General features: G+C 56.1%; 51 protein-coding genes and 1 pseudogene (1 of these 52 cut by a window edge). 25 read left to right on the top strand and 27 right to left on the bottom strand.

The annotated features are described in order from the left end of the window. The 3 genes in view from AACZ86_RS04955 to AACZ86_RS04945 are tightly spaced (at most 3 nt apart) and all read left to right on the top strand, a layout consistent with a single transcriptional unit that may run on beyond the window. On the top strand, window positions 1–981 hold the 3' portion of the coding sequence (locus AACZ86_RS04955) for an MFS transporter (RefSeq protein ID WP_339689885.1). It extends 270 nt beyond the left edge of the window; only the last 981 of its 1251 coding nucleotides appear in the window; the start codon falls outside the window, past its left edge; its stop codon occupies window positions 979–981. Between the two features lie 3 nt (window positions 982–984). Then, window positions 985–2349, top strand: coding sequence for an alpha/beta hydrolase (locus tag AACZ86_RS04950; protein ID WP_339690250.1), 1365 nt, complete (start codon window positions 985–987; stop codon window positions 2347–2349). Further along, window positions 2346–2705, top strand: coding sequence for a hypothetical protein (locus AACZ86_RS04945; protein WP_339689883.1), 360 nt, complete (start codon window positions 2346–2348; stop codon window positions 2703–2705). The genes AACZ86_RS04950 and AACZ86_RS04945 overlap by 4 nt, the downstream gene beginning before the upstream one ends. A 15-nt stretch (window positions 2706–2720) precedes the next feature. Here the strand turns inward: AACZ86_RS04945 and AACZ86_RS04940 are convergent, their stop codons facing one another. The 3 genes from AACZ86_RS04940 to AACZ86_RS04930 form a co-directional block, all read right to left on the bottom strand. Beyond that, window positions 2721–3467, bottom strand: coding sequence for an arylmalonate decarboxylase (locus AACZ86_RS04940; protein WP_339689880.1), 747 nt, complete (start codon window positions 3465–3467; stop codon window positions 2721–2723). A 15-nt stretch (window positions 3468–3482) separates the two neighbouring features. Next, window positions 3483–4688: an FAD-dependent monooxygenase gene (locus AACZ86_RS04935; RefSeq protein ID WP_339689878.1), complete on the bottom strand. Its 1206-nt coding sequence runs from the start codon at window positions 4686–4688 to the stop codon at window positions 3483–3485. 380 nt (window positions 4689–5068) lie between these two features. Beyond that, window positions 5069–6574, bottom strand: a complete 1506-nt coding sequence (locus AACZ86_RS04930; RefSeq protein ID WP_339689877.1) for an aldehyde dehydrogenase family protein — start codon at window positions 6572–6574, stop codon at window positions 5069–5071. A gap of 192 nt (window positions 6575–6766) precedes the next feature. Between AACZ86_RS04930 and AACZ86_RS04925 the strand changes: the two genes are divergently transcribed. From AACZ86_RS04925 to AACZ86_RS04910, 4 genes are all read left to right on the top strand, one after another. Beyond that, complete coding sequence (locus AACZ86_RS04925; protein WP_339689874.1) at window positions 6767–8815, top strand: hydantoinase/oxoprolinase family protein; 2049 nt, start codon at window positions 6767–6769, stop codon at window positions 8813–8815. A 10-nt stretch (window positions 8816–8825) separates the two neighbouring features. Beyond that, window positions 8826–10694 (top strand): hydantoinase B/oxoprolinase family protein, encoded by a 1869-nt coding sequence (locus AACZ86_RS04920; RefSeq protein WP_339689872.1) that lies wholly within the window; start codon window positions 8826–8828, stop codon window positions 10692–10694. Window positions 10695–10722: 28 nt separating this feature from the next. Continuing rightward, window positions 10723–11580: an isocitrate lyase/PEP mutase family protein gene (locus AACZ86_RS04915; RefSeq protein ID WP_339689870.1), complete on the top strand. Its 858-nt coding sequence runs from the start codon at window positions 10723–10725 to the stop codon at window positions 11578–11580. A 133-nt stretch (window positions 11581–11713) separates the two neighbouring features. Next, entirely contained in the window at window positions 11714–12490 is a 777-nt protein-coding gene (locus AACZ86_RS04910; protein WP_339689868.1) for a helix-turn-helix domain-containing protein, read from the top strand. Between the two features lie 28 nt (window positions 12491–12518). Here AACZ86_RS04910 and AACZ86_RS04905 read toward each other — a convergent pair whose 3' ends face one another. From AACZ86_RS04905 to AACZ86_RS04895, 3 genes are read right to left on the bottom strand one after another with little or no spacing between them, the layout of a single operon-like run. Next, window positions 12519–14024 (bottom strand): aldehyde dehydrogenase family protein, encoded by a 1506-nt coding sequence (locus AACZ86_RS04905; RefSeq protein ID WP_339689865.1) that lies wholly within the window; start codon window positions 14022–14024, stop codon window positions 12519–12521. Then, window positions 14024–15175 carry an FAD-dependent monooxygenase gene (locus tag AACZ86_RS04900; RefSeq protein ID WP_339689863.1) on the bottom strand — a complete coding sequence of 384 codons (1152 nt, stop codon included), beginning with the start codon at window positions 15173–15175 and terminating at the stop codon, window positions 14024–14026. Before AACZ86_RS04900 ends, AACZ86_RS04905 begins: the two co-directional genes overlap by 1 nt. Beyond that, window positions 15172–16086 carry a polysaccharide deacetylase gene (locus tag AACZ86_RS04895; RefSeq protein WP_339689860.1) on the bottom strand — a complete coding sequence of 305 codons (915 nt, stop codon included), beginning with the start codon at window positions 16084–16086 and terminating at the stop codon, window positions 15172–15174. Before AACZ86_RS04895 ends, AACZ86_RS04900 begins: the two co-directional genes overlap by 4 nt. A gap of 357 nt (window positions 16087–16443) precedes the next feature. Here AACZ86_RS04895 and AACZ86_RS04890 point away from each other — a divergent pair, with 357 nt between their 5' ends. From AACZ86_RS04890 to AACZ86_RS04875, 4 genes are read left to right on the top strand one after another with little or no spacing between them, the layout of a single operon-like run. After that, a complete protein-coding gene (locus AACZ86_RS04890) occupies window positions 16444–17484 on the top strand; it encodes an alpha/beta hydrolase (protein ID WP_339689858.1) in 1041 nt (346 codons plus the stop codon). A gap of 22 nt (window positions 17485–17506) precedes the next feature. Further along, window positions 17507–18922, top strand: a complete 1416-nt coding sequence (gene leuC, locus AACZ86_RS04885) for a 3-isopropylmalate dehydratase large subunit (protein WP_339689856.1) — start codon at window positions 17507–17509, stop codon at window positions 18920–18922. Continuing rightward, entirely contained in the window at window positions 18919–19548 is a 630-nt protein-coding gene (gene leuD, locus AACZ86_RS04880; protein WP_339689855.1) for a 3-isopropylmalate dehydratase small subunit, read from the top strand. The genes leuC and leuD overlap by 4 nt, the downstream gene beginning before the upstream one ends. After that, window positions 19545–20189 (top strand): isochorismatase family protein, encoded by a 645-nt coding sequence (locus AACZ86_RS04875; protein ID WP_339689854.1) that lies wholly within the window; start codon window positions 19545–19547, stop codon window positions 20187–20189. The genes leuD and AACZ86_RS04875 overlap by 4 nt, the downstream gene beginning before the upstream one ends. 2 nt (window positions 20190–20191) lie before the next feature. Here AACZ86_RS04875 and AACZ86_RS04870 read toward each other — a convergent pair whose 3' ends face one another. Continuing rightward, window positions 20192–21232, bottom strand: coding sequence for a hypothetical protein (locus tag AACZ86_RS04870; protein WP_339689853.1), 1041 nt, complete (start codon window positions 21230–21232; stop codon window positions 20192–20194). Between the two features lie 139 nt (window positions 21233–21371). Here AACZ86_RS04870 and AACZ86_RS04865 point away from each other — a divergent pair, with 139 nt between their 5' ends. Then, the gene (locus AACZ86_RS04865; protein ID WP_339689851.1) at window positions 21372–22931 is read left to right on the top strand and encodes an FAD-binding oxidoreductase; all 1560 of its coding nucleotides are present in this window, start codon (window positions 21372–21374) and stop codon (window positions 22929–22931) included. Window positions 22932–22949: 18 nt separating this feature from the next. Here AACZ86_RS04865 and AACZ86_RS04860 read toward each other — a convergent pair whose 3' ends face one another. Together AACZ86_RS04860 and AACZ86_RS04855 are read right to left on the bottom strand one after the other, a co-directional pair. Beyond that, window positions 22950–24299, bottom strand: coding sequence for an MFS transporter (locus AACZ86_RS04860; RefSeq protein WP_339690247.1), 1350 nt, complete (start codon window positions 24297–24299; stop codon window positions 22950–22952). A 12-nt stretch (window positions 24300–24311) separates the two neighbouring features. Then, window positions 24312–25340 (bottom strand): DUF1838 family protein, encoded by a 1029-nt coding sequence (locus AACZ86_RS04855; RefSeq protein WP_339689849.1) that lies wholly within the window; start codon window positions 25338–25340, stop codon window positions 24312–24314. Window positions 25341–25528: 188 nt separating this feature from the next. Here AACZ86_RS04855 and AACZ86_RS04850 point away from each other — a divergent pair, with 188 nt between their 5' ends. Then, entirely contained in the window at window positions 25529–26758 is a 1230-nt protein-coding gene (locus AACZ86_RS04850; protein ID WP_339689847.1) for a class I SAM-dependent methyltransferase, read from the top strand. Then, window positions 26755–27126: a hypothetical protein gene (locus AACZ86_RS04845; protein WP_339689845.1), complete on the top strand. Its 372-nt coding sequence runs from the start codon at window positions 26755–26757 to the stop codon at window positions 27124–27126. Before AACZ86_RS04850 ends, AACZ86_RS04845 begins: the two co-directional genes overlap by 4 nt. A gap of 8 nt (window positions 27127–27134) precedes the next feature. Here AACZ86_RS04845 and AACZ86_RS04840 read toward each other — a convergent pair whose 3' ends face one another. Continuing rightward, complete coding sequence (locus AACZ86_RS04840; protein ID WP_339689842.1) at window positions 27135–28079, bottom strand: alpha/beta fold hydrolase; 945 nt, start codon at window positions 28077–28079, stop codon at window positions 27135–27137. Between the two features lie 318 nt (window positions 28080–28397). On the opposite strand from AACZ86_RS04840, the gene AACZ86_RS04835 reads away from it, so the two are divergent. Beyond that, entirely contained in the window at window positions 28398–28838 is a 441-nt protein-coding gene (locus AACZ86_RS04835; RefSeq protein ID WP_339689841.1) for a c-type cytochrome, read from the top strand. Window positions 28839–28861: 23 nt separating this feature from the next. Here the strand turns inward: AACZ86_RS04835 and AACZ86_RS04830 are convergent, their stop codons facing one another. Continuing rightward, window positions 28862–29839 carry an alpha/beta hydrolase gene (locus tag AACZ86_RS04830; RefSeq protein WP_339689840.1) on the bottom strand — a complete coding sequence of 326 codons (978 nt, stop codon included), beginning with the start codon at window positions 29837–29839 and terminating at the stop codon, window positions 28862–28864. A gap of 24 nt (window positions 29840–29863) precedes the next feature. Next, complete coding sequence (locus tag AACZ86_RS04825) at window positions 29864–30154, bottom strand: DUF1330 domain-containing protein (RefSeq protein ID WP_339689838.1); 291 nt, start codon at window positions 30152–30154, stop codon at window positions 29864–29866. A gap of 173 nt (window positions 30155–30327) precedes the next feature. Between AACZ86_RS04825 and AACZ86_RS04820 the strand changes: the two genes are divergently transcribed. Beyond that, the gene (locus AACZ86_RS04820) at window positions 30328–31248 is read left to right on the top strand and encodes a hypothetical protein (protein ID WP_339689836.1); all 921 of its coding nucleotides are present in this window, start codon (window positions 30328–30330) and stop codon (window positions 31246–31248) included. A gap of 49 nt (window positions 31249–31297) precedes the next feature. Here the strand turns inward: AACZ86_RS04820 and AACZ86_RS04815 are convergent, their stop codons facing one another. From AACZ86_RS04815 to AACZ86_RS04800, 4 genes are read right to left on the bottom strand one after another with little or no spacing between them, the layout of a single operon-like run. Further along, window positions 31298–32278 carry an alpha/beta hydrolase gene (locus tag AACZ86_RS04815; RefSeq protein ID WP_339689834.1) on the bottom strand — a complete coding sequence of 327 codons (981 nt, stop codon included), beginning with the start codon at window positions 32276–32278 and terminating at the stop codon, window positions 31298–31300. Beyond that, window positions 32275–33543: an NtaA/DmoA family FMN-dependent monooxygenase gene (locus AACZ86_RS04810; protein ID WP_339689833.1), complete on the bottom strand. Its 1269-nt coding sequence runs from the start codon at window positions 33541–33543 to the stop codon at window positions 32275–32277. Before AACZ86_RS04810 ends, AACZ86_RS04815 begins: the two co-directional genes overlap by 4 nt. Beyond that, window positions 33540–34379: an LLM class flavin-dependent oxidoreductase gene (locus AACZ86_RS04805; RefSeq protein WP_339689831.1), complete on the bottom strand. Its 840-nt coding sequence runs from the start codon at window positions 34377–34379 to the stop codon at window positions 33540–33542. Before AACZ86_RS04805 ends, AACZ86_RS04810 begins: the two co-directional genes overlap by 4 nt. Next, window positions 34376–35671: a M24 family metallopeptidase gene (locus AACZ86_RS04800; RefSeq protein WP_339689828.1), complete on the bottom strand. Its 1296-nt coding sequence runs from the start codon at window positions 35669–35671 to the stop codon at window positions 34376–34378. The genes AACZ86_RS04805 and AACZ86_RS04800 overlap by 4 nt, the downstream gene beginning before the upstream one ends. A gap of 114 nt (window positions 35672–35785) precedes the next feature. Between AACZ86_RS04800 and AACZ86_RS04795 the strand changes: the two genes are divergently transcribed. Further along, complete coding sequence (locus AACZ86_RS04795) at window positions 35786–36637, top strand: alpha/beta fold hydrolase (protein ID WP_339689826.1); 852 nt, start codon at window positions 35786–35788, stop codon at window positions 36635–36637. Continuing rightward, entirely contained in the window at window positions 36634–37980 is a 1347-nt protein-coding gene (locus AACZ86_RS04790) for an MFS transporter (RefSeq protein ID WP_339689824.1), read from the top strand. The genes AACZ86_RS04795 and AACZ86_RS04790 overlap by 4 nt, the downstream gene beginning before the upstream one ends. 12 nt (window positions 37981–37992) lie before the next feature. Here the strand turns inward: AACZ86_RS04790 and AACZ86_RS04785 are convergent, their stop codons facing one another. Further along, the gene (locus AACZ86_RS04785) at window positions 37993–39339 is read right to left on the bottom strand and encodes a cytosine permease (protein ID WP_339689822.1); all 1347 of its coding nucleotides are present in this window, start codon (window positions 39337–39339) and stop codon (window positions 37993–37995) included. A 213-nt stretch (window positions 39340–39552) separates the two neighbouring features. Between AACZ86_RS04785 and AACZ86_RS04780 the strand changes: the two genes are divergently transcribed. Further along, window positions 39553–40335, top strand: coding sequence for an SDR family NAD(P)-dependent oxidoreductase (locus AACZ86_RS04780; RefSeq protein ID WP_339689820.1), 783 nt, complete (start codon window positions 39553–39555; stop codon window positions 40333–40335). 2 nt (window positions 40336–40337) lie between these two features. On the opposite strand, the gene AACZ86_RS04775 is transcribed toward AACZ86_RS04780, so the two are convergent. The 3 genes from AACZ86_RS04775 to AACZ86_RS04765 are packed head-to-tail and all read right to left on the bottom strand — an operon-like array spanning window position 40338 to window position 43577. Then, window positions 40338–41162 carry a formylglycine-generating enzyme family protein gene (locus tag AACZ86_RS04775; RefSeq protein ID WP_339689817.1) on the bottom strand — a complete coding sequence of 275 codons (825 nt, stop codon included), beginning with the start codon at window positions 41160–41162 and terminating at the stop codon, window positions 40338–40340. After that, window positions 41162–42196 carry a Gfo/Idh/MocA family oxidoreductase gene (locus AACZ86_RS04770; protein WP_339689815.1) on the bottom strand — a complete coding sequence of 345 codons (1035 nt, stop codon included), beginning with the start codon at window positions 42194–42196 and terminating at the stop codon, window positions 41162–41164. Before AACZ86_RS04770 ends, AACZ86_RS04775 begins: the two co-directional genes overlap by 1 nt. Then, on the bottom strand, window positions 42186–43577 hold the full coding sequence (locus AACZ86_RS04765) for an MFS transporter (RefSeq protein WP_339689812.1): 1392 nt from the start codon (window positions 43575–43577) through the stop codon (window positions 42186–42188). Before AACZ86_RS04765 ends, AACZ86_RS04770 begins: the two co-directional genes overlap by 11 nt. A gap of 291 nt (window positions 43578–43868) precedes the next feature. On the opposite strand from AACZ86_RS04765, the gene AACZ86_RS04760 reads away from it, so the two are divergent. The 5 genes from AACZ86_RS04760 to AACZ86_RS04740 all read left to right on the top strand — a co-directional run bounded on the left by AACZ86_RS04760 (window position 43869) and on the right by AACZ86_RS04740 (window position 50964). Continuing rightward, window positions 43869–46460, top strand: a complete 2592-nt coding sequence (locus tag AACZ86_RS04760; RefSeq protein WP_339689809.1) for a TonB-dependent receptor — start codon at window positions 43869–43871, stop codon at window positions 46458–46460. 167 nt (window positions 46461–46627) lie between these two features. After that, entirely contained in the window at window positions 46628–47812 is a 1185-nt protein-coding gene (locus tag AACZ86_RS04755) for a serine hydrolase (RefSeq protein WP_339689807.1), read from the top strand. After that, complete coding sequence (locus AACZ86_RS04750) at window positions 47809–48612, top strand: alpha/beta fold hydrolase (protein WP_339689805.1); 804 nt, start codon at window positions 47809–47811, stop codon at window positions 48610–48612. Before AACZ86_RS04755 ends, AACZ86_RS04750 begins: the two co-directional genes overlap by 4 nt. After that, window positions 48587–49600 carry a phosphotransferase gene (locus AACZ86_RS04745; protein WP_339689802.1) on the top strand — a complete coding sequence of 338 codons (1014 nt, stop codon included), beginning with the start codon at window positions 48587–48589 and terminating at the stop codon, window positions 49598–49600. The genes AACZ86_RS04750 and AACZ86_RS04745 overlap by 26 nt, the downstream gene beginning before the upstream one ends. After that, window positions 49597–50964, top strand: coding sequence for an MFS transporter (locus AACZ86_RS04740; RefSeq protein WP_339689799.1), 1368 nt, complete (start codon window positions 49597–49599; stop codon window positions 50962–50964). The genes AACZ86_RS04745 and AACZ86_RS04740 overlap by 4 nt, the downstream gene beginning before the upstream one ends. Window positions 50965–51221: 257 nt before the next feature. Here the strand turns inward: AACZ86_RS04740 and AACZ86_RS04735 are convergent, their stop codons facing one another. From AACZ86_RS04735 to AACZ86_RS04720, 4 genes are read right to left on the bottom strand one after another with little or no spacing between them, the layout of a single operon-like run. Continuing rightward, window positions 51222–52412: a class I SAM-dependent methyltransferase gene (locus AACZ86_RS04735; protein WP_339689797.1), complete on the bottom strand. Its 1191-nt coding sequence runs from the start codon at window positions 52410–52412 to the stop codon at window positions 51222–51224. 28 nt (window positions 52413–52440) lie between these two features. Then, complete coding sequence (locus AACZ86_RS04730) at window positions 52441–52797, bottom strand: hypothetical protein (protein WP_339689794.1); 357 nt, start codon at window positions 52795–52797, stop codon at window positions 52441–52443. Then, complete coding sequence (locus tag AACZ86_RS04725) at window positions 52790–53368, bottom strand: ureidoglycolate lyase (RefSeq protein ID WP_339689793.1); 579 nt, start codon at window positions 53366–53368, stop codon at window positions 52790–52792. Before AACZ86_RS04725 ends, AACZ86_RS04730 begins: the two co-directional genes overlap by 8 nt. Beyond that, window positions 53365–53985: a cytochrome b gene (locus AACZ86_RS04720; protein ID WP_339690246.1), complete on the bottom strand. Its 621-nt coding sequence runs from the start codon at window positions 53983–53985 to the stop codon at window positions 53365–53367. The genes AACZ86_RS04725 and AACZ86_RS04720 overlap by 4 nt, the downstream gene beginning before the upstream one ends. A 273-nt stretch (window positions 53986–54258) precedes the next feature. Here AACZ86_RS04720 and AACZ86_RS04715 point away from each other — a divergent pair, with 273 nt between their 5' ends. Next, window positions 54259–54723, top strand: coding sequence for a hypothetical protein (locus AACZ86_RS04715; RefSeq protein WP_339689790.1), 465 nt, complete (start codon window positions 54259–54261; stop codon window positions 54721–54723). 118 nt (window positions 54724–54841) lie between these two features. On the opposite strand, the pseudogene AACZ86_RS04710 reads toward AACZ86_RS04715, so the two are convergent. The 3 genes and pseudogenes from AACZ86_RS04710 to AACZ86_RS04700 all read right to left on the bottom strand — a co-directional run. Next, window positions 54842–54997: pseudogene (locus tag AACZ86_RS04710) on the bottom strand (IS5/IS1182 family transposase); the annotation flags it as partial. A 342-nt stretch (window positions 54998–55339) separates the two neighbouring features. Next, window positions 55340–57235, bottom strand: a complete 1896-nt coding sequence (locus AACZ86_RS04705; RefSeq protein ID WP_339689787.1) for a caspase family protein — start codon at window positions 57233–57235, stop codon at window positions 55340–55342. Window positions 57236–57319: 84 nt separating this feature from the next. Beyond that, complete coding sequence (locus AACZ86_RS04700; RefSeq protein ID WP_339689784.1) at window positions 57320–57517, bottom strand: hypothetical protein; 198 nt, start codon at window positions 57515–57517, stop codon at window positions 57320–57322. Window positions 57518–57671: the final 154 nt, after the last annotated feature.

The raw sequence follows: 57671 nt of genomic DNA, 5'->3' as shown, positions 1-57671 counted from the left end.
GCCGTCACCTTCGCGATGGTCGGCCTGACCCCGGCCTCGATCGTGATATTCTATCTCGCCTGGTTTCTGGTCGGCCTGGTCGGTATCGGCTCCACTTCCGTGACCTGGAGCCGCGCAGTCAACATGTGGTTCTTCTCCAACCGGGGACTTGCGCTGGGCATACTTTTGCTCGGTACAAGCCTGTCCGCAATGGTTGTACCGCGTGTTGCCGTCTGGTCGATTGCAGAACTCGGGTGGCGCGGCATGTATCCGGTTGTAGCTCTTCTGCCGCTTCTCATCGCCGTACCGCTGGCCTATCTCTGGTTCCGCGAACCCAGACCGGAAGAAGCACCCGAAGGCCTGATGGCCGGCGGTGCGCTGCTCGGCATGACACTGGGCCAGTCGCTTCGTGATCGCAGATTCTGGACAATGTGGATTTCGATTGCCTGCATCGCCTTGGCTTATGGCGGCGCGCATGTTCACATGCCGGAGATCATCAAGCAGCATGGCATGGATGCCGAACTCGCAGCCGGTGTTATGGGAACCATCGGAATATCCATTTTCGTCGGACGGCTGCTTACCGGATGGTTGTTTGACCGGTTATGGGCGCCGATCGTCTGCCTGCCGATATTGTTGATACCCGCCATTGCCTGTTACTGGTTGCAGGGAACGGCTTCGAACGAGATGAGAATCTATCTTTCCGCCATCATGCTGGGCTTTGCGGCGGGCGCAGAAAGCGACCTGATTGCCTATCTCGCCAGCCGCTATTTCGGCATGGCCAATTATGGCAAGATATACGGTATGCTCTATATGCCGTTTGGCATCGCGGCATCGCTTTCACCGGTTCTCTATGGTCATGTACGCGATGTCACGGGCAGCTATGACGGGATGTTGCAAACATCGATGATCTTGTTCGCAGTCGGCGCGCTGTTGCTGCTAACGATGGGCCGCTATCCGGACTTTAACGCCAAATCAGCCCTTAACGATCCGCTAAAGGCCTAAACAATAACCCTGATCACCCGCCATTTTCTGACGATCCCGGCCAGCGGGGAAGTACATCAACGTATCGTCCATTATCGGCGATGCGGTTCGGGCCCGCCGCTGCTTTTGGTCCACCAAAGTCCGCGCAGTTCTGCCGAGTATGAGCAGATTATGCACAAATGGGCATCGTTTTTTACCTGCATTGCTCCCGATTCGCCCGGATTTGGGCAATCTGATCCGCTTCCAGGTGTGCCGGAAGTCGGTGATTTCGCCGACGCACTGGTGGAGTTTCTCGATATACTGGGCGTGGCCCGTTGCGCAGCCTATGGCTTTCATTCGGGCGGGATCATTCTTGCCCATCTTTTGAAGCGCCATCCAGACCGGCTCTCTACCCTGGCAATAGGTGGCTATGCGATCTGGACCGACGACGAAATGCGCATATTCGGCGAGCGTTACATCCCTGAATTCCATCCTAGCCCTTATGGCGAACATCTGGTCTGGCTGTGGAACCGGATATTGGAACAGAGCTGGTTTTTCCCATGGTTTGATGTTCGCGACGAGACGCGACTCTCGGTCGCCCATGCCGACCCGGAACGGGTCAACGCGGTGGTCATGGAAATGCTCGATGCCGGCAATGCCTATCGTTTCGGCTACCGCGCTGTGCTGCTTGCCAAACCCGAAGTGCCGCAGCGCGATGCAGTTACCGCGCCTGTATTGATCAGCGCCTATCGCGGCGATCCTCTCTGCGATCATATCGACAGGATGAGATCAATGCCGGAAAGCTGGCAAACCAAGAAAGTCGAAACGCCAGTCGAACATCAGGAACTGAGTCTTTCCTTTCTCAAAGAACATGGACAGGCCGATTGCCCGAGGCTCGCGGAAGACGACAGTGTGGGCTTCATTGCCGTCGACGAGGGACTGATCCACTGGCGCGGAACCCGCGGAGCGCAGAATATGGTACTGCACGCACCGGGCGCGGAATTGACCGAACCGCAGGCCGGTGAGCTGGCGATCGATGTGCCGGGTCATGGTCTTTCCAGCGAGTGCGATGATTATCGCGCGGCGATCAAAGCCGCGCGACGACAACTGGGCGCGGAGAAGATAATCTGGCCAGAATTGCCGAACGGAGAGCCCGATATACTCTATCCAGATCTGACGCCGGACCGCTTCGGCGGCTATTTGTCGAGAGCCTGGTCTGCGGCACGGGCGTCAGCTCTGTTCGCGCCATGGTATGCCGCTGACAGCGACCATGCTATTCCGGTCGAGCAAGCGGCATTATCTCCTGAGGCGATCGCTTTACGGGCAAGAGCGCTCTTGCGTGCCGGCAAGGCCGCACCGAAATGGCATCATGAAATAGCCTTACAATTGCAAGGGGATCCAAGAATATGATCGATATGAATGACGAAAGCCTGCTGCTCAGTCGCCGCACATTGATGGCCGGAGGCGTTGCCGCCGGCGTGGCCGCCAGTCTGTCTGCCCCGGCTATGGCATCAACAGCAGCACCGCCCGGTCCGCTGGACAATGGCGGCATTCCAACCGATCCGGCAACGCGCGCCGCCATTGTCCGTCGTATGCGGCTGCGCCACGATACCGGACATGTTTTCTGGTGGTTCCGAGGCACCAGTTACGCCCAGCAGGGGGCAAATCTAATCCCGCTATGCGACATGGTTGCGGAAACAGACCCGCAAATGGCGCGCGATCCGCTGGCTATTTTTGACCGTGAAGAGGCGACCTACCGGAACTAGGACGCAAAGCCGATATCAATATTCCGAGAGCAAGCGACCCAGGCCGTCAATCTTGTCGTCGATACCGCAGGCCCGGAGCGCGTGCCAATATGTCGCCGCGTTGATGGCGATGACCGGTTTGCCCAGCCGTGCTTCGGTCTCGGCCGCTAGATCAACCATCGAAAGATTGGTGCCTACCTGCACCAGCGCATCGACGTCGGGGCCGTCGAGCTCTGCGAGCACTTCAGTCAGCCTCTCTGGCGTTACCTTCGCAATGTCGGTCCAGCATTGGCATTGCAGCGATACATCACGGACCACTTCAAAGCCTGATTCTTCGAGATAATTGCGTACTTCCGCGTTGGCCGCCGGAAAATAGGGAGAGACGAAACTCACCCTTTTGATCCCGCCATAGGCCTTGAGCGCAGCGACCAGGGATTCCGAACCGATGCTTACCTCAAGCCCGGCAACTTCCTCGACCTGCTTCTTGAACTTTTCGCCACCGGCGATGCCGCCATAGAAGGTGACCGCCGACATGCCCATCACCAGATAGTCGGGTTTGCAGGTAATGACCGAGCGCACCGCATCCATCGTATTGTCGGAAATCGCTTGGGTGCCAGCGAAGAAATCTTCATCGGACAGCGCAACCGGATCGGTCACGAAAATGCGGGAATAATGGTTGGTGATGCCGTTCGGTCGCATGCGTTCCATATCGGGCTGGACCACAGTATTGGTCGACGGCCCGATCACTCCCAGCAGCTTGCGCCAACCTTGAACATCACCCATGATAAAATCTCCAGACTAATTGATCGATTCTGCCTGAGCCAGGCTTTCATACATTGCCTGACGCATGAGATATTCGCGACGGCGGACATCATCCTGCTTGATCGCGAGCATTTCCTGGCGTTTGCGCTCATGTGCGCCACTTTCATGGCCGCTTTGTATGAACTTCATGTTTTCAATGGTCTGGGTCTGCGTGAAACTATGTGTGACCTTCCGCCGCTGGCGATCATAAAGTTCCAGACTGCCATTCGGCTTGCCCGACTTCAATAAAGGCTCCAGCTTTTCGAACAGGTTGAAGGCATCATGGACGCCTGAGTTCATCCCGAAGCCACCTAGAGGATTGTTGAGATGGGCCGAATCGCCGATCAGAATCACGCGGTTTTCGACAAAGGATTTGGCAACTCTCTGATGCACGCGATATAAGGTACGGTGACGCGTCTCGACGACAGCACCATTTCCGGTAAGTCGATCAAAAATCTCGTTCTTCATTTTGTCCGAACGCAGTTCGTCGTCGTCCAGCGTCCCGTCGGTGGGAACCAGAACCCGCCACAGGGACGGAACGCGCAAAAGGACCAGCCATTCTTCAGGATCGGAAACATAATTGACCGGAGCCAGACCGGGCAGATGCGCCGCGAGATCTTCTTCGGTGGAAAGACAGAGGAACCGTTCCGCATATGTGAAACCATCAAACTCAATGCCCAGCCACTTTCTTACGATGCTGTTGGCCCCGTCTGCACCGATCAGATAATCTGCACGCAGATGGTCGATGCCCAAAGCGGTTTCAACTTCGATATCGACACCGCTGTCATCCTGCTCAAACGAAAGCAGACGATTGCCAAAGCGAATATCGGCATTGTCGAACTTTTCCAGACCATCGGCCAGTGCGCGGGACAAATGATATTGTTCGCACTGGATGCGAAACGGGTAGCGGGTGACATCGGATAGTTCGGACAGATCGAACTCGATAAAATCGCCCGACTGACGATCGCGCCAATGATAGACCGGTGCCTTCAAGCCCCGATCGAGCAACATCGGTGTGATGCCAATCTGATCCAGCATTTCCAACGTTGGTGGATGGAACGTGGAAGCCCGCAAATCCTGAGCGCAATCGGCGCCAGCTTCCAGCACAACAACATCAACACCAATCTGTGCCAGTAATGTAGCCATTACCGTGCCAACCGGACCTGCTCCAGCGATTACAACCTGACAGCGTTCCCGCTTCATTCGACTATGTCCTCAAATTTTCAATCCCCTTTCTATGGCCATAAATGCGGTGGTTCTGATGCGTGACTTGGCGAAGTATCCGCCTTGCGGTGATTGGCGGCGATTTGGATGAACATGAGTATGCCGCTAGCAACGCGGTTTTGAGATCGAACGTGTAACAACTTGTATGGTCAACAATAGCAACAACCTGGTGTTTGGGTCCGCGATTGCATAAGTAGCCTTCAGAGGCATTTGCCCAGCGAACCGCTGTCTGCTCGATGAACCACGCATGGCGATATTCTGTTTGCGACCGTTTCCGCCAAAAGAACCTGACGAAAACGATTCAGAATCGCCCGATATTTCAACGGGTACTGTGAGGCCCTATTATCCGCCTGCTATTGTCACACGGCGGCGCAGATGGTTTTCCACTCGAGATAATTGTCCATCGCCTGTTTGCCGCTATCACGGCCCCAGCCCGATTGCTTGATCCCGCCAATCGTGAGTGACGGATCGTACATGGCATGGCAATTGATCCAAACGGTTCCGGCTTTGATTTCGCTGCTCATGCGATGGGCGCTGGAAAGGCTTTCGGTCCAGACGCTGGCTGCGAGACCAAATTCGCTGTCATTGGCCGCGGCGATCACGGCATCCACATCATCAAATTTCTGGACAGCGAGCACGGGGCCAAAAACTTCCTCGCAAACGATCTCCATATCAGGGGAAACATCCGCCAAAACGGTTGGTGAAATGAAAGTGCCCGCTTCCCCGCTGCGCTCTCCACCGGCGAGCAGCGTGGCTCCATCGGCCTGCGCGCGCTTGATAAAGCCTTCCACCCGCTCTGCCTGGCGAACCGATACCAAAGGCCCCATTTGCGTTTCGGGATCAAGGCCATGGCCCAATTTCAATCCCTTGGCATATTCGACCACACCGGCGATCAGACGATCATAGATGGCGCAATGTGCGTAGAGTCGCGATCCTGCGATGCAGACCTGTCCGCCATTGAAGAAGATCGCATTAGCGACTCCGGGTATGGCCAGTTCAAGGTCGGCATCATCCATGACGATGCAGGGCGACTTGCCGCCCAGCTCCAGAGTGACCCGCTTGAAATTTGTTTTAGCGGCATCAAGAATGGCGCGCCCCGTGACCGTCGAACCGGTGAAAGCAATTTTGTCGACGCTAGGGTGAGCGGCGAGGCTAGCACCAGTTTCAGCGCCAAAGCCGGTGATCACATTCAGTACACCGTCCGGCAGTCCCGCTTCGCTCATCAACTCTGCGAGTCGCAGAGCGGTCAACGATGTGTCTTCGGCTGGTTTCAGGATAATCGTGCAACCTGCGGCCAGAGCAGGCGCCAGTTTCATCGCGGTCAATACCAGCGGCGAATTCCACGGCACGATCGCGGCAACCACCCCGACCGGTTCACGGACGGTCCAGGTCCGCATCTGCTTTCCTGCGGGCTGATAGTCGATCGAGCTTTCCAGCGTCTGGCCTTCGATGTTCATCGCCTGGCCGGCAAAAAAGCGAAACTGGTTCACAGCCCCGGGCAGTTCTGCCCAGCGCCCGACAAACAAAGGCTTGCCCTGATCGAGACTTTCCAGCTCGGCCAGCGCGTCGATATTTTCCTCGATAATGTCGGCGATTGCCCAAAGAATCTTGGAACGGTTTAGTGGAGTGGTGCCTTTCCAACCCGCGAGCGCGTCACCGGCAGCCGCCACCGCTTCATCCACATCACCTGAACTTGCCAGGGCAAGCTTGCCGATGACCGCTCCCGTTGCTGGATCGACCGTATCAAAAGTCTTGCCATCCCGGGCAGCCTTCCAACTCCCATTGACCAGCAAGCCTTCTCCTGCTGCGCGGCGCGCAAGAAACTGCTGATTTGTCGGGTGAAGTTTGGTTAGATCAAAAGCCATGGCGTAATATCTCCAGAATGTGCGACTATCCTGACTTCCTAGATAGCAAAGCACCATCCTTACCCAGGCAAAAATTCGCTTGTCGGATAAGAATATCCGAAAAGAGGCTAATTGATCTGACTTGCTCTAGCAATATTGCCAAATCCTTGCCCGTGCGATTCCCGCACGCGGCGTAAATGCATTGGGGAACTTATGTCCTATCGTTTGGGAGTAGACGTCGGTGGTACGTTTACCGATCTTTTATTGCTTGATCAGCAAAGCGGCAATTTCTGGCGGCACAAGACGCCATCTACTCCACAGGACAGCTCGCAAGGCATTTTAACCGGCCTCAATGCGATCTGCCAGGAGGCAGGCACGAGCCCGTCGGGTATCGAGTTTTTTCTTCACGGAACGACCGTTGCCACAAATGCGATGCTGGAAGGCAAAGGCGCGCGGGTCGGACTGATCACTACGGATGGTTATCGCCAGATCATGCAGATCGCGCGCAGCTTCGTGCCTGGCGGACTGGCTGGCTGGATCGTCTGGCCCAAACCCGAACCGCTGGCGGCGCTGGAGGACAGTTTTGAAATTGTTGGCCGGATTGACGCTCAAGGCAGCGAAATTTCTCCGATCGATGAAACCGAGATACGCCAGATTCTGGAAGAACTGAAGGATTCCGGCATCGAGGCGCTCACCGTCAGCCTGATAAACGCCTATCTAAATGGAGCGCACGAAATCCGCGTCGGCGAACTGGCGGCGGAGATCATGCCCGATATCCCGGTTTCGCTGAGCCATCAGGTTTTGCCCGAAATGCAGGAATATGAGCGCACGTTGACCACCGTCGCCAACGCCTCGGTCCGTCCGGTTGTTGGCAAATATGTTCGCAATCTGCGCGACAGCCTGCGGTCGTGCGAAATGAACGGATCGCTCTCGCTGCTCCGCTCGGACGGCGGCCTGATGTCCTCGGAAAAAGCGGAAGACCATCCGGTCTCGCTGTTAATGTCCGGCCCCGCAGGCGGCGTAACCGGCGCGATATGGGTTGGCCGCAACGCCGGCATCAAGAATATTCTGACGCTCGACGTTGGCGGGACATCGACCGATGTTGCACTCATCGAAAATCTCGAGGCACGGCGGCAACGAACCACCGAAGTCGGCCATCTTTCGGTTCGCGCTTCGGCTCTCGACGTCAAAACCGTCGGCGCCGGTGGCGGTTCGATCGCCTATGTGCCCGAACTCACCGGTGCATTGCGAGTCGGACCGGAATCGGCAGGGGCAGTGCCCGGCCCGGTTGCTTATGGCAAGGGCGGAACACAGCCGACAGTCACCGATGCCAATGTCGTCTTGGGCTATCTGCCGGAATCTTTACTCGGCGGGTCGTTCAAGCTTGATCGGGAAGGTGCCGAAAAATCCGTGCAGATTATCGCCGACTCCCTAGGGATCAGCCTGATGGCTGCTGCCCGCGGTATCATCGATATCGTCAACGAGAATATGTTTGGCGCCTTGCGCATGATCTCGGTCCAGCAGGGCTATGATCCCCGCCATTTCGCGCTGATGGGTTTTGGCGGCGCTGGCCCGCTTCATGTCAATGCCGTGGCTCGGTTGATGGATAGCTGGCCGGCGATCTCGCCCGTCTCTCCAGGCGTGCTATGTGCACTCGGCGATGCAACAACCCGCATGCGGACGGAAACCGCCCGCAGCTTCTCCCGCCGTTTTAACGAGACCGACGAAGCCGAAGTGATCGGTCTGCTTCAGGAAATTTCCGCGCAAACGCGCGCGGAACTGATGGAAGAAGGAATAGCGGACCAAGATATTACGTCAGAGTTCGAACTAGACGTCCGCTATGAAGGCCAGGCGTTCGAAGTGCCGCTCTCGATCGACGAGAAAACGTTGCTTCAGGACGGGCTGGCCGGTGTTACCGACCGGTTTGACGAAGAGCATCACCGCCTGTTCACTTTCAACATGGAAAGCGCCCATGAACTGGTGAATATCCGGGCCGTCGCCTTGGGCCCTGAACTGGATCTGCCGGCACCGAAGCTGAAAACCGGCAATGGTGATCCTGCTGCGGCCAAGTTGCGCGATCATCAGCTATGGGCCGACGGCAAGATGCAGGCGGCTATCATCTATGACCGCTCCAAGCTTCTGGCCGGCGACATCATTCCGGGCCCGGCGATCGTCATCGAAATGGACTCCACCACCCTGATCGAAGCAGACTGTATCGGCACCGTCGATCAAGTCGGCAATATTCTAATCAACCTGGCCTGAGGAGGGACTTATGCCCGCACAGATTATTCAGTCTAACGAGACGCCCTTCAACACCGTGGCAATTGATCCGGTAACGCTGGAGGTGATCGAAAACGCCCTGCGCAATGCGCGCATCGAGATGGATGCAACGCTGGTCCGCACCGCGATGTCACCAGGCATCCGCGAACAGGGCGATGCATTTCCGTTGATCGCCGATAGCAAGGGCCGGATGATCGTCGGCCAGTTCGGAAGCTATATTGGTCCGTTTCTCGACGGTTTTGACGGCAGGGTCGAAGACGGAGATTTGATTTTCCTCTCCGATCCCTATTCGGTGGACGGCGCGATCAGCCACTCCAACGACTGGCTGGTTTTGATGCCAGTGTATAAAGACGGGCGGCTGCTCGCATACACTTCCATGTTCGGACATATGTCGGATATTGGTGGCAAGGTTCCCGGCTCGATGCCGATCGATGCCACCAGCATCTTTCAGGAAGGGGTACGCATCCCGCCGATCAAAATCTGGAAGCGTGGCGAATATAACGAGGATCTTATCAAGCTTGTCATGCACCAGACCCGCACCCCGGACTGGTGCAAAGCCGATCTAAACGCCTTGATCGCCTCCTGCCGCGTTGCTGCACGACGGGTGATCGAGCTGTGTGATCGCTTCGGCGAAGATGTCTATGCTTCGGCCACCGACCTGTTGCTCGAGCGCAATCATCGGGCGATGCAAAAGCTGATCGAAACATCGGTCAGCGAAGAGAAGGTCAGCTTCGAGGATTATATCTGCGACGACGGCATGGGCTATGGTCCCTACAAGATCCGCTGCACCATGTGGCGCGAGAACGGGCGGGTGATTCTCGATTTCGAGGGCACCGATCCGCAATCCAAAGCATCGATAAATTTCCTGCTGAACGAAAATATGATGAAGATGTTCTTTGGCATCTACATGATCATGGTGTTCGATCCACAAATCCTGTTCAACGACGGCTTCTATGATCTGATCGACGTCCGCATTCCGGACGGGTCTCTGCTGAAACCGAAATTTCCAGCAGCCCTGTCCGGCCGGACCCACGCACTTGGCCGGTTGTTCGATATTCTCGGCGGTTTGCTCGGCCAGAAAACACCGGAATTTCTCAACGCTGCCGGCTTCTCCTCCTCGCCGCATCTTTTCTATGCCGGGACAGACAAAAACGGAAAATGGTTCCAGTTGTTCCAGATCGGCTTTGGCGGCATCCCGGGGCGACCTTTAGGCGATGGACCGGATGGTCATTCGCTGTGGCCAGGCTTTACCAACGTCCCGAACGAATTTCTGGAACGCTATTTTCCGTTGCGGATCGAGCGCTATGAAACCGTATCGGACTCGGGTGGGCCGGGCCTCCACCGCGGCGGCAACGGCATCAATATGGTCTATCGCTTCCTCGAACCGGGCGTGATTGCCATTCATGATGATCGCTGGTTCGTACCACCCTGGGGAGTCAATGGCGGCGAGCCGGGCGCCCGCGCGCGCAAGCTGCTGGTCAAGAATGACGGCACCGAAATCGTGCTCGGCAACAAGCTCGAGGATTATGAAGTAGAAGCCGGCGACCAGTTGCACTTTGTCACTTGGGGTGGCGGCGGCTGGGGGGACCCTCTGGGCCGCGAGCCGGAATTGCTGGCTGTCGAACTGAAAAAAGGTCTTGTGACCGCAGAAGGTGCTCTCCGCTATGGTGTGGTGCTGGCCGACGGCGAAGTTGATGTTCCCGCAACGGAAGCTTTGCGGGCAAAAATGCGGGACGAACGGGACGGTGATTTGCCGACCTTCAACTTTGGTCCCGACATCGAAACCCTTCGCGCCAATTGCCTCGCGGAAACAGGGCTTCCGGCACCGAAACAGCCACAATGGCAGGTGCCGACATCATGATGCCATCAATGATCAAGGATAAAAAATAGTGGCGAACCCTATTCTGCGGGAAAAACTCGCATCGGGCAAATTCTTTGTAATACCCGGTATTCAGGACATGATAACGGCGGTGATCGCCAACAAGGTCGGCTTCGATGTGGTTTATGGAACCGGATATTGGCTGACCGCTTCGGCCTCGGGATTGCCGGATGCCGGGATCGCGACCTATACCGAGATGCGGGATCGCATGGAAACATTGGCGCGCACCAGCAATTCGGCTGTAATAGCAGATGGCGACACGGGCTATGGCGGTCTCCTGAACGTGCATCACACCGTGAAGGGCTATGAAGCCTCGGGCGTGACGGCGATCCAGCTGGAGGATCAGGAATTCCCGAAGAAATGCGGTCACACCCCGTTCAAGCGGCTGATCCCGCTGGAAGACATGGTCGAGAAGATCAAGGTCGCCGTCGACGCCAAGGAAGACGAGAATTTCCTCATCGTGGCGCGCACGGATGCCCGTGAAAGCGAAGGGATGGACGGCGTCTTGCGACGACTGGAAGCCTATGACAAAGCCGGGGCTGATATTATTTTCCCGGAAGCACTGACCAGCAAAGAGGAAATGCGGCAGGCATGTTCCAGTTTTGACAAGCCTGTCATGGCCAACATGTCCAATGGCGGACTATCGCCGGTGCCAAATGCATCGGTGCTTGCGGAAATCGGCTATGCCTTTGCCATCTATCCGTCCCTGACCAGCCTTGCCGCTGCAGCTGCCATGGAAAAGGCGTTGATCGGACTCAAGGAAGAGGGGAATGGTCAGCCGGACGGCATTTTCGACTTTAGCGAATTCTGTTCATTGATCGGTTTCGAAGAAGTCTGGGAATTTGAAAAGAAGTGGGCGAAGGGCTAAAAATCCATCAGGCAACTAGAATTTCCGTTCAACGGATAAAATATCCGACAGGCGGATATATATTTTCTATTTGCGGACATTCTTCTTATTGATGCCACCTTTCTGCCATTGGCACAGAGAGGGACCAGCAGACATGGAAAAAGGCGTACCGATTCGCTCTATCACACGAGCATTTTCGGCCTTGCGGGCGATAAACCGGCACGGCTCGATGACGATGATGGAAATAGCCAAGGCGGCAGAGGTCCCATATCCGACCGCCTGCCGTATTGTGCAAACATTGTTATATGAAGGTCTGGTCGAGCAGGAACCCGCTCGCAAACGCTACCGGCCAACCGCACTGGTCCAGACGCTTGCCACCGGTTTCCAACATGAAGATCAACTGGTCAGCATCGCACGGCCCCATATCGTGGATTTAACGAAGCGCGTGGGCTGGCCGGTTTCCGTCGCTGTCCGCGTCGGGCGCAACATGATGCTGCGGGACAGCACACATGCCAATTCATCGCTGACCTTCGAACATTATTATCCCGGCTTTACCGTGCCGATTCTCGACAGCGCGTCGGGAAAATTATCGATGGCGTTTGCCATTGATGAGGACCGGGAAATGATTTTGCGCTTCATGCGAATTTCGCAGGAGATCGATATCGATTACCTTTCCACCGCAGAAATCGGGCTGAATGTGGAGCAAATCCGCGCAGATGGTTACGCAACCCAGGGTCGCAACCATTTCAACCTAACGCCCGGCAAGACGTCATCGATCGCCGTTCCGATCTTCAAGAATGGGCATTTTGAAGCCGCCATGACCATGGTTTTCTTTGTCGCAGCAATGAAGCTGAGCGACGCCTTGGAAAATTATCTGGATGATCTGAAGCAAGCCGCTGCCTCCATCAGTCACGGGCTCAGCAACAACTGACACACCGCGACAGTAACGGTCGGTTAGATCAGAGCCGGGCCGTCACTGCCTTGGTTTCGAGATAGGCTTCCAGCCCAGCCGCGCCAAATTCACGGCCCCAGCCCGACTGGCCATATCCGCCAAAGGGGATATTGGTGCCAACCGCGCCATGACAGTTGATCGAGACATGGCCCGCGCGCACCCGACTTACGACCCGGTGAGCGGTCGACATGTTTTCCGTCCAGACGCTTCCGGACAGGCCATAAGACGTGTCATTGGCCAGTTCCGCTATGGCATCGACATCGAGCGTATCGAATTTCTGCACCGCCATGACCGGACCAAAAATCTCGTCGCGCATGATCTCCATATCGCGTGTGCATCCGGAGAAAATCGTCGGCTGAATGAAATTGCCGGCGCGGTCCAGCCGTTCGCCACCGGCAATCAGATTTGCGCCGGCCTGCTTTGCCCGATCGATGAAACCCATGACCTTTTCGGCGTGAGCGGCTGAAACCATCGGCCCCTGCTGTGTTGCGGGATCGAGTCCGTGGCCCAATTTCATTCCGTCTGCGAAAGCGGCAAGGCCCTCGAGCAAGGCATCATGGATGTCGGCGTGCGCGAATATCCGCGTCCCCGCCATACAATTCTGGCCTTGCAGAAAGAATGTCGCCATCGCGACGCCGGGAATGGCCAGATTCAGATCGACATCGGGCATGACGATCACCGGGCTTTTGCCGCCCAGTTCCAGCGAGACTTTTTTCAAATTGCCCATAGCACCCTGGATGATCGCGCGGCCTGTCCGGGTCGATCCGGTGAAGGAAATCTTGTCGACGTCATCATGGGCTGCCAGCGCCGCGCCGGCGTCGGCACCCAGGCCGTTGACAATATTGACGACGCCTGCGGGGAAACCGGCGTCGATCACCATCTGGCCGAGTGCGAGCGCGGATAAAGGCGTTTCCTCTGAAGGCTTCATCACCACCGTGCACCCTGCGGCCAGCGCCGGTGCGAGCTTCAATATAGCTGTCGATAAAGGCACATTCCACGGCACGATCTGTCCGACCACACCGACCGGTTCTTTCAGCGTGTAGGTGAGCGCCTCGGTCTCGGCCGCGATATGACGTGGCGGGACCATGGTCGAACCTTCTATCCGCATGATCGCGCCGGCATAATAGTCGACCATTTCCACGCAGTTGCTGGTGGTCAGTCCGGCAATGAAGCTCGGCATCCCGTTATCGACGATGTCCAGTTCGGTCAGCAATTGTGCATTCTGCTCCATGAGGCGGGCCAGGCGGGTCATCAGAGCCATGCGCTCCGAAGCCGTCATCCGGCGCCATGGCCCCTGAAAAGCCGAGCGCGCAGCGGCGACAGCCAGATCAATCTCTGCGGCTCCCCCGGTTTCGAATTCGGCGAGGACCAGCCCCGTTGCCGGATCGCGGCTTTCCATCAGACCACTGCCGTCGATCCACTGACCGCCAATCAACAGCTTGCCGCGCTGGTTCAGAAACGCGCGCGTTTCCGGCGCAATCTCGTGACCGTCAAATGCTATTGCTTCACTCATCACACTGGCTCCGTACGGCAGTCATAGTTGAAAAGTCCGAGAGATTCCTCGTCCTTGGTTTGTCCGATGCCAAACATGTCCGCATCCTGCCCCTGCATGCGATCGGCATTTGCGTTGGACTCCGACTGTACCCAGGTTGCGCGTTCATGACGAGCGGCCTGATAGCGGGACAGACCTTCGGAAATATCTGTCGATGCGCCCAGCGCTCGCGCCAGAATTACCGCATCTTCAATTCCGCACGCTGCGCCATGGCCCAGAAACGGCGTCATCGCATGGGCTGCGTCGCCGATAAGCGTAACATTGTCGTCAATTATCCAGTCGGCCAGCGCCGAGCGTGCATTGATCGCCCATTTGAACATCGGCTGCTCGCAAGCCGCTGCGATCAGTTTTTCCGCATCGTCGCACCAGCCCGCATAAATTTCTTTGATCTCGGCAGGGTCTGCAGGGATCGTCCAGCCGTCATCCGTCCAGCCATCCTGGCGAGCGAAAAATACGATGTTCATGATGGTGCTGCTGCGGATATTATAGCGCGTGATCATCGCACCCGGACCGATAATGATACCGGGAAAATCGGACAATTGTTGCAACCTCGGGGTAACGGGAACCAGGGCTCGCCAAGCGACATGGCCGGTAAAATGGGGTTCCGTCGGTTCGAAACGCTGGCGAATGACAGACTTTACACCATCCGCACCGATCAGCAGATCACCCGTAATCCGGCTGCCGTCGGAGAGAATCGCTGTCGTCCCTTCGCTGTCGATCACTGCGCTGTCCGTGCGCATATCCACGCCAGCCGCGCGGGCCGCACCGGTCAGCAAATCATGCAGATCGGCTCGGTGGATTGTGACATAGGGCGCGCCATATTTTTCACGCTGGGTCGAGCGGTCCATGGTGACCAGAGTCCGGCCGTCTTCCCAATGCTGGATGCGCTGGCGAGATGGCTCTACCCCTGCAGCAGCGACCTCCTCGCAGAGGCCGATGAAGTCCAGACCCTTCATCGCGTTGGGCGACAGGGTCACGCCCGCGCCGATTTCGCCAAATTCCGGAGCCAGTTCCAGCAGAGTGACGGAAAAACCCTGTTCGGCGATCGCAGTAGCCGCAGTCATCCCCGCGATGCCGCCGCCAACGATGACAATCTTTTCGGTGCGACTCATCCCAATTGTCCGGGAATGTGGCTTTCGTGATTGGCCAGATACCATTCGGCGATCTCTTCGCGCGTCGCCCACCAGACACCCGGCAAGGACTTGGCATGCTCGATAAATTCGCGCAGCGCCCGCACTCTGTGGGCACGACCCGAAACATGAGGATGAAGGCCGACATTCATGATCCGGCCGGTCGTGTCACCCTCTTCATAAAGAACATCCAGCTCTTCGATCAGCGCGTCGCGGAATTGATCGGTAGTGAAATTCTTGCGCGTGATGAAGGTGAAGTCGTTGATCTCGTTCGAATAGGGAACCGAGACAATCGGACCGTTCGGAGTGCGCAGCATATAAGGCTGATCGTCGTTCATGATGTCACAATAATAAGTGCAACCATATTCGGCGAGAATATCAGCCGTCTGCAGCGTCCCGCGTAAGGAAGACGAGAGCCAGCCTTTCGATTTCCGGCCAGTGAATTTCTCAAACTGGTCCAGTGTGCGCAAAACGATTTCACGCTCTTTGTCAGGATCACCGGCAAAATTGGTCAACAACTCTCCCTGCTCCCAATTGTGGGTGAGCAATTCCCAGCCCCGATCCAGCACGGCGTCGGTCATCGCCTTGCGCCGTTCGAAGGTTACCGCATTGGTCGTGCAGCTTGCTTTCACGTCCAGCTTGTCGAACAGGTCGAACAAGCGCCAGATACCAACACGCTGGCCATATTCGCGCCAGCTATAGTTGGGGAAATCCGGCGTATTGCCTGGCAGAATATCAGGCAGAATCGACGGCCCGCCAGCATAATAGGGCTTGTCCGTGTCCTTCGTAAGATCCCAGGTCTCCAGATTGAAGGTAAGGATCAAGGCAACTTTCGCGCCATTGGGCCATTTCAGCGGCTGACGTTCGGGCAAGGGGACGTAATCATATTCCATTTAAAATACCTGCTTTTGGCCGAATCCAGCCAGTGAAAATCCATATTGACGGTTCATAGCATGTGATTGAAGCACATTTACTATATCCACCCCAACATTTTGCCGGTCTTTGTCCACCATACGGACAGTGCCTGAAGCAAGGAGGCTGAAAATGCACATTTCGCCGGTTTCGCAATTTGTTAGCCCGTGGTTAGCGGACTGCCCACCAGTCGGATATTCATGCTAGTGGCTCCAACCCTGCCCTTGTACCCAATATAGGCATATCGGTGGATGAAATTATTAAGCCACGTCTCATTTAGATGGGACAGATTATATGAAGAACTCGCCGTCCGAAGACATTCAATGGAGAAAAGCGCAATGCCCAATATTCGATGGTCCCTGAAGATGACTTTGGCCTGTTCCACGGTGGCTATACTTGTCGGCCTACCCGCTTGTTCTGCGGCCCAATCGGCCCAGCCAGCCGCATCTGCGAGCACTGCGGCAGCATCACAGGAAGCTCGGCCGCGCCTCACTATCGAAGAATTGCGGAAGCTTTATGCTGACGAGGAAAGCCGCTACATGGAGATTGGTGGCGTCGAAGTCCATTATAAGGACGAGGGCAGCGGACCGGTATTGTTCATGGTCCATGGCTCGGTCAGTTCTACGCGGACATGGGATCGTATCACCGAAATTCTGAAACCCGATTACCGGATCATCCGCTTCGATATTCCGGGCTACGGCCTTTCCGGTCGCGTTTCCGATGAAGCCGCCGCCAATGTGCAACCGGTAGAGATCGCGGAGCAGTTGGCCGAAAGGCTTGGCGTCAAAAAACTCACCTTCGTCGGCGTGTCCAGCGGCGGCACAATGGGCATGTATCTGGCAGCCAAGCGTCCCGATCTGGTCGAACGGCTGATCATTTCCAACACGCCTTCGGATCCGGTCGACACAAGCCATCTGGTGATGCCCGAAAGCTTCGTGAGCGCAACCAAGAAATCCCGCGAAACCGGCTATTCGGATATGAGTTTCTGGAACGAATATCTGTCATTTTTCGCCGGTGATCCAGACCGGATAAGCGAACAGACGCGCAAGGAATATTATGACTTCAACCGCCGGACCGCGGAAAAGCATCCTATCGCTTTGGTCGCGCGAATCGGTGACGGCGTTCAGGCAAAAATCGAAATGCAGAAAATCACTGCGCCGACGTTTCTGATCTGGGGTGGCGCAGATCCGTTGCTACCTGAGAGCGCTGCGGATGCGATCACCGGTTATCTCGGGTCGGCGCAGATATCACGGGTAATCATGCCCGATGTCGGTCACTATCCGCCGCTCGAATCGCCTGATCGTTTTGCTCAACTGATCGCAGCCTATGTCGAGGCAGGTGTTATTTCCGACGATGATCCCGAAACCGCGAAACCATGATTTGCAAAAGATAGTGGAAAGCATGAACGGCGCAGGCGCCCGGACCCTCTATGAAAAATTGTGGGACAACCACCGGGTCAGCGACCTGGCCGATGGCGAAGCGCTGATATATATTGACCGCCATCTGGTGCATGAAGTCTCGAGCCCGCAAGCCTTTGCATCTCTCCGCGCGTCGGGCCGGCAATTGCGTCGTCCGCTCACCCATTATGCCGTTGCCGACCATGCGGTTCCCACCCGCAACCGCGAGGAAGCGATCGAGGATCCGCTCGCCCGGGCGCAAGTTGCGGAACTGGAGCGCAATGTCGCTGAATTCGATATGCCCTATGCGGCATTGCAAAGCGCGGATCAGGGGATCGTCCATGTTATTGGCCCGGAAAGCGGTTTCACCCTGCCCGGCACGACCATGGTCTGTGGCGACAGTCACACGACCACGCATGGCGCCTTTGGTGCCCTCGCCTTTGGCATCGGCGCCAGCGAATGCGGAACGGTCATGGCCACCCAGTGCCTGCGCCAGAAGAAAGCGCGGACGATGCTGGTCGATCTTTCCGGAATGCCTGGCGTATATGTCACGGCAAAGGATATCGCGCTGGCGCTGATTGCCCGCATTGGTACCAACGGTGCTGCTGGCTATGCGGTGGAATATGCCGGACCGGCGGTTTCAGCCATGTCGATGGCCGAGCGAATGACGCTCTGTAATCTGACGATCGAGGCCGGCAGCCGAATCGGTCTGGTTGCACCCGATGAAACCACGCTTGCTTTCGTCAAGGGTCGTCGCCTTGCACCGAAAGGGGCAGCATGGGAACGCGCGGCGGCTTATTGGCTGGATCTGGCAACGGATGACGGCGCGCGATATGACAAACGGATCAAACTCGATCTGGGCGCGATTGAGCCGCAAGTAACATGGGGCACCAATCCTGATCAGGCTGTCTCGATTGCTCAAGCGACTCCCGATCCTGCGACAATCAGCGATAAATCGTTGCGTGCACAAGCGCAATCGGCGCTGGAATATATGGGCCTGGAACCAGGAAAACCGATCGAAGGCACAACGATAAGCCACGTCTTTGTCGGCTCTTGCACCAATGGACGGATCGAAGATCTACGTGCCGCCGCGGCCGTTGCCAAAGGCCGCTCGGTTTCTCCCGGCGTTACAGCAATCGTCGTTCCCGGATCGGGAGCAACGCTTATCCAGGCAGAAGCCGAAGGACTGGACCGGATTTTCCTGGAAGCCGGGTTTGAATGGCGAAAACCGGGCTGCTCGATGTGCGTGGCGATGAACGATGACCGTCTGCAATCGGGAGACCGCTGCGCAAGTACATCCAACCGCAATTTCGAAGGCCGTCAGGGCGCGGGTGGTCGTACCCATTTGATGAGCCCGGCCATGGCTGCTGCAGCCGCTGTTACCGGTTACTTAACCGACGTAAGGAAATTGGGGCAATGAAACCGCAGCCATTCGAAACCCTGTCCGGGACAGCTGCGCCGCTGGAACAGGATAATATCGATACCGATATAATTTTCCCGGCCCGCTTTCTGCTGATCACGGCACGCGAAGGACTGGGTCAATATGCGTTTCACGACCGGCGCTTCGGAAGCGACGGCCTGCCTGACCCCGAATTTATCCTTAACCGCGAACCTTTCTGCGAGGCTCCGATAATCTTGGCGGGCGCGAATTTCGGATCGGGATCAAGCCGTGAACAGGCGGTCTGGGCCCTGCTTGGCTTCGGCATCCGCAGCATCATTGCCCCCAGTTTCGGCGAAATATTCCAAGCCAATTGCTTGCGAAATGGCATATTGCCGATCATTCTGCCGGACAATATCGTGCGCGATCTGATGCCGCTTGCGAAAGCCGGACTGGCATTGACTATCGACCTTGAAAACCAGAAGGTTGTCGCTGGCGATCATGGTATTTTCGATTTTGATATCCCGCCGGAACGCAAGCTGGCGCTGATCAATGGCTGGGATGAAACCGCCCAGATATTGAACCAAAAAGCGGATGATATAAATGAGTTTGAGACTTGGCAACGCCAAGACCAGCCTTGGCTCTATGAAACGGAGACTGCGCGATGAGCGAAGAAGACCTGCTCGAAAATTACCGCCGTGCCTATAATACAAAAGTCGGTTTTGGTGAGCGGCCCGCCCTGATCATGATCGACTTTTGCCAGGGCTATTTCGACCCCGATTGCGATCTTTATTCCGGCGTTGAAGATGCGTTGGCTTCCGCCCTGCGGATACGCGAAGCAGCCCGGGCGGCCAAAATACCGGTGATCCTGACCGGTGTATCCTATCACCCGAGCGCGATAGACGGCGGCCGTTTTTTTGAAAAAGCGGCCCCTTTGCGCTATTTCATCGAAGGCAATCCGATGGGGGCCTTCGCCGATGGACTGGAACCGCATGATGACGAGTTGGTTATTACAAAACAATATCCCAGTGCCTTCTTCGGGACCTCTCTTGCCTCGACCCTAACCGCGATGGGCATCGATAGCGTTCTTCTGACCGGCCTGACCACCAGCGGCTGTGTCAGGGCAAGCTGCGTCGATGCTATGTCGCACGGCTTTCGCACCGCAGTTGTCGCCGATGCCTGCGGCGACCGTCATGATGCACCCCATGACGCCAATCTGTTCGACATGAATGCCAAATATGCAGATGTAGTCAGCGAGGAAGAGACCATCGGCTTCCTGCAAAAGCTTCAGGGACAGAGCGGTACCTAGCGTTAAGTGGTCGCTTGACGCTCAAAGGCTTCGAGTCTGACGCCCCAAGGCGTTATGGCAGCCACAGCCGTACACTCTCCGTGTGGTGCCCAGTTGATCTCCACGGGCCCGATGATTTTACACCCGCCATTCTCGGCACGAGTCTTGAAATCGGAGAGGTTTGAAACGGGAAAGCGCAACGCTCCCCAGCCGCGCTGTGGCGGGGTATCAGTAGAAAAATCCAGACCGTCGCAATCGAACTGGATGATTTCGACCGAGCCTTCCATCCGACCCTGTGCTTGATAGACGCCGACCGTCACCAATATCCCTGGTGCCAGACCGACGGGCAGACCCATGCAATTGCTACCGTCGGCATGCGTCCAGCTGGCTTCCTGAACGACCTTCCATCCCAGCTGCTCGGCATAAAAACGGCGGGCTGCGGAAAAATCGGAGACAATCTGGGTGGCATTAAAAACCCAGGATGCCGGTCCGCTGACATGTTCGAACCCTGTCAGCGGCGGCTTCACCCGTTCCATCAAGGCAAAGCACAGTCCGTCACCATCGCGATCCAGGACCTCGCGCACCGAAACGGGGTCGAAGTCAAAGCTGGTGATCGGGGCCGGCGAGAGAAAGCCGTTTCGCCCCATTGCCGCGTGAAGTTTGTCGATGGATTCCAGCGCGCGCAGATTGACATCGAACAGCGCTCCGGTGTCCCATGCCTGGGCACCATCGCGCATCACTCCCGCTGGCTCCCTTTCAAGCGACAGCAAACGAATGCGGCCGCGCGGGACCGTCGGATGCGATAACAGCAGTTCCTGCACTTTCGGCGAATCACTCATACCCAGCAGTTCCAACGCGGCACCGGCGACGTCCCCCCGATATATCTCGACGAAACCGGTTGCCGCTGCAATGCGACTGGCGCTGGCGTCGACATCAGCAACAATGCCGACCGCTTCCTCAAATCCGTTATCTTGTGAAATCATACGAAACAAATGCGCTATCGGTGCCACCTGTGGCAAGCCCAGTAAGACTTCGACCGACCAGCGGACACGCCGGGCGGTCATTTCATCGAGCGTGGACAGGTAAGCATGGATCGGGCAAAACGGCGGAGCGCTGACCGACCACCGGATAAAGCCTACGGACCCGTTTCCCGTGGAACCGTCGCCCCGCATCCAGCAATCTAAACATGGAGCTTTTGACCCGATGACCGGCAGTAAAAAACAAGCAGACTTGATCGAGCGGCTGGAAAATCTGCTGGGTAAACAAGGGCTGATCACTGGTGCAGATGATCTTCAATATTTTTGCAATGACGTTTACCGGTCCGGCGGGCAACCGCTGGCAGTTGCACAACCCGCGTCGACCGAGCAGGTACAGGAAGCCGTGCGACTCTGCGCTGCAGCGGGCGTGGCGATGGTTCCGCGGGGCGGTGGCGCCTCCTATACAGATGGTTATCTCTACGCGGCTGGTGGCCATGTGCTGTTCGATCTTGGCGCGCTCGATGACATCAAAATCGATGCCGCCAATCTTTTGGTGACTGTCGGCGCCGGGACCAGTTGGGCAAAATTAAAAGAAGCACTGGACGCGCAAAAATTGCGAACTCCTTTCTGGGGTCCCTTTTCCGGCCTTGCCGCCACGGTCGGCGGAAGCATGAGCCAGAACACCGTCAGCCATGGCAGCGGTGCGCACGGTGTTTCCGCGCAATCCGCTCTTTCGATGGACGTGGTGCTTGCGAGCGGAGAATTGATCACCACCAGTGCCGCCAAATCGACACGCTTTTACGGCCCGGACCTGACCGGCCTCTTTACCGGAGATTGCGGTGCGTTCGGTCTGAAGACCGCGATTACCCTGCCCCTGATCAGAACGCTCGACCATTGCGAGCCTTTGAGCTTTGCGTTCGATGACTTCGAATCCTATCATGCTGCTGTGCGGATTGCCCAAGCGGAACGGCTGGACGATTCCCACTTCGGGCTCGACCTTGCTTTGTCGCAAGGACAGATCGGCCGACAGGAAGGTGTTGCAGCGCGTATGAAGATCGCTGCGGAGGTGATGCGCAAGGCGCCGCGCAAATTGCAGGGGCTCGCCCAGTTGATGCGTATGGCCGTCGCTGGCGAAGACCCGATGCGCTCCGGCGCCTTTATGTGCCATTTCATAGTGGAAGGCTTTGATCCGGCCGACGCCGCTGCCAAGGCAAGGCGACTACGCCATCTGCTCGCAGACATTGGACGGGAAATTGCCAACAGCATGCCGACATTCGTGCGGGCCATGCCATTTGCTCCGCTAACCAATATTCTCGGGCCCGGTGGAGAGCGCTGGGTGCCCGTCCATGGTGTATTAAATCATGATGCGGTCGTCGCATTCAACGCTGCTTTCCACGCGCTGGTAAAAGAACAGCAAGCGGAAATGGGCCGCCTGGGTGTCTGGCTAGGCACGATGTTCTCGCCTGCTGGTCCCGCTGGCTTCCTCTACGAAGTCGCCCTTTACTGGCCCTGCCAGCGCAGCAGTTACCATCGACAGACCCTCGGTGCAGATCACCTGAGCAGCATCCCCGATTTCCAGGATAACCCAGAAGCGCGCGAATATGCCAATGTCTTGAAAGAGGCAATCATCGCACTGTTCCAGAATTTCGGTGCCGCCCATTTCCAGATTGGCCGGGCATACCCGTATCAGAAACGCCTTGATGCGCAGGCGCTAAGTCTGGTGAAGGCTGTGAAGCACGAGCTTGATCCTCAAGGATTGATGAACCCGGGCGCTTTGGACCTATAAGCCGGCGGCGATTCAGACTTAGTCGGGTTCCTTGTTGCCGACCCGTCCCCATCGGCCGAGAATGGATGCGCCGATGATATTCAGCGTCACCGGAATGACTGCGAACGCCACAATTATACCCATCTTGGCATTTTCGGATTGCGGCAGACCCGCGACCGCCTTGGCGGAATCAAACCCAAATGTTGCCAGAGTCAGACCGACCAGCAAGGTGCCGCCGAGCGCGAAGGCGATTTTATCTGTCGCGATCCAAGCCGCTGAATAGAGACCCGCATGCTCTTCGTCTTCGGAGGCAATATCCGACATCATGGAGAAGCCCAGCATCGTCCAGCCCGAATTGCCGACAGCAGCGACAAAGGAAAGGATAAAGGCGGCGATTGCGCCCCATGATGCCGCGAAAGCCCATATTACGTAAGTCAGCATATAAAGAATGGTCGCCGCGATATAGGCTCTGCGCTTGCCCATCAAACCGGCCAGCCTGACCCACAGAGGCTGCGCCAGAATGATGCCCAAGCAGGCCATGATCACAACGACACCAATTAACTGAAACGCATCCGCACGCTCCATATTATAGGTCAGAAAATAGAGCAGCGAGGCGTAGGCCATTCCGGCTCCGGTTAGTTGCAGCAAGTTTGCCAGCAGCAAGACCGAGAATCGAGGAGCAAGCAAAATGGAGAAAGCCTGCTTGGGAGACAGCCGCTCGGCTAAGGCCGGCCGTGCAGACGCCGCTGCGGCTCTCGATGTTCCGGCCGAAGAGAAAAACGCGATCAGCAGCGATATCGGACAGATTGCCGCCAATACCAGAGCCATATCTTCATAGGCAGACTGCCCGCCTCCCTGCATTTCTATAATTGCAGGGGCCAGCGCGCCCGCCACCAGCACACCGACGGCGGTAAAAACCAGACGCCAGGCCATCACCACATTGCGCTGCGACGGATTGGAGGTCAGATCGCCGGCCATTGCCAGATAGGGAACTGAGAAACTTGCAAATACAGCCATGTAAAGACTGAACGTACCCGCAACATAGGCAAGTTTAACAGTCTGCGTCCCCTCTGGAACGTGGAACAACAATATCATTGCCAACGGTGACAGCAGTGCTCCCGCAACAAGCCACCAGCGCCTTGCTATTTTTCGTCGCAGGCGATCGGATAAAATGCCGACAGAAACGTCAAATATCGTACCGAATAGCAGCTTGGGTACGAAAATCGTCACGCCAGCCACATCGGGCGCGATGCCGAGTACGGTTGTCATGAAGAACAGCAATAGCAACGAAGGCAGGTCGCGGAACACCTGTCCCGCAACCTGCCCTGCGCCATAACCTATCTGGTTTGCTAGGGATACGTTCCGGGTATCAACGCCCGCGGGAAGCATGGCCAAGCTGGCTTAACCTTTCCTGGGCGGAAAGCCAGCTGGTGCTTCTGGCGCTTTGGGCGGTTCCCAGCCTTCTGGCACGGGGGCAGGTGTCTGTTCCCGCGCATAATGTTCAAGACTGGAAAGCGACGGACCATAATCTTCCGTCGGAGCGCTCAGCCACTTTTCATCCATAGCCCGTGCAGCCTTCACCAGATGTGCGGGAAGACCGCTGACACCTTCGGGGATGGTCTGGAAATGCGTGAAATAGCTGACATGGCCCTCTGCCTGTCCCATTAACATCCATGGCAACCACGGTGTGATACGCGACCACGACCCGATATGCGGTATATGGGTCAGTTCAGGATTCTCGACATCCGCTTTGTCGACGACATAGATAAAATGTTCCGAAACCCGGTTCATCGTGCCGGAAGACTCACGCGGCCATTTGTTCGGTTGCAACGCGTTCGGATATACAAGATCGATGCCGTTATTCAGAATCATCTTGCCTTCCGGCCCGTATTCCCAGTCCTGCAAAAACGGCTTGGGTTCACGCAAATCCTTGTTCAACCCGCCATAGGACGGACCTTCAGGCAGAAACTCGCTGATCGTAAAGTTGAAAGGATCGTTTGCAATGGGCACGACCTTCACCATCTCGTCCGAATAGGGGTTGTGCCATTCGCTCAAAATTTCACCGGTTTCCAGATCGGTGTAGAAAACGATTTCGCGGAGCATCCGGCGATAGCTGCCGTCTTCCAGCTTTTTCATCCTGACAAAACTGAAACCTTCGACACCAAACAACGTGCGGACTTTTTCATTCGGGCGCACGCCCATGGCTTTGCCCTTGATCCAGCCGCATTTTTCTTTGGTAGGATCGATATCACCGTCAATCCGCGCATAGACGTCCCGGTTCCATTTGGGATTTTTAAAATCGATCTCCGTGATAAAATCGACCGCAGGCTCTTTTTTGTGGGCATTGGCAACAGTTGGAACGGCTGCCATGCCGGTTACGAGAGCGGCAAGGCCCAGACTTTCACGGCGACTGAGGTTGAATTTGTCCATTTTCGTCTCCAGCAATTAGGATGAATGCATTCTATATGATGACACTTGTTCTCTATTCGGGGAAGCCGCGGCACCAAAATGCCCTAGCTGTTCGCCTGCCGGATAGATGGCTGATCGACTTGTAGCCCGTAGCTTGGTGAACTAGCATAGACATATGAAATGCTGACCATAGCGCAATGGAGCCAATGATGCTGAATATATTCCAACAAGCCAGCCATGCGGCCTTGCCGCAGGCCACACACGACGAAGCCGCTCGCGAAGAATTCACAAAGAGTTTCAAGGGGTTCATCCAGTCTACACTGCTGCCGGGCCTGACCCCGATATATGAGGACCAGGTGAAGCCCGCGTTTATCAAAGAGCATGGCCGCGAGCCTGCCGACCGGCGCGACATTCGTTCGGCAATGGTAAAAAATCTCTATTTTCAGCATTATGCCTCCGCCAATCGCATCGCACAGGAAATATTGTGGGAATCGGTCAATGTCTCGATCGACCGGCAACTGCCTGAACTGCTCGAAACCGCGAAAGAGCTGTCGGCATCGAGCAAAGCGAAACTCGATATCCCTGAAGATTTTGTTCCGCCGCGCTATATTACCGCTCTCGACATTCACTGCATGCCCGGTGGCTATACCAGCGAAGTCGCCGAGCAGGATATTACCGCCGGTGCGCTATATGATCGGGGCGTTTATCTCTATGCAATGGGATATATGGGGCCGGACAATGACGATATGGGCCGCTCGGTCTGCAACTATCTGCGCCGCAACAAGGCGGACTTCAAGCCAATGCGGATTCTGGACATGGGCTGCACCGTCGGTCATGCGACCCTGCCGTTCAAGGAATATTTCCCGGATGCCGAAGTCTGGGGCATTGATGTTGGTCGTCCGGTAATCCGCTATGCTCACGCCCGCGCAGCAGCCAAGGGGTATGAAGTCAATTTTGCCCAGATGAACGCAGAGGAAACCAGCTTCCCAGATGGCTATTTCGACCTTGTGGTCAGCCATATCCTGCTGCACGAAACCAGCGGCAAGGCAATGCCGCGTATTTTCAAGGAATGCCATCGTCTGCTGTCACCGGGCGGTATGATGATCCATGCCGATCTGCCGCCCTTCGATTTGATGGATCCGTTCACCCAGTTCATCCTCGACAATGAAACCTGGTATAATAACGAGCCATTCTGGGGCGCGATGCGCGAGATGGATCAGGTTGCCTTGGCGAAACACGCCGGTTTCAACGCCGAGGCGATCAAATTTGATACTGCTCCGATGGCGGTAATGGAATTTGCCGCCGGATCGGATGGCTATGACGAGAAAAGCGCCGGAGAAGTTGCGGATCGCGAATTTACGGCGGGTGAATATGCCCCCGGTGGCGGCTGGGAAGTTTTGATCGCCGAGAAAGCAATAGAGCAGGAGATGGCGGCATGAGCAGCGAATATATGCAGGATGACCGCCCCCATGTAATCCGTGACGCGCGCGGCAAACGACCACAATTTTATGACACGCCAGGCATGGATCAGGTGATGTCGATGATCATGGTGCTGGCTGGCGACCTGTGCGTCGTGAGAGACCGGCTGGACTCTGCAGAGCGCGTAGCCAAATCCAACGGGATCGATTTGGCGGCCGGCATCGAGGATCTGAAGCTGGACCAGGAAGCGCTCGAAGAACGCGAAGCCCGGCGTCAGGACCTGCTTGCGCGAATGTATTCGCTGATGCGCAAGGAAGCCAATGAAGCGGTCGCGCAGGAAAGCGAACAGGGCTATCGCAAGACGATCGAAGAGATCGCCGAGCAATAGAATCCACGTTATTTGTAGAGCAGGCGGACGGGCAATTCACTGGAAATTCGCGAATCCAGCTCTTTCAGTGCACTATCCTGATCGAGCCCGAAGCCGCGCAGAAACAGACTCGACAGGCTGACAGCTACATCGAGCTGGGGAAGCTGCGGCGGGCCCGGTTGATTGAAATCGCAGATCGCGCCTCCGAAATAATGGTTCACGCCTTCCAGCACCAGACCATAGCGATGACCGCCTTCTGCCGCAGCATCAAATGGCGCAAGATGCCCCTTCCAGCCATCATCGATGTCGGCAGTAATGCCCGGTACGAAGTCCAACGTCCCGGTCTGGATGAACGCGGGTACGGAAACTGCTCCATAGCCTTCGCTAGTCACCAACACCGGGATGGGAGCGGGCGGTGAGAAGGCAACAACTGCCTGAACCTTCTCATCCCCGAGCGCCCCGGAAATGCCTTCCGGCGCGATTGCTTGGGCTCCACCCAAAGTCAGTGCGACCAGACCGCCATAGCTATGCCCTGCGGCCACATAATGCGCGTCACCGAGATAAGCGGACAAAATGCGCATATCTTCGATCCGCGCCTTCCAACTGGCCAGACCCTTGTAATTTGCATTGTCCGGATGCTCGCGGGAATCGACATGCAGCGGAGCCAGGACCCGCCAACCTTGCGCCACCCACGGCTCAATCATGCGTGCATATTTATCCGGCGAGGACCCGGAGCCATGAGAAAAGACAATCGTGCCAACCGCACAGAGACGAGGCGCCCAATCGAAAATCGTTATTTCCCGACCGTCTTCGGACACCAGCACGAAATTGGCAGAGGGAGCCGCCGTTTTAGGCAGAGGGCTGTTATGAGCGATTGCAGCCGTCGCCATCGTTCCGATCCCCGCCAGCGCAGCGCGTCTGGTGATAGCCAGCGACAAATTGGATAGATTTTTCAGTTTACGCTTATCGGTCATGGGGCCTCCAATATTCTGCCATTTCTTTCCTGCCGGATATCTTTGCATACTTCATCCAAAGAATGTCAGCGCGACCATGCGGATCGAAATTTTTCTGATGCACAAACATTGCGCAGCGGATCAATCTAGCGCTCGGGATAACAGGACAGCCGATTTCCACAGAAGCTGTCCGCCACTCGGACATAATCTGAAGATAAATATATGCTGCCGGCGCAAATCCGGTAAATGGGCCAACCACTTCACGGGTGGATGTCCACCAGCAAGATCGCCTGGCTGCCACCGCTTGGGTTTGTTTGAGAAATATAGGGATAGTTCAGTATGGCAATTGCTTCCAAAACGGTCCTCGCGACGGCTATTTGCATGGTTCTTGGTGCCTGCAGCGCGCAATCGGACAGCCCCGCCGCCGGTGACGCAAAAACCGAAACGGTTGCTCGGACCCCGAAAGCGGACCCCGGTAAAATCCTTTTCATGCAATGCTCTGCCTGCCACTCCATTGATGCCGGCGGCGCAACCAAGACAGGCCCGAATCTGCACGCCGTTGTAGGCCGCAAGGCCGGTTCTCTTGACGGATATAATTATAGCAAGGCCCTGAGCGGATCCGACCTTACCTGGTCAAGAGAAGCACTGGACAGGTTTCTTGCCAGCCCATCCTCCACCGTGCCGGGCACGATCATGGCCTTCGGTGGCGTGCCCGATGCCACGAAGCGCCAGCAGTTGATCGATTATCTTGAAACCGCCAGCGATAATTCCGCCGATTGATAGCGGCGAAACACCGGATGCGGTTACTGCTCCTCGACCGTGACCATTTCTGCCCATGCGAGAAACTGTTCCGTCCATAGGTCGGCGGTGATATTGTGCCGAACCATGCCGAAAGCATGCGCGCCTCTGGAGTATAAATGTGTTTCGGGACGGTAGCCGGCTGCAAACAACCGGTCATAAAATGCCCGAAATCCGACGCCGACCGCAAGATCGTCCTGCGCCATCGCCAGAAACATCGGAGGCAAACGGTCAGGAGCCGGAGTGGCCGGAGGCTGCAGCCACGGCTCGCTTGGCGTGCCTTCCGGATAAGGCAGATTGGCCAAGGGGATTTCAGGCCCGGATTCGCCAAACGGCATGCCGTAAATCAGTCCCGCAAAAGCCGGGCGTTCCGCCTTAGGCCCGAACATCGTCATGGCTGCGACATGTCCGCCAGCGGAGAAGCCGGCCACACCGATTTTCGTTGGATCGATATGCCAGCGCGCTGCATTGACGCGCACTAACCGCAGGGCTTGCCTTGCATCCTCGACACCCGGTATACCACCGACACCCGGCGCCAAAGTGGCCTGGACGCGCTGCCGCATCTGTTCGTTGGTTTCGCCGGGTGGCGTCTGGATCAGCCGATATTTAAGAACGAACGCAGCAACGCCACGATCGGCCAACCAGCGCGCGACACGCGTTCCTTCATGATGTATCGCAAGCAATCGGAACCCGCCGCCAGGAGCAATAACGACGGCCATTCCGTTGGCCTTGTCGGGGTCTGGCAGAAAAGCCTGGATTGTCGGTTCGGTGACATTCCAAACCTGCTCGCCATTTTCGCGCAGTTCTTCCTGCACCGGAACTTCAGCCAGGCCGGGCCAGCCCTTCATAGACGGCACTCCCTCCGGCCAGACCGCCATCGGTGTCAACTCACGGACCTGGCCAACAGTCGCCGACGGCTCCGATGCGAGCGCAGGTTGCGGCGCCACCATTAGCAAAGCGACAAGGGCGACAATCAATTTCATCGGCAGAGGCTCCTTATATCCGGTCTATCCGTCGACGAGCGTGACCGTCACGTCAGCCAGTCCATCGCGCAGTTTCTTGACTTCGGCATATTCCGGAGAATTCCAGAATTTCAGTGCGGCCTCACGATCAGGCCATTCGATCACTATGGCGCCCGCCCCATCCTTGGCACTACCTTCCAGTACCTGTCCAGCGCGTCCCCTGACGATATATTTGCCGCCCATTTCTTCGGCGAGCTTTGCCGTTGCCGGAGAATAAATGTTCACGAAAGGCTCGCGGTCGTGAACATAGGCGTTAATCACAAACCAAGCTGGCATCTGCCTCTCCATTCTTTTGATCGGGAGAAGCCTAGAGCATCCCCCCGGCTCGATTGACCTGGCAGCGCCCGCTGTCCGACCAGCGGATATAATTGAGCTTATCCGGTCGACCCGAGAGGCGGAACGTTAGCGATATGAAAGATTAATAGTCCATCCGGAGAGGAACAATCGCCATGTTTGACCCCAACGACGAATGCGCACTGCTTAGCCGCCGAACCATGCTGGCAGGCGGCATTTCACTCGGCATAGCGGGAAGCTTGGCAAGCAGCGCCGGTGCTGCCATGACGATAGCCGAGCCACCGATGCCGAACCAGCTTTTGCGCGAGAAGGGCCTGCCGACGGATACCGCTAGCAGAGTTGCCCTCATGCGCCGGATGCGGTTGCGCACCGATGCAGGACCGGTCTTCTGGTATTTCCGCGGGCGCAACTATGCGCAGCAGGGCGCCAATCTCATCCCGATTTGCGAACTGGTTTTCGGCGCGATCATCCTGGTGACCCCGAATTCAGACGGCACATTGGACGTGGTACAATATGAGCTCGGCTTCCGGTCTCCGCTCGGCAGCGGAAAGCGGTCAGACACGCTGCTGAACCCGATTACCGGAGAGATGATCGACCTGCCATTTGCGCCGGTTGGTCCCACCCATATCAAATATGACACGAACAATACGCTGGAACTACCCGAGAAGATCGGCGGATCAACATTCTCGCTGGAGCATGTACCGGAGGTTTTCTATCGGGTCGGCAATACGGTCAGCTTTCAAACCCATAGCCGAGCCATCGTGGAAACGCCGGGCCAGAGCACCCGTGTCCTTAATGACATGAGCATCATCAGCAGCCCTGAGAGCGAGGCGCTCGATCCCGATGTGAATTTCGCCAGTGCCGTAGCCTATGGTGGCGATGTTACCGACTATGCCCGCTGGCTCAAAATGCCGACCGGGGCAGGAACCCAGACATTGCGCAGCGTCGGCGAGAAAGTCGACCGCTATTCGGACATGCCGGAAGACTGGCGAGCTATGCTGGCTGAAGCTGATCCTGAAATGGCGGCAGACCCGATTGCAGGACTGTCACGCGAGGCTGAAACCTACCGAAACTAAAATTGCGTTCTGGCGCGTTTGGGGCGCGCCAGAACGCAAATAGTCGATCTTATTCAACTGCCTCGATTGGCAGTTCGCGATCGAGAAATGCTATCATGTCCGCGGTAAAGCGGTCGGGATCTTCCCACATCGGGAAGTGGCCAAGATCGTCATATTCGATCAGATCGACCTTGGTATTGGTGAACCGCTCAACCGACTGCTGTGCGCTCTGGGAAATCACTGTGTCATAGGCACACCATTGCAGCAGCACAGGGACGGTCACGGTTTCGGCAATCGCCGCCACATCCATCGTCTTGAACAGCTTAGTATTGGAATCGATATAGGCTTTCTGGCGCGTTACAGCCCCCGGAAGATTGTTCAGATCATACATTTGATCGACCATCGCCGCAGTCGGCTCGAAACTGTTCGGCGTCGTATCTTCCAGAATCAGCCGGTAAAACAGATGCGGATGCCAGTCCGGCACCAGATATTTATGGAACGGCAGCATCACCCGCAACCGCCAATCAATTTTGCGATCCTGGCTCGGTCGCTCGAGAGGCAGGACGGAAAAAGCCATCACGGTCGCATTTCCGGGATATTGCCGGTTATATTCCAGCGCCACATTCGCCCCGTTCGAGGTGGCAGCCAAGGCAAATTTTTCGATGCCCAGCTCTTGCAGCAGGCCGTTCATCAATTCGGCCGCGCGGGCGGTCGTGTAGACCCCCTTCGGATCCGGACCGGAAAGACCATAGGGTGCCCAGTCAAACCGGATCACACGATATCTGACCTTGAGCCGTTCGGCTACGTCATCCCATTCGTGCAGGTTCAAAATACTGCCGTGCAGCAGAACGACCACAGGGCCTTCACCCTCATCGCGATAATGGATCGGCACATCGTCGATGGTGACAAATTTAGACGGGGCCTGGGCCCATTTTGCTGTGACTTCTTCTCTGTCGGTGTTCCACGATCCTGACCGCATCGATAGAACCAGTCCACCAACCACGAATAGTATCAGGGCTATCGCAACACCGATTCGGCGCAGCACCTTCACGCTGCAATTCCCATCGTATCGCGCAGGGTCGGTCCGGGATATTCAAGCCGCAAGCGGCCAGCTTTCTGAAGCAAGGGTACAACCTCGTCGACGAAAATCTCCAGCTCGCCGGGCATGTAGGCCGGTTGCAGGGTAAAGCCATCACAGGCACCCGAATCGATCCAGTCGATCATCCTGTCAGCCAGCTGCTGCGGCGTACCGCGAAACACGGTGTGGCCTCGCGGCGTGCGCACGTGATTAGATGCAAATTCCCCAAGCGCAATGCCGCTCGCTGCCGGTTTCTCGAGCATCCGGGTGATGTCGGCGACCGGAAATTCCGTTCCGGCCAGAATGTCGTCAAACGGGATCGGCTCTTTCGGATCGTGTCCGCCTAGCCAGAAGCCAATCGATTCTCCCAGATATTCAATGCACAATGCTTCATCTGCCAAATCGAGGATCGCCTCGTCTTTGGCAATCGCCGCTTCTTCTGTATCCGCCAGAATGAACGAAAGGCCAGGCATGATTTTGACAGCTTCCGGATCGCGTCCGGCCGCGGCAATGCGTTCGTGCATGTCATTGCGGAAAGCAATGCCGTCTTCCTTGGTCGGAGCAGGGCAGAAAATCGCCTCTGCCGTCGCGGCCGCGAAGGCGCGGCCGTCCGGAGACTGTCCCGCCTGCACCAAAATTGGCCGGCCTTGTGGCAGCACGGGACCGGGCATCGCAGCATCCATCGTAATATGTTTTCCGCGATATTGCACCGGTACGGCATTTCCGTCCGCGTCTGCACTATCCCAAAGCGCGCAGGCCGCATTGACAAATTCATGTGCACGAGCATAGCGCGAAGCCTTTTCCGGCATTTCGTCCTGCCCGAAATTCCAGGCCGAGGCGGGATGCGCGGTGGTGACGATATTCCAGCCCGCACGCCCGCCGGTGATCCGGTCCAGCGTTGCAAAACGTTCCGCGACTGCAGCTGGTTCGAAATAGGTGGTCGATACAGTGGCGACCAATCCGATATGATCGGTAACCGCTCCCATCGCAGCCAAAAGGGCAATCGGATCAAGTGTTGGAATTGCTACCCGCTCTGGCGTGTGGCCATTCGCACCGCGCGATTGCAGCTGATCACCAAATACAATGGAATCAAAACGTCCGCGTTCGGCTAGCTGCCCGACGGATTTGTAATAGTCCATGCTGAACACGTCATTGGGTCTAGCGTCGGCATGGCGCCAGCCGCTGGGATAGTGGCCGATACCTTGAAGAAACGCCCATAAATGTATCTGCTTGCTCATGCGAATGCTCCTTCGGAAATCAGTTGGTCAGCGAGGGTGAGGCAGAGCCTCTCGCGCAATGTAGCTCCGGGTTGCGCAGTCTGCCTAAGGGCTGACACCGCGGTGCCGAACGCTTCGATAGCCGGCATATTCTGCTCTGGCTCAGCGATATTCCAATGCACGCCGGCGATGTCACCGGCTTCGAACTCGGCCATGAGGGATGCGATATCGGGATTGTCGCCGATACGCCGGAGACAATTTGTTTCGCCGATAGCCACCTGCCCTTCATCGATAATCATTAGATCTGTGCCGACGACATCAAATGGTGAATTGACGTCACCGATCAGCAACGGGTGCCCTTGCAGCGGACGCGCAGCGTTCAATGGCCCGCGAACCTTGAAGTGCGGACCATCGTAGTTGCTGAGCCGAACCTTGGAGGAATCCAGATAACGGCCGCTTTCCTTGTCGATGATTAGGGCGTCGCTAGCCCAGCCATCCCATAAGCTGCGCGCCGCAGCTATCATATCCTCGGTGACCGAGTTGCTGTGGTCCGCTCCGGTAACCGGGTTCCAGGCGGCGCGTCCGGAGGACAGAAAGTCGATAGCCGACAGCGACCGCGCTGCGTGAAACGGATGCGCAACAGCGGTAGATACACACGGAACCAGCCCGATCCGCTCGGTTATCGGCGCAGCCCATGCGGCGATGACCATCGCATCAAAAGGCAAAGAGTCGAGAGTACCGAGCACCGCAAGATCCAGTCCGGCAGTTTCAGCCGCTTTCAAAATGCTGCTCGCCCAGGCGGGATTGTTAAGCTCCGGCTGCGCGATTGTAGCGGATAGAATAAAATGTCTTTTCATATGATTATCACCGGTTCGTGTAGGGAATGAATGGGATCGGCACCGTCCGCTGTGATCAGCATCAAGTCTTCGCAATGGGCGGAACCGCCAATGCCCGTATCGAGCACGGGGCAATCAACGCTGAGGATCATACCCGGCTCGAGAATGATATCCGGCTTACGGTAAAAACCGCCAACCAGTTCTCCGGGCTCGTCGGTATGGGCCAGTCCTACACTATGCGGACCAAAGCCAATGGTTACCCCGAAACCCTTTTTGGTGACGGCTTCCTGGCCCAAAGCCACAATCTCGGAATAGCGAAGTCCGGGGCGCAATTGCTCGCGGATGGCCGACCAGCCGAATGCGGCCGCCTCTGCAGCACGGCGCGCGGTGGCGGTCGGTTCACCGACGAAGACAGTCCGGGCATAATCACCATGATAGTTCATAAAATGGCTGACGCCGTCGAGGAACAAAGCTTGGCCGTCCCGGATAGTTTCCTGAGACAAGTCGGAGGAGACCCGGTCGACGTTCAGAAAGACAGCCTTATTTCCTCTCTCTGCCGTCTCTGCAAGATACAGAGCCTGAAGATCCCGATGGGTTGCTCCAGCGCGTACAGCTGCACCGACCGCATTAAGAGCAAGCACATTGGCCTCGGCCGCCCGGCCCATAAGGGCGATTTCGAGCGGAGATTTTATCAGGCGGATTTCCCGCAGGATATTGTCCGCCTGGACCAGATCGCCCGGAATATCGTGACGCTCTGCCACCTCTTGGATTACCCTATCATCAAAACCGACCCGGCCCTTCCAGAGCCCCATGTCCTGCATCGCGCGAACCAGCGCGGCACCGGAATCGTTGAAGGTTTGGCGGCCTGCCAATTCTGCATCAAGCGCTGACCGCCGGTGGCTCTCGATCGAACTCAGCGGCACAGCTTTCTGGTCAACGCAAAAATCGAATCTGGGCGCAGGACTGAAATCACCCTCATCGCCCAAGCCATTATATAACCACGCCTGCACGTCGTCCCGCGCGCGTCCGTCAGACCACGCGTAGAAATAGAGGAAACTGCTGGTTACCAGACCAATCTGCTCGATCATCTGACGGGTTATCAATGCGAATGTGCCCGGAGGCTGACCGATGCGCGTTCGCGCAATTTGTGGCCAATGTCCGGTCACGTGAAAAACGTTCTCCGGCGCTCCAACAACCAGCCCGTCCAGATCGTGCAAGTCCATCACTTGCAGAGCTCGCTCCATATTCATCGGGCCACGGCTTTCAAGCGCGCTAAGCAATGTGGTATCATCGGACTGGAACGATTTGGGCATGCCCCGACCTCGCACTTACCGGATCAGCGTTGCAACATGTCTCGACGCTATCCGCCTGTTGGATAGGGCTGGCGCAATTAGATTACCATCCGCGCAACGCTCTACTTTGCTGTCATGACAAATCTCAAAATCGACCGCGCATTCGTTAGCCTAGATGAAGGCCAGCTTCATTTGCGGATATTGGAAGGGGACAAGAATATTGTTCCCATCATCCTGCTTCACGCCTCACCGGCATCATCATGGTTTATGCAAGGGTTGATACGGGCGCTGGCAGATGCCGGATTCCGAGGTTCGATTATCGCTCCCGACACCCTCGGCAATGGAGATTCCGTCGTTCCTTCGCAGACGGAACCGGACATCGGATATTTTGCCGACTCAATAAGACGGATGATGGATGCGCTCGGCCTGAAACAGGCCCATATCTACGGCACCCATACAGGCGCGCGGATAGCATGCGAATTTGGCGTACTTTTCCCGGACAGCACCGGCACGGCCATGCTCGACGGGATTACCGAATATGCAGATGAACTACGCGAACAGATCATTGCCAATTACGCGCCCAAAGTGGAGCCTGACGAATATGGCCGCCACCTGATCTGGGCATTCAACTTCTGCAGGGATCAGGCGCTATATTTTCCCCATTTCCTGAAAACTCCGGAAAACCGGCTGGCGGTACCCATGCCTCCCCCGGAGATACTTCACCGGATAACCCTGGATGTACTGAAATCCCTGGACAGCTATTCCAAGCCCTATCTCGCCGCGTTCAATTACCGCGCGTTCGACCGGATGCCGAAGCTTGGCGCCCCCACTCTGCTGCTGAAACGCGATGGAGAACTGGCTCAGCTTAACCAGTCGATCGAGGATGCATTAAAGCTGCTGCCAGATGGCCATGCCATCAGCGTCGCCGCCAGTGATGCCGATAAAGCCTCCGCAATTTTGAACTTTTTGGAACGGACCAAAGCATGACTGCAACAACCGATCGTTTGCCGCTGAAGACATGCCTTGGGTTCGGCGTCGGGACCGTTGGCGTCTCGATCATGCTCAATGCTGTCACGGCTTATTATCCGGCGTTCATGTCGACCGTGCTGGGCCAATCGCCAGAGCTTGCGGGCTATCTGCTAATGGGTTCCAAGCTTTTCGACGCCTTCGTGGACGTGATGATCGGCGTCGCCAGCGACCGCACGCGATCCCGCTGGGGCCGCCGCAAACCATTTCTGCTGCTTGGCGCGTTGCTTTCGGCGATATCATTCTTGATGCTATTCGCGCCGCCGGAAATGACGCAGGGCGCCCTGATCGCCTATATGATTGCCGGGCTGATCATCTATTCCACCGGTTATTCCCTGTTCAACGTCCCCTATATGGCGATGCCATCCGAACTAACCGATGACTTTCATGAACGTACGCGGCTGATATCTTTCAGAACTGTCTTCGTTTCCATTGGCCAGCTATTCGCCCTGGCTTCTACCGCAGCGTTGATCGACAGCGGCGGTGGTGGACAAAGCGGCTACGCAACCATGGGACTGGTGATGGCGCTGGTCATCTTCGGAGCAATGACCGCAACCGCATTGAGCGTACCGAAAACCGCGCATGAGCCAGCGCCCAAACATCTCATCAAACCGCCCCTGCAGCAGCTCAGGCTTTTGACTAAAAACCGGCCCTTCATGATCCTGGTGGGCGCCAAGATATTCCAGTTCCTGTCTTTTGCCAGCCTCGCTACATCGGGCCTGCTCTATCTGCTCAATGTTTTGGGTGTCGGATATCAGGGCCAGATCATTCTTGCGGTGACCCAGAATATCGTCCTCGCCGCGACCATGCCAATTTGGGTGAAATTGGGCAAACGCTTCGGCAAGCGGAATACCTATCTGATTGGCGTTTCGCTATTCTGCCTTACTGCTCTCAGCTGGTTGTTCGCCGACCGGGACATCGGCAATGCAGGCTTGATCATCCGGGGTATTACCAGCGGTGCCGGATCGGGTGCCATCATCCTCATGTCGGTTTCGATGCTGGGCGACACGATGGCCTATGATCGCGTGATCAGCGGCGAAGGCCGGGAAGGTTTGCTCTCCAGCACCATAGCGGTGATCGAGAAGACCAGCTTTGCGCTCGGTGTCGGGATCCTCGGAATTGTTCTGAATTTCCTCGGCTATGTCCCGACAACCGGTGGCGAACTGGTAGAACAGCCGGAAAGCTCAATTTTTGCGCTGAAAATCGGCTTCGCCATCCTGCCAGCGGCATTTTTCCTGATCAACGGCGTCTTCCTGGCATTCTATGATCTCGACGAAACAAAAATGCGGGAAGCCCAGGGTTAATTCAGCTCGCCATCACCGGACGCTGGAATAACCGACACGCTTGTTCATTAGTGCAGCCACCCCGCAGATGAGAGCATAGCAGCCCATGGAGACCATCAGCCCGAAGAGTGACGGAATAAGCGCCTCGGGCAAGGTAAGAAGCTCCTTCAAATGGGCGTAAGCGAAAAATGCGCCGGCCAGATAGGACGCTATCGCTACCCAATTCCACTTGTGCAATTTAGGCAGATCATCGGCGTCATATTTGCCCTTGTGGACCAGATAATAGTCAACGATCAATGGCCCGACCAGCGGCGGTACCAACGCGGCAAGCAAGTTGATCCATTCGAGAAAATACTGGTAGAGGCCCAGCCCCAATATAGTGCCCAACAGTCCCCAGATCACCACCATCACCCGCTTTGGCCGCCGCATCACCGCAGCGGTCTGGATGGCGGGCAGGTAGAGATTGGCATTGCCCGTCGTCCACAACGCCAGGCTCATCCCCAATATGCCCAGACCGGCAACAATCATGCCCTGATTAAGCAGATAGGTCGTAAAATCAGGCGATCCCGACACCACCGAACCCATGGCGCCAACAATCTGCAAGAACCATTGGGCAACAATCATGACGATGAAAGGGATGGCTATCGCGACCCACGCCTTTTTGGCGAAGCGCGCATATTCGGCCATCACTACCGCCCCGACGACCCAGGACCCCACCACCAGATTGACTGCAACGGGAAAAGACATCGGAGTCTTTGCCGCTGTTGCTTGCGACAGGGCGAGAAAGGCGGATGTACCGCCTGCATGGTCGATGTTGAGATAGACCGCATAGAGGCCGACAGAAACCAGTACGACCACTGACGGCAGGCTGACTTTCTCTATCCCTTTTACCCCGAAATAGGCGGTAGCGGTAAACAGCAAGCCACCAAATATCGCCACAGCATAAAAGAGCGGGCTTTCAAAGCTCTGGGCAAAGGTGAAACCGAACGCCCCCACAATGATGGCCTGCCATCCGGTCAGCAGCATCGCGACGAAGACCAAGGGCAGATAAACACCTACCCTTCCATAGACGAACTGATAAAGCAGGCCGGAATTGCAGGCGGTCTTATAGGCGATATACGCGACCAGCGCGCCAATCACGAAATTGATCATGTTTCCGACAAAAGTAGCAAGAATGAAATCTGGCCAGAAAGCGAGACCGGACCCGATCTGTCCGCCAGCAATCAGGCCGGTGATCAGAAAACCCCAACCGAATGCGAGAGCGAGCATCGGCATGGTATCCTGCCGTTGCTCGGAGGTTACAGGCGCGAACGGATTATCCGCCGATTTTGTTTCCATGGCTTCATCAAGCGTCCACCACTTTTTCAAATCAAACTTCATCGAGGCCCCCTGTTTTCGATTGTATATCGACTGTTTCAGGAGACCATGTTTGCTGGCCGACGGCTCATACAATCTTCGCCTTTGTCCGCTCTTCGGATAGTTTTCAGATTATAACGTGCGCGCGAACAGCAAGATCATTCCCCGCAGATTCCGCACAGCGGATATCACGGCAATCCTGCCCGTGCCAGACAGCGAGTATATTAGCCTTGGCAGATGGAACAAACGCTCTCCTTCAGTCTTTCCGGTCGCACTGCGCTGATTACCGGTGCCGGACTGGGCATCGGAAAAGCCTGCGCACTGCATATGGCGAGTCAGGGTGCCCGCATCGTCATCGTCGATATAGACCCTAATCGCCTGGCAGCAACCGAAGCCCTCCTGCGCGAAACCGACGCAGATGTGCTAGCGGTGACCTGCGATGTCACGGACCAGACCGCAGTCACAGATCTTTTCGCAACGGCCGCAACGGCAGGCTTCCCGCCCGATATTCTGGTGAACAATGTCGGCGGCGGGCGTTCCGGCCGGATCTGGGACATGGACGTCGAAGACTGGGATCACACGATGCGGCTCAGCCTGCGTTCGATGTTCCTGTGCACCAAGGCCGCGCTGCCTGCGATGATGGACCAAGGCTATGGCCGGATCATCTGCCTGTCGTCCGGCGCGCGCAATGGCACCGTCTGGAACGCGTTTCATACCGGCGCCTGCGCCTATTCCACTGCCAAAGCGGGCGTGATCGGCTTTGTCCGCGATCTCGCCATCGAACTTGCCGACCATGGAATCACGATAAACGCAGTGGCACCCGGCCCGATCGACACCGAACTGGCTGGTCCCTATCTGCGGAAGATGCACGAAGACGGTCTGGAATATGATCCGATACGCATGGTACCGATGCACCGGCTCGGTACGGTCGAAGAAGTCGCCAGCGCGGTTACTTTTCTGGCCACCGGCGAAGCAAGCTATATTACCGGAACCACATTGGATGTGGCAGGCGGCAGGTGATATCAGGGCTGCGGCAGATCCCGCGCGACACGAAAGCCGAGATGTGAATTGCGAGCCTCTGGCGGATCGCCGATCCGCTGCGCAACGCGCACGCTCCATCCCTGCAGACTCCAGCCGCCACCGCGCACGTTACGCAATTTGCAGTCTCCGGTTAGCCAGGCAGAACCGTCCGTCGGCGCGCCGACATAGTTATCATGATGACAATCCTGCACCCACTGGGCGGTATTTGCGGTCATGTCGTAAAGGCCGAAATTGTTCGGCGGATAGCTGCCTACCGGCGTAGTGCGATCAAGGTTATGGCCATAGTTCGCCTTGTCCGGATCGATGCTGTTGCCAAAGGGATACCATGTATTGGTTCCGCCCCGGCCGGCATGTTCCCATTCGGCCTCGCTCAACAGCCGATATTGCTGGCCAGTCTTGGCATTCAACCAAGACAGATAGGCCTGGGTATCGCTATAATTAACATTGATCACGGGTCGCCTGCCCCGTCCCCATCCGGCGTCATCAGGAGAATAGCCGTTGCATCCACCGTCGGCCACGCAGGCATCCCACTGGTCGAAGGTCACGGAATAGCGGCCCGCCGCGAAATAATAGCCGATTGACACCTCGTGCCGCGGCGACTCCATTTTGTCGAAAATATCCATCACGCCCAGCGCATCGCGCTCTTCCTGAGAAGAGCCCATCACGAATTTTCCTGGAGGAATGACCACCATCTCCGGACATTCAGCACAATCAGAGAAGGCCGCGCCAGCGCGAACCGGAGGAAATTGCGGCTGCGCTGCGGCTGGACCAGCGGCAGTCGAAGCCAGTAACAGAAATAGAGACATCAGCTATTCTCCTCTAATTGTGGATTGATCGCATCGCTGGAATTCAGCAGTGCCTGCTCGCGCACGCGGTCGATCAGCTCAATCAGCCTCGCGGCGTCAAGACCGGTCGGACAGTGGTGCTGTTCACCGTTTATGGCTTTGGCAAATTCGGATAGCTGGGCTCTGAAATAATGGGATAAGTCACGGCCGCCCATTTTGTTGCTGTCGCTCAGTATCCCGGCGGCCGGTTCAACCAGCACCTCACCATTCCATCGCAAGACTTCGCCATCTTCAATCTGGGCCACGCCGCGATCGAAAAATAGCGTCTTTTGATCATGCACATGCGGCTGGTTATAGGAAATATGGACACTAACCATTTTGCGACCCGGATAAGCCAGCAACATCATGGCTTCATCTTCGGCCTGCCATCCGGACTGGTGCCGCGCCGCCTCGACGTGCACGCGCGACGGATTTTCATTGCCCATGACCAACTGGACAAAATCGAGTGCATGGGGGGCAAAGAGTGACAATATCAAGCCTTCTTCAGGACTACGATCGGCCCACCACGGGGCTTGCGGCCCATCCCAGAAAACACATTGGCTGACCTCTACCGACAGTAATTTCCCAAAGCTTGGCAGTCGCTCCATCAAGGTTCGAACTGCCGGGCCGTGCCGGAATGTGTGACCTGCGGCCAGTACCACACCGGCAGCCTCTGCCGCTTCGGTCAGCTGCAATGCCTGCACACCGGTTTCGGCGATCGGTTTCTCGACCAACACATGTTTTCCGGCGCCAATGGCCAATATCGCCTGTTCGAAATGCAGAGCATTGGGACTGGCGATCAGCACTGCATCCACATCCGGCTGCGTCAATGCTTCTCCCATCGCGGCAAAAGCCTGGGCTCCGAACGGATCTGCTGCTGACTTTGCGGCTTGCAAATCGGGATCGACGGTAGCGACAAGCCGGAACAGCGGCTCGCATGCAGCAAGCGCTGACAGATGCGCGGCACTGATTCTGCCGCAACCCACAAGCAAAAGCCCGATCGGTTCAGTCTTCATGGATTATCTCGACAGGAGCTGGAACGCCCAAATCATCGTCGGGCATGAATATCCAGATCAGAAATGCGGTAGCGATCTTTGCAATGCCTGGCAGAAAGGCATATGCAAAAACGATGCCCTGAATGGCGTCGGCGCTCTGGGCAACACCCTGTTTCGCCGATTCGGTATCGAATCCGGTGTAAGACAGAATACCACCAACCACCAAAGTGCCGCCCGCAGCAATACCTGCTTTTTCGATGATCGACCAGACTGCTGAATAAGCGCCTGCCCGGTTTTCGCCTCTTTCTTCGCGGGACCGCGCGATCGCGTCCGACAACATCGACAAGATAATCAGCCCCCATCCCGAATTGAACAGGGCCAGCAGCCCTGCCATGATATAGGCAAAATATATCGGACTATCCGCAAAAGCCCCCCAGCAAATCAGAACCAGCCCATGGCAGGTCGCGGCCACGATATAGGTCCTTTTCTTGCCGAGCCATTTCGCAACATATACCCAGGTTGGCGCGCCCGCCATGACTACGAATGCCATGATCGTGGAAATTATACCTATCTGGACGAAAGCGTCGCTACGACCCATGGCAAAGGTAACGAAGAAGGCAAAGCTAGCATAGGAGATGCCGGCCGCGACAGTCATGATAATTGCCGACAGGCATAATATGACAAAACGCCGATCGGAAAAGACCTTCATCATTTCCTTGAGTTCCAGCGGTCGGGCGGTGTTTTTGCGGTCCGGGATCTTGCCGGCGCTATACCAGGCTATCAGCAATGCCGTTGAACAGATCAGCCCGATCACCCCGATAGACCAGATATAGGCTGATCGTCCGCCACCCAGAATATGGATCATCACCGGCGTTCCCGCCGAACCGAGCAATACGCCGACTCCCGTAAAGCCATGCTTCCACGCCATCAATTCCGTCCGTTCCGCCGGACTGTCGGTTATCTCGGCAAATTGCGCGAGATAGGGCACCGAGAAGGTGGAGAACACCGCCATGTAAAAACTGAAACTGATAAATACCCAGGCCAGTTGAAGGAATTGCGATCCTTCGGGCACGGTAAAGGCACCCAGCATGGCAAAGGGCGCAGCTATGGCACCGATCAGCAGCCACCGTCGCCGCGCGAATTGGGCGGCATAGCGGTCCGATACCAGCCCCACCGTCAAATCGAAGCCCGCGCCAAACAGGACTTTCGGAATGAAAATCACGGCTCCCGCCAAAGCTGGCTCGATCCCCAGTATGCTGGTGAGATAGAATAATAGCAAAAGAGATGGTGCATCGCGGAACAATTGTCCGGCAATCTGGCCTATACCAAAGCCGGCTTTGGTCTGGACGGCCAGCCCGGAACGCTGCGAAAGTTCTGCATCGGCAGTTCCAAACCCTGTCATCGCGCTGTGCACCCCATAATATTGTCCCGTGTAAATTTACATTAGCTGGGGTTCTACTGAACTGTTCACTGGCAGCGAACCGTTCCATAACGCCGGTTGATCGCGTGGTGGATAGAGGGCGAAACCTGATTGTAACAAATGGCGCGCCGCCTGAGACACGGTATCGAGTTGAGATCGAAAAGGTCCAACTTGGATAGCGGGGGTGGAATAAAAACGGCGTAACCGCATTGAATTTTTAAATCCAGCGGGCTCCGACAAAAGGGTCCAAAAATATCCGGAAGGGTTAACATTATGAAATATCTTACAATGACTAGCAGGATCAACTGTTCACTAATCGCGATTGCTGCAGCAACAAGCAGTCTGGCTATTCCGACCGGTGTAGCTCATGCACAGGAAACAGAGTCGGAAGCAGAAGCGGCTCCTGGCGTAATCGTTGTTACTGCTCGTAAGCGGGAAGAGAACCTCCTGAAAACACCGATCGCAATCACCGCTTTGACGGGTGAGGCCCTTGAAGCCAAGGGCATCACTTCGATCAACGATCTGGTGGAAAATACGCCGGGCATTAATGTTAACAACGCCAATTCCGGACGCAATGACCGCTCCTTTCAGCAGATTTCCTTGCGCGGCTTCACGCCGTCGACCACCACGTCGACGCTGACAGCAACATTCATTAACGGAGTACCGGTAGCATCGGCAACTGCTGTTAACGCGGTGACTGATCCGGCCCGTATCGAAATTTTGAAGGGCCCGCAGTCGGCCTATTTCGGTCGCAACACTTTTGCCGGTGCGGTCAACGTTGTAACAAAGTCGCCAGCAGACACGTTCGGTGGTGCAATCAATGCCTCGGCCGGATCTCGTAACAGCTACGATCTTTCCCTTTCTCTCGAAGGTCCGATCATTCAGGACGTGCTGAGCTTCCGCGCAACCGGTCGACAATGGGCCACGGACGGTTCCTACCAAAATGGAGCAAATCCAGGCGAAACATTGGGTGATCAACGGACCCGTACGGGAACTTTACAGCTCGAGTTCACACCGTCATATAATCTGACCGTAAAGGGTTTCGGGCTTTATTCGGAAGACAATGACGGGCCATCGGCCCAGGGGATGTTGTCCGCTTATGAAGTCCGTTCCAATAACGGCGCTTTGAATATTCCTTATAATTCCGGCAATTCGAACGGTTCGATTGTAGTGCCAAGCCTGTCCAATTGTAATCTTACCGGATTGACGGCGGGCATACTTGCATCCGAAGCCAGCGTTGTTCGCCCTTATATTTGCGGCGCGGCACCGGCACTTCCTGCCGGATTCAGCCCCGCGCAAAACACCGTTGAAGATTCTTTGCTTGCCGGGATCTTGAATGACTATTCCGGCCGCATTGTGTCTCCGGGCGAAGGTGTGATGGGCTATGGCCTCAAACGTAAATATTATCACCTGAACATGACTGTTGACTATGAAGTCGGCGATACCGGCATCACCCTGTCCTCGCTGACCGGGTATAATAACGAGATCTACAGCCAGCTCGCCGACCTCGACAATTATGACAGTGATGCGATCAACAATACTGCGGCTGCGTTCATACCGGGCGCGCGGGCAAGCTGGTCCTTCCCGTTCGTGGTGGAGCGCGGGAATCACGACTTCTCGCAGGAGTTTCGTGTCTCCTACGACAATGAGGGTGCGCTGCAGGCCATGTTGGGCGTCAGCTACCTGAATGCTTTCACCGAATATGATCTGGTCAGTGTTTTTGGCGAAGAGCAATTCCGGTCACCTCGCAGTCTCGCCAGCGAGAAAGCTCCTGGTAAATCGATCACCAAAAGCGTCTTCGGCAGCATCAACTACGAACTGATTGAAGGCCTCACTATCAGTGCTGAAGGGCGTTACCAGCAGGACAAGATATTCGCCTATGCCGGTGCCACTCCGCTGACCATTGCTGCCGGCAATACGTTCGGGTTGCCAAGCGGCACATTCGCACCTCTGGAGTCGTTCTATTCGAAGAGCTATAACAACTTCCAGCCGCGGGTTATTGTCAATTACGAGATCACTCCAGACGTGATGGTTTATGCGTCCTGGGCCAAAGCGGTGAATGTGAGCATTGATTCCTTCAACACATCCTTCTTCACCGGTACTCCAGGTGAAGTAGCTGCTGCTGCAGGAATCGGGCTGACCGTTCTTACCACCCCCGAAAAACTGACCAACTATGAAGTCGGCCTCAAGGGCTCCTTCCTGGATGGCATGCTTCGAGGGTCACTGGCGGTCTACAAGTCAGACTGGACCGATCAATATAACTTGCGCTCCGCGATCTTTGTCGATCCGACCACAACCTTACCACAAATCATCAACGGCAATGCCAACACCGGCAACGTCGATCTCTGGGGTGTGGAACTGGATCTGCTGGCGAATCCGGCCGAAGGTGTGAACATCACACTCGCGGGCGCGATGAACGACAGCTCCATCCAGAGCTTTGCAGACCCGTCGATCTCGAAACTGACCGGCGTCATCGATTCTGGCTTTGAAGGCAATCAGCTGCCACTGACTTCCAAATATTCGGGATCCGTGGGTGTCGAGTTCTTCGGTGACATCGAAAACTGGGACGATAGCGGCTGGTACATCCGGACGGACGTCAACTATAAATCCAAACAGTTCGCAGATGCTGCCAATCTGACATGGATTAGCGGACGCACGGTTGTGAACGGCCGTATCGGCTTCACCAAAGGCGATTTGACGCTAGAAGTTTTTGCTCAGAACCTGCTGAACAACAAGCAATATACTTCGATTACGAACAATTCTCTGTTGACGCCCGACTTCTCTCTGACCGGGCCTTTCGGTTATCTGGTTGTCGGCCTGCCGGAAACGCGGACCGTCGGCATCAAGGCTGGTTACAAATTCTAGTCTAATAACCTCAAGAGACGAGAGGGGCGGCGCGATTGTGCCGCCCCTTTTTTATGCCCGGGTCGCTACCCGCTAGTCGGTCATCCACCAAGCCGGAATATCCAAAGCTGATATGCACCTTCATGTTACCGTTAAATCACACCCATTCATAAGGCCGCCAGTCCGATATGCGTAAAGTCATCGCTTTACTTGTTGTTTCCCTCGCCAGCGCTGCATCCGCACAGGATTCACAGCCGGCCTGGCCGAGCACGGAACAGGTAAAGCTGGTCGAACAGAGGCGTGCAAATTTCCCACTCCCGACACTGGTGAAAGATATCGACTGGTATCAACCGCAAGAAGCGGTTGCTGGCAGCAATGCCGTGAAATATCGCCCCGCTGAAAAACCTTCCATCGACGCAACAGCTCTTCACAATGCTGTGCAACTCGCGGAAACCGAAGAAAGCTATGCTCTGCTGATCTGGAAAGACGGCCAGTTGCAGTTGGAAAAATATTGGGAAGAATTCGGGCAACAATCACGCTACGAAACGGCGTCCATGGCGAAAACCGTTGTAGCGCTGGCGGTTGGCGCGGCTGTCGCTGAAGGCCATATTCAAAGTGTTGATGATCCAATTTCCGATTATATACCCACCATGCGAGGAACCCCGCGCGGTTCCAGACCCGTCCGCGCCTTTCTTGAAATGGCCAGCGGTATGCAGACGCCACCAGGGGACGTCGGCAATGACAGCCCTTATTGGCAATATGCGCTGGGTAACGACCTCGGTGAAGCGGTTGCCCGCTGGCCTGACGGCTGCGTTCCGCTAAAAGAATTTTGTTATGCCAATGGCAATACCGCCATGCTCGGCTGGGCCGTCGAGGGCGCGACCGGCATGCGCTACGCCGACTGGCTGTCCAAATCGATCTGGCAACCCATCGGTGCTGCCGATTCCTCGCTGTGGCTCGATCGGGCGGACGGCTCTCCACGCTATTCCTGCTGCCTGATTGCAAGCGCGCAAGACTGGCTACGCGTCGGCCTGCTTTTGCTGAACAATGGTCGTGCCGGCAAAGATCAGGTTGTTCCTCAACATTGGGTTCAGCAAATGCTCGCCCCCTCACCATCCAATCCCAACTATGGCTGGCAGGTCTGGCGCGGCAGCCCCCATAATCCCGGCCGTACCTATGGCAGGGGAATCAACGCGGTCGTAGCCGCCGCCGAACCATTCGCCCGCGATGATGTCTATTTCCTCGACGGATCTGCAGGCCAGCGGGTCTATGTCGTCCCATCCGAAAAGCTCGTGATCGTGCGGATCGGTACGCCAAGTTATAAATGGGATGATTCAGCTCTACCCAATCTCATTCTCGCGGGGATCAAATGATGATCTCCCGTGCCTATACCCGGTGCCGCTATGGACAGATGCATTATCGAGAGGCAGCGCCGGAAAATCCGACCGCGCCAACGTTGATCCTGCTGCACCAGAATCCGTCTTCATCATATGAATATGAGCTTTTGATGAAAGCCGTGTCCAAAGACCGCAGAGTGATTGCCTTTGACACGCCCGGCTACGGCATGTCCGACGCGCCACCCGCACCGCTCGATATGGCGGCCTATGCCGCCAGTTTTTCCGATGCGATAGACAATCTCCAAGTCGAAGGGAAAATCGACGTCTATGGCTTCCATACCGGCACACTTCTGGCTATCGAGCTGGCTTTGCTGCGTCGGGACAAGGTGGGCCGCATCGCGCTGACCGGCATTCCGATGTATCCGCCAGCAAAACGGGCAGACTTGCTCAGGCAGATAAAAGAAGGGCCGGAAAATGACGAACAAGGCACCGTCACATTGTCGATGCTTGCACGGCTATGGGACTATGTCGTGGTACAACGTGACAAACGCGTATCGCTCGACCGCGCGATACGCGCCTTTGCCGACAAGGCCTGGGTATTGGACCGCTCCAGCTGGGCCTACCGGGGCGTCTGGTCCTATGACTATGCCCGCCTGCCGGGTCTGAACATACCTTCGCTACTGCTGCAGCCGGATGAGCAGTTGCGAGAAGCCTCTCTGGCGGCAGCCGCGCTTATCCCCGACATCACTATTCGCCATCTACCAGACTTAAACCGAGACATTTTTGAATTTGCACAGGAACAAATAGCTCATGAACTCTGCCACTTCTTCAACTAATACCGGCCTCCCGATTGCTCAAATCTCGCACTCGGTCATCCATCCCGACTTCATCGCCCGCGAGGTGGCTGCCCGCTATCCGGTTTCGGGTAAAGTCGAAGCTTGGCTGCTCTACCGCGGCATGAACGATGTCTATCTGGTCCAGGACGCCAAAACCAAATTCGCCCTGCGGGTCTGGCGCAAAACCTACCGCGATGTAGATGATGTCGCGTTCGAGCTCGATTTTCTGGCCTTTTTGAAAGACCGCGAGTTTCCTGCCTCTGTTGCCGTTCCGCAGCATGACGGTAGCCTGTATTTCAAAGCATCCTCACCGGAAGGCGACCGGGCCTTGGCGCTGTACGACTGGGCTCCCGGCAAGAAATTTGGTGAAATGCTGAGCGAAGAAACCGCTGCCAGCATCGGCGCGAAATTTGCCAAAATGCATCTGCTCGGCATCGAACATGCGGGAGCAGACCACAAGTTCACGCCGGAAACGGCCCGCGACTATAATATCTGCATGCCAGCCTTGCTCGATTTTGTTTACGATCGGCCAGACGACTTACGCGATTACCCGATCATCGCGGCGGCACTGGACAAGCGGTTGCAGGAACTGGCCGATGTGGGCGTTCCGATGGGTATCTGCCACCGCGATTTCCATCCCAGCAATGTCCATGTCAACGATGACGGCTTGATCACCTTCCTCGACTTCGACGCTGCTGGTGAAGATTTCCTCATGCAGGACGTCAAAAACTATGTTTGGGGCAATCTTTTCTATGATTTCTCGCCCGCTTATGGTGAAGCCTTCGAAGCCGGATACCAGTCCGTGCGTCCGTTCACCCAGCTGGAGATCGAAAATGGCGAATTGTTCCTGATGGCCAAAGCCTTCAGGCTGGTTGCCGGCATGGCGCATAGCTCGGTTTCGGTCGGAAGGGGCACCTTGCGGTTCCGCAACCTCGACTGGTTGGGCGATTATATCAAAACCCGCGCCAGAGATGCAGGACTTCTGTGACCGCTTCTGCAGCTGCCCCGACATGGCCACGCGCAGGCAGCGCGTGGTGGATGGTCAGCCTGCTGTTTCTGGCAGGTATCTTTTCGGTCATAGACCGGGCCATTCTGAACATCGTTGTCGATCCTGTCAGAATGGATCTGGGCATCTCCGAGGAACAGATCGGGCTGCTGCATGGTTTAGCCTTCGGTATTTTCTATGCTTTCATGGGTATACCCATGGGGCTGCTGGCTGACCGGGTATCACGCAAACGATTGCTGATAGCAGGTATTATAACCTGGAGCCTCGCAACCATTGCTAGCGGATATGCCACCAGCTTTGGCGAGCTTTTCACCGCGCGGCTTCTGGTTGGGCTCGGAGAGGCTGCGCTGGGGCCATGCGCGATTTCGTTAATCGCTGACATGTTCCCGCCGGTCAAACGCGGGCGGCCGATCAGCATATTCATGATGGGACAAGGGCTGGCTAACGGCATTGCCATTTCGGTCACCGGGATCATTATCAGCATAGCGATGGTCGGCGGTTTTGCCTCCGTGCCTGTGATCGGCGGAATGGCCCCTTGGCGAACCGCTTTCGTCATCTGCGGAGCGGTTGGCATGCTAGTTGCGATAGCGCTGGCCACCACGCGTGAACCAGTTCGGCAAAATGCGGCTGCGATAAGGCCAGTCAAGGCAGCTTTGCCGGGCGCGGCGGAAGCCAAGTTTTTCTGGCGCAACCGGGGCGTGTTTATACCGCTCTATTTCGCTTTCGCGATTGTCTTTCTGGTTGCCTATGGTGCCGGTTCCTGGACCCCCGCGATGCTTATGCGCGGTTTTGGCGCTTCACCGGTATTTTTAAGCGTTTGGCTTGGTCCGCTCTCCATCGGATTTGCCGCCATTGGTCCTTTACTGGGCGGCTTCCTGCTCGATCGTTCGATGAAATCAGGTAAAGTGATGGCCCGATTCGGCATCTTGTCACTGACCCCTTTACTGGCCATTCCCTCGGCCCTCGCTGTAACATCCGGGAACATGTATATCGCCACCGCACTGGTCGCATCCAGCGCCGCCGTCTTCTCAGTTGTCGGAACCGTCATGTTTGCCACCCTGCAAGCGATCGTACCGCCACAGATGCGCGGCAGTTCCATCGCCCTGACTCTGGTTCTGAACACGATGATCGGAGCCGCCTGCGGGCCATTGCTGGTTGCTTCGATTACGCAGCGCGTATTTGGTGACACCACGATGGTAGGCTGGTCCATAGCCATAGTGGGAATTCCCGGCCTTATCCTCGGCGCGGCTCTTTATGCCCTGGCGTGGCGCGGCATGAAGAAAGCACGTATCGCTGGCACAGAGACTGCTTTGTTGCTTGATCCGGAGCTGAAGGTTCAGACCTGATCCAGGGCTCTTGCTGTTCCGCTTCGCTAGTGACCGCTAATAGTCATAGCAGCGCCCGCCATGCAACGCGCCCCGCACGCGCGGCGCAATGCTGTCTGCTAAAGCGGACCGCAGAGGACAGTTTCTATCGCAGTTGCAGGAATTCCATCTGCCATCGATCACGGGGATATCGAGTGTCTCCCGTTAGCCGGAGATGGGCTTGGTCTGGAACGGCAGAGGATGCAGTCGCTCCCCTGCCGTTCTGCTGAAGATGATATTCAGGTTTTTTCGGCCGAACAGGCATACCAGCTACCCAGCAAGGTTCTGCCTTCGGGATGCCCCTCGGTAAAGAAATCACTACGGTCGGCTTTCAGCGCTGGCACGCCCTTGCGGTAGCCCACCAGGACTTTGTCGCGCTCGAAGCCAGCCTTTTCTGCTACTTCGACCCAATCGGTGCGGGCAAGCGAGGTCATGAAAGGCTCGTTGTTATAGTGCGATTCAAAATCGCAGCGCATCTGGTCCCACAAGGACAGATGTTCGTGCCGCGGCGGAACTTCCACATGGCACATGATTCCACCGGGACGCAGCAGCCGGTGGCACTCGCGCATGATTGCGCGCATGCCCTTGGCGGACGTCTCGTGGAACATCGCCGACGATGTCACCAGATCAAAGCTTCCGTCTGCAAAATTGGTACATTCCGCATTCTGTTGGCTGAAATGTATGGGAACGCCCATCGATTCGGCTCTTGCATGCCCGTAGCGCAACATCGGCGCGCCCAGATCGATCGCTTGAATCTCCGCGTCCGGATAGGCGCTGGCGATGGCGACGGTGCTCTGTCCGATCGAACAGCCAAGATCAAGAATTCGCTTTGGCTCGAATTCGGGATAGAAGTCCTTCATATGACTGGCGAGCGTGTGTCCCCGACCATCATTTTTCCAGCCACCGTTCATATTTCGCAAATAGGTGGAGGAGAAGCGGTCATAAAGCGCACCGGCACGGAAATCATCTTCCGCCGTATCAACGGTATAGCTGCCCGGCATCCGGTGATGATCAAACGCGCCAATATAGCGCGGGATCTCCAGGTCCGGGTCAAGCGTCAGGCTCCCCACAGGAGCGCTGGTCTGCTGCTCTACTTTTTCTGCCAGTTCATCATATTGACGGGCGATAGAACCATCGATCGAGCGCCAGATCCGGTCCTGATAATGAAGCGAAAGGGTAAGCCAATATTGGTGCAGAGGATGGGCTTCCAGAGACTTGCGAACTTGTGCGCTGCTGGTTGGCTTCTTGCCGGTCGCCGCTTCCGCTTCAGGAACGATTATCTCGTCTAACAAGCGGCGGTCAAGCGGATCAACATTGCGATTGGTCCAGGCCCGCATTGCCAGAAAATGGTCTTCCATCGCCTGTTCGTCATGTGTCGCCTGCGGCATAACCGCATGTCCAAAATGCTCATGGTTTAGCTGTTTCTGCATTGGGTAATTCCTTTCGCCACTAATTAGGTCAGTCAGATGCCACTTCGTTTACAACGCCGTCATATGCGCTTTGCTCCGTCAGAGATTCCGGCAGCAGGCGTTCCAGTGCACTACCAAGCACACGATCATATATGGCTTGCCGATACGCGCCGCGATGCTGGCTAACATCAGCATCGGGGACGAACCGGTCAACATCGTCAGGGCCGTGCATGCCAACAGCTTCCAGCATCCGCTCGTTGGCGTCAAGCCGGTCCTTGAGAACCATGACTTCACCCAGAAGCGACATTACCATGCTGGCCAGAGCATCCTGCCTTTCATCTTCAAAAAGCACCGGTTGGCTGCCTTTGGACCGACTTGTCCGATCCTGATTTTTGCGCTCAACCATCAATATACTCCTTTAAATCAAACTGAAACAATGTGCCTGTGCGCGCGGCGATATCCTTTTTGTCCAGATCGGGGCCGAAGGCTTCTTCGGTCACCGCATCCTTGGATTTCAGATCATAGCCGGTCTGACTCGATAGCAGAACGATCATCTCTGTTTCAGGCTCGAGCGCAAAGGGGAATTCATGCCAGGTGCCCAGATTCAGCTGGAAGCCTGCGGATCCGTCGAACAAAAAGGCTTTTACTGACGCGAGGTCAGGCAATTCGTCGTCATTCGGCGGTGCCATGACAGCGACAAACGGCTTGCCACCGAGCGGAATAAACGCCTGCGTATGCTGGAAATGCCTCTCCATATAGCGGACTTCGCCCAGCCGCCTGCCGAGATTGGCAAGCGACACTTCGACCGGATGTTCGCATTCGAATTTCACCGGATAGGACATCGCCACCGCGCCCTTGTAGAAGTCGACGGCTACCGGCTTTACACCGCTGGCGCTGCCGATAATCTGCCCGAACGGCGCCAATGCTCCCGCATTGGCCTCGATCAGGGGCAGGTGGATGGTCTTCTGTTCATTCATATTTTCATTCCCAGCATCCGCCGCAGCACATTATCTTTCAAGATGAAGTGATGCCGCAATGCTCCTAATATGTGAAAGGTCAATATTCCGCCTGCGATATAGGCGAGCCAGCGATGCGCGGAAGCGATCGATGAATAGCTGAGTAATTGCGGCGCGTCATATGGCACCGGCGGCACTATTCGCGGGATCATACCGGCTGCGCCAAATCCGTCATGGCCGAAAAACCAGATCTGGGTCGGACCGAAGCCAGGCACATCGGCCAGTGATGACAAAGCCGCCCAGCCGAGCAGCGGAATAGCGAGCAAAAAACCGTAAAGCGCCCATTGGACAATGCGGGCCAGTCGCAATTGCCAGTCAGGCATGGCCGCACGCAGAGCTGGTGCCGGATGCCGCAGTCGCCAGAAAAGGCGGAAGATCACGAGAGCGATCAACAGCAGCCCGAGAGTCTGATGCACCTGGCTGGCCAGGATATGGACCCTATGGACATCGGGGTCCGGATTTCCATATGAATTCGCCATGATATAACCCGCCGGCACAAGCACCAGAATCGCGATGGCAGCGGTCCAGTGCAGCCATCGCGCGGTGGAGGTCCATGCGTCGGGTTGTTCTTCGGAAATAGCTATATTCTCACAATCTACGGTAGATCGTAACCTGCATCAGAAATCCCGCGGACGCAGCAAGACAAACCGCCACTATCCGCTCACCGGACACGAAAACTCCTCCCGATAGATTAGCGGATGAGCTATTCCCAAAAATCCCTGAATCAGTCGACATCGGGCCGTGATCACGATCGACGACCGGAGCGACTCCGGTTTGACGAACCGGGTTTCAATATCCGCCCTTTTGCAGAGCTATTTGTAATCTCGTCGCTACTGATCTAGTCGCCTCCTATGTCACAAACATGGACCAACAACCCATTTGTCGACCCGTTCGGGAATGCTGCGAATGGCACCCACGATCATCGCAGAGTCCATACCGGCCTTCTTCGCTGTCTCCACGAAATGACGGCCAGCGACCTCGGAGATGCAATAGTGCGGCTTCTTGCCAGCCGACATCGCCGACTTGTAGCGGTTCTTCGAAATCTGATCCTGGTCGCAAGCTGGTTACGCAGTCAGAACATCATAGAAATCGGTCGCGACTGCATCGGCGCCATGCAGTTCCTACCTCCCGAAGACGATCATGATTCGACCAGACCACTGGAGGGCGAGGAGCTCTCCGAAGATAATATCGAGAAGCGCCTCGCCGGGTTCGCCCGCAAGCCTCTCGGCATGGACAAGGACGAGGACTTCCGCATTTCCGTCACGGGCGCTCAGGAAAAGAAGGTCGCCGACCGGGAATCCGCAAAAGCGGGATAATAAAAATCAATAGTCCTTTTATGCCTGCGGAATGACGACAATTAGGCGCAAAGCAAGGGAAAATACAGCTTTCCGAAATCGGGGTATAGGCGGGGGTGCAACTTAGGATCAGTGCTCATTAACTGAGCCAGAGGATGAAGGTAACTGCGATAGCGATTGCGGACAAGAATGCGTGAGCGCAGCGATCATAACGGGTTTGGATGCCTCGCCAATCTTTGAGGCGCTTGAACACACTCTCGCTTTTGTGACGCTGCCGATAGAGGGGTTTGTCGAAGTCATTCGATAATTTTCATGAACCGCTATTCCGCTATCGGCCTAATAGCGGTCGTCCAGACATGATCATTCAAATGCCCCCTGATTATTACCATTCAGAAGTAGCCTCCCTTAGGATCAAAACTCAGTGTTTAATGGAAAAAACGCAGATGACAGATTACGCACAAATTGTGCGCATGACTGTGCACCTAATCTGATTCAAACATGTTGATAGAGTAAAAGCCATCGGCATTCTGCGGTTTCTCGTTGATGGCAATAGATGAAATTTCTTGGTCGGGGGTCCTCTCTTCCCGACCATCAACTTGGGAGAGTGATTTGCGGCTATTTTAAGCTCCCGGACAGGTCACGCCATCAGTGAGTAATTTTTCTCTCCGGGACCGCGGCACATCTGCTTGGCTATTTTGGTTTCCTCGCCATCGATGATCGCAACATCGGTGATGCTCAGGCATTTCCGGCCATCAGGTTCAGCCACCAGTGCCGTCACCGTTGAGGAACCCGACACGTCGGCCCGGGTCGGGCTCTGCCATGTTGCAACTGCACCGACCTCTTCTTTCTCGACAATGGTCATCGTCGCTTCGGCCGCTTTTTCCTGTTCCTTCTCATCGAGCTGGCAGGCAAGCTCGGCACCGAGCACGGCGCCTACACCGCCGGCGATCAATGTTCCGACCTTACCAAGTCCGGCCGCATCGCCGATCACACCGCCCAGCAATCCGCCAAACAGTCCGCCACCGGTCCTTGCACCCTTGCAATTTTTGGAACCGGACTTTGCTTTCTTCTTTGCCTTCTTATTCTTCCCCTCGTCGACGGCTTTCTCGGCGCTATCAGATTGCCCCGAACCCTCCGACATCCCGGCTGACCGGTCCATTCTTAGCTTCGGCTGCGCTAGGGCGAGTTTCACGTCAAACTCCGGTACAGGATAGCCGCCGCATCCGGTATTGAAGCAGAAACGGTCCTGCAGATATTCCCGATCCTTTTGATATCGCGCTTCAGCCGCCCGGTAATCAGCCAGATTGCGCCCCGCAGGATCGGAATCCGCATGTTCTTTCATCATCCTCTCGTAAAAGCCATCCTGGCTTTTGGGAGAATATTGCATATTCCCGCCGACCTTATCGACATAAAGTTTGGAGATCGCTTCTTGATGCTGGATCATCCGTTCGCGGAACGGGGTCAGGACCTCGCTATAATATTTGTCCAGTTTCACCGTGCACTGGTTTATGTCTTCCGCCTTGTCGAAGGGCATTTCAAAAACCTGGTGGCTCTCCCTGCAGTCCGGGTAGCCTTCCTGGGCTAGTAGCGGTGTCGCCGGCAAGGCCGGTAATTCTGGTTCTGCTGTCGTTGGCGGGACATAAGCCAGTTCGGATTCCGGCCTTGGACCAGGATCGGGTGTTGCACTAGAACGTTCTGGCAACCCCGACGGTACAGAAGCTGCGGTTCCCGCAAGACTGTTCCCTGCCGGAACAGGCTCGCTAGCGACCGGAAGTGACTGCGAGGAAGCGGGTTTCGAAACCGGAGATCGTGCCGCAACCGTTTGCGATTCCGCCGCGATCGTTGGCACCAGATAAATTGCTGTACCCGTGATATCTGCGCTCATGAACGGGCGCTGGCTGCCGCCGGTCGCCGCCAGCACATCATCACGGACGAGACCGGCCAACATCTGAATCGGCAAATCTGGTTCCGGCAGACGTTTGGCCAGCGATTCCGCGAAGGGAGAATTGAAACCGCTCCCTTCGGTTGCGATCTGTCCGGGTGCTGCCGCATAAATGATCAACACGCCATCGGCATCAAATTCGGCTAACCCTTGTGCGATAGTCCGGGTTCCGGAAGCCCACCCCTTGCCGAATTGATTTTTACGACATGCATCCAGTACCACCATCCCGATTTGGGCACCCGAGACCGACCCCGCCATTCGATCAAGGTCGATTGTTTCATCGTGAAGGTCCACCGCGGCCTGCAGTTTCGCATCAATTGGTATGAGCCAGTTTTTGCCCTGTGCCTCCATACCATGGCCGGCATAATAGATCATGGCGACTTCGGCGCCCCTGGCTTTTTCCTGAAAGGTCAGGAGCTCACGCTGAAAGCTGTTGACCGTCAAATCCAGCGCTACAGTAATATCATCGAAACCCGCTTTGCGGGCTGAATCAGCGACAATATTGGCATCATTTACAGGATGGGGAAGCGAGCCGGTGTTAACATAGGCAGAATTGCCAATGACAAGCGCAACACGTTTGGCGTCGGCCATCGTGGGCCAGATTGACGCCATACATATGATCATCAAGAACCCTATCCGGATCATTGATTATTCCCCCATGAACTGACTGCAACGTCACAGCATATTTTCGCCGATCTTGCGACGAAGGAAAGCTATTTTGGAGACTGCGCCCCATCCCCAAAAAAGCTTCGATACCTTAACCCAAAATCGCAAAATAAAGCAATGCCAGTGGCCCGGATCGTCGGTATTTCCATAGCGGCACTTGATCCAGTGCGTGCTTGAGATACCTTGCATGACTGATTCGCCGTTCAAGCCTTGATTTCCCGCATTGTAACGGTTGCGAGACAGCATATCGGCCTGTGGAATAGCCGATATTACTCCCGATCATGGCGAATATCCGCTAATCTATTGAATTGTAAGGATATAATTTCATAATCGGGCGTTAACCTTATCTTGAACATAGGGC

Origin of the sequence: uncultured Parasphingorhabdus sp. (genome assembly GCF_963975735.1) — a bacterium.
Taxonomy (GTDB): Bacteria; Pseudomonadota; Alphaproteobacteria; order Sphingomonadales; family Sphingomonadaceae; genus Parasphingorhabdus.
Note: the sequence above shows the minus strand (reverse complement) of the source record. Positions and strands in the feature narration are given on the sequence as shown.

Coding starts and splice junctions, on each gene's coding strand:
- AACZ86_RS04945 (WP_339689883.1), top strand. CDS start 2,346: ATGATCGATATGAATGACGAAAGCCTGCTGCTCAGTCGCCGCACATTG.
- AACZ86_RS04940 (WP_339689880.1), bottom strand. CDS start 3,467: ATGGGTGATGTTCAAGGTTGGCGCAAGCTGCTGGGAGTGATCGGGCCG.
- AACZ86_RS04935 (WP_339689878.1), bottom strand. CDS start 4,688: ATGAAGCGGGAACGCTGTCAGGTTGTAATCGCTGGAGCAGGTCCGGTT.
- AACZ86_RS04930 (WP_339689877.1), bottom strand. CDS start 6,574: ATGGCTTTTGATCTAACCAAACTTCACCCGACAAATCAGCAGTTTCTT.
- AACZ86_RS04925 (WP_339689874.1), top strand. CDS start 6,767: ATGTCCTATCGTTTGGGAGTAGACGTCGGTGGTACGTTTACCGATCTT.
- AACZ86_RS04920 (WP_339689872.1), top strand. CDS start 8,826: ATGCCCGCACAGATTATTCAGTCTAACGAGACGCCCTTCAACACCGTG.
- AACZ86_RS04910 (WP_339689868.1), top strand. CDS start 11,714: ATGGAAAAAGGCGTACCGATTCGCTCTATCACACGAGCATTTTCGGCC.
- AACZ86_RS04905 (WP_339689865.1), bottom strand. CDS start 14,024: ATGAGTGAAGCAATAGCATTTGACGGTCACGAGATTGCGCCGGAAACG.
- AACZ86_RS04900 (WP_339689863.1), bottom strand. CDS start 15,175: ATGAGTCGCACCGAAAAGATTGTCATCGTTGGCGGCGGCATCGCGGGG.
- AACZ86_RS04895 (WP_339689860.1), bottom strand. CDS start 16,086: ATGGAATATGATTACGTCCCCTTGCCCGAACGTCAGCCGCTGAAATGG.
- AACZ86_RS04890 (WP_339689858.1), top strand. CDS start 16,444: ATGCCCAATATTCGATGGTCCCTGAAGATGACTTTGGCCTGTTCCACG.
- leuC (WP_339689856.1), top strand. CDS start 17,507: ATGAACGGCGCAGGCGCCCGGACCCTCTATGAAAAATTGTGGGACAAC.
- leuD (WP_339689855.1), top strand. CDS start 18,919: ATGAAACCGCAGCCATTCGAAACCCTGTCCGGGACAGCTGCGCCGCTG.
- AACZ86_RS04875 (WP_339689854.1), top strand. CDS start 19,545: ATGAGCGAAGAAGACCTGCTCGAAAATTACCGCCGTGCCTATAATACA.
- AACZ86_RS04870 (WP_339689853.1), bottom strand. CDS start 21,232: ATGACCGCCCGGCGTGTCCGCTGGTCGGTCGAAGTCTTACTGGGCTTG.
- AACZ86_RS04865 (WP_339689851.1), top strand. CDS start 21,372: ATGACCGGCAGTAAAAAACAAGCAGACTTGATCGAGCGGCTGGAAAAT.
- AACZ86_RS04860 (WP_339690247.1), bottom strand. CDS start 24,299: ATGCTTCCCGCGGGCGTTGATACCCGGAACGTATCCCTAGCAAACCAG.
- AACZ86_RS04855 (WP_339689849.1), bottom strand. CDS start 25,340: ATGGACAAATTCAACCTCAGTCGCCGTGAAAGTCTGGGCCTTGCCGCT.
- AACZ86_RS04850 (WP_339689847.1), top strand. CDS start 25,529: ATGCTGAATATATTCCAACAAGCCAGCCATGCGGCCTTGCCGCAGGCC.
- AACZ86_RS04845 (WP_339689845.1), top strand. CDS start 26,755: ATGAGCAGCGAATATATGCAGGATGACCGCCCCCATGTAATCCGTGAC.
- AACZ86_RS04840 (WP_339689842.1), bottom strand. CDS start 28,079: ATGACCGATAAGCGTAAACTGAAAAATCTATCCAATTTGTCGCTGGCT.
- AACZ86_RS04835 (WP_339689841.1), top strand. CDS start 28,398: ATGGCAATTGCTTCCAAAACGGTCCTCGCGACGGCTATTTGCATGGTT.
- AACZ86_RS04830 (WP_339689840.1), bottom strand. CDS start 29,839: ATGAAATTGATTGTCGCCCTTGTCGCTTTGCTAATGGTGGCGCCGCAA.
- AACZ86_RS04825 (WP_339689838.1), bottom strand. CDS start 30,154: ATGCCAGCTTGGTTTGTGATTAACGCCTATGTTCACGACCGCGAGCCT.
- AACZ86_RS04820 (WP_339689836.1), top strand. CDS start 30,328: ATGTTTGACCCCAACGACGAATGCGCACTGCTTAGCCGCCGAACCATG.
- AACZ86_RS04810 (WP_339689833.1), bottom strand. CDS start 33,543: ATGAGCAAGCAGATACATTTATGGGCGTTTCTTCAAGGTATCGGCCAC.
- AACZ86_RS04805 (WP_339689831.1), bottom strand. CDS start 34,379: ATGAAAAGACATTTTATTCTATCCGCTACAATCGCGCAGCCGGAGCTT.
- AACZ86_RS04800 (WP_339689828.1), bottom strand. CDS start 35,671: ATGCCCAAATCGTTCCAGTCCGATGATACCACATTGCTTAGCGCGCTT.
- AACZ86_RS04795 (WP_339689826.1), top strand. CDS start 35,786: ATGACAAATCTCAAAATCGACCGCGCATTCGTTAGCCTAGATGAAGGC.
- AACZ86_RS04790 (WP_339689824.1), top strand. CDS start 36,634: ATGACTGCAACAACCGATCGTTTGCCGCTGAAGACATGCCTTGGGTTC.
- AACZ86_RS04785 (WP_339689822.1), bottom strand. CDS start 39,339: ATGAAGTTTGATTTGAAAAAGTGGTGGACGCTTGATGAAGCCATGGAA.
- AACZ86_RS04780 (WP_339689820.1), top strand. CDS start 39,553: ATGGAACAAACGCTCTCCTTCAGTCTTTCCGGTCGCACTGCGCTGATT.
- AACZ86_RS04775 (WP_339689817.1), bottom strand. CDS start 41,162: ATGTCTCTATTTCTGTTACTGGCTTCGACTGCCGCTGGTCCAGCCGCA.
- AACZ86_RS04770 (WP_339689815.1), bottom strand. CDS start 42,196: ATGAAGACTGAACCGATCGGGCTTTTGCTTGTGGGTTGCGGCAGAATC.
- AACZ86_RS04765 (WP_339689812.1), bottom strand. CDS start 43,577: ATGACAGGGTTTGGAACTGCCGATGCAGAACTTTCGCAGCGTTCCGGG.
- AACZ86_RS04760 (WP_339689809.1), top strand. CDS start 43,869: ATGAAATATCTTACAATGACTAGCAGGATCAACTGTTCACTAATCGCG.
- AACZ86_RS04755 (WP_339689807.1), top strand. CDS start 46,628: ATGCGTAAAGTCATCGCTTTACTTGTTGTTTCCCTCGCCAGCGCTGCA.
- AACZ86_RS04750 (WP_339689805.1), top strand. CDS start 47,809: ATGATGATCTCCCGTGCCTATACCCGGTGCCGCTATGGACAGATGCAT.
- AACZ86_RS04745 (WP_339689802.1), top strand. CDS start 48,587: ATGAACTCTGCCACTTCTTCAACTAATACCGGCCTCCCGATTGCTCAA.
- AACZ86_RS04735 (WP_339689797.1), bottom strand. CDS start 52,412: ATGCAGAAACAGCTAAACCATGAGCATTTTGGACATGCGGTTATGCCG.
- AACZ86_RS04730 (WP_339689794.1), bottom strand. CDS start 52,797: ATGGTTGAGCGCAAAAATCAGGATCGGACAAGTCGGTCCAAAGGCAGC.
- AACZ86_RS04725 (WP_339689793.1), bottom strand. CDS start 53,368: ATGAATGAACAGAAGACCATCCACCTGCCCCTGATCGAGGCCAATGCG.
- AACZ86_RS04715 (WP_339689790.1), top strand. CDS start 54,259: ATGTCACAAACATGGACCAACAACCCATTTGTCGACCCGTTCGGGAAT.
- AACZ86_RS04705 (WP_339689787.1), bottom strand. CDS start 57,235: ATGGCCGACGCCAAACGTGTTGCGCTTGTCATTGGCAATTCTGCCTAT.